The organism is Leptospirales bacterium (assembly GCA_019694655.1).
Taxonomy (GTDB): Bacteria; Spirochaetota; Leptospiria; order Leptospirales; family Leptonemataceae; genus SSF53.
The window spans coordinates 57,672-114,424 of sequence record JAIBBN010000008.1 but is presented as its reverse complement, the minus strand read 5'-3'; the positions used below and the strand labels follow the sequence as shown (position 1 = coordinate 114,424).

Below are 56,753 nucleotides of genomic sequence, written 5' to 3'. Positions count from 1 at the left end.
ACCTGGACCATAGCTCTGGCGCCGGAATAGACGGAGATTGCAGCAATGGTAGATGGTTCGCTTTCACAGGAAGAGATAGACCTGTTGCTGCAGGGCGCTGATGATTTTTCCGGCGCCGGATCCGATGCCGGCCCGGCAGTTGCAGCCTCAGCGCTTGGCCAGGATATGTCGCCGCTGGAGCGCGAGACCGTGGCTGATCTGATTCAGCATGCCATGAGCGCCGGCACCCAGGGTCTGGGGATGATTCTGGCGCGTAACGCACGCGTCGGAGCGCCCTACGCCGAGGTCAAAGACCAGTCGGCCATCGAACGCGACCTCAAGAATCAATACACTGTCTTTGCACAAAACCTGAGCGGCGGACTCAATGGACCGGTCGCTCTGTTCATTCCGCAAGCGGACGCCGCCCGTCTGGCGGCGGTCGTCATGGGCAACGAAGCGACTGTGGCCGCCAACCAACCGCTGGACAGCGCTCAGATCGCTGTGGTCAAAGAATCGGTCGGCCCGATGCTATTCACCATGGCCAGCCAGCTTTCGGCCAAGGTTGGCCAGGCCATTACGCCCATGCCGGTTGAGGTGCGCTCCGCCGCCGAAGAGCCCTTCGCGCTGCGCGGCTATCCGACATACTTGAAGATTCAACTGCCCTTCAGCGTGGAAAATGCCTTTGAATCGCGGGTGCAGATGGTTCTGCCTCTCGCCCTTGCCATCGATATTTACAATCGTTCGCGCAATCAAGGCGCTGGCGGAATGGGCGGGGGAATGGGCGGGGGCATCCAGGTTCCAAGCGGACCGATGCCAGGTCAATCGGGCATCAAGGACGTTGGCTTTCCGCCGCTTTCGCAGCAGGGGCCGGGGCCGCTGCAACCCAATATGAACCTCTTGATGGACGTCAAGATGACGCTGACCGTGGAACTCGGTCGGACGCCAATGTACATCAAGGATATCCTGGCCCTGGGCGAGGGCTCGATCATCGAACTGGAGAAACTGGCCGGCGAGCCGGTGGACTTGCTGGTCAACAGCAAGTTGATTGCCAAGGGCGAAGTAGTGGTCATCGATGAAAACTTTGGCGTGCGCGTAACGGACATTGTGACTCCTTTTGACCGCTTGAAGAAGGGCGCCCAGAATCCTTGATTTTTGCGCCGTGCATGCTACGGCGGCTGAGGCCTGCTGCAGCCGCTGACTTTCCATCCGAGCATCATTTAACATTGCAAGAAATCAACTCGCCCAGGCCGCAACGACCATGGATTTTCCGCTGCTTTCCGATGTAACAAATATCATTCACATTGCGGTGGCGCCGGTCTTTTTGCTCACTGCAATTGCCACAATGATCAACTCGATGAACACCCGGATGGCGCGGATCATCGATCGCCACCGATTGGTCAAGGGGCGTCTGGCTGCAGCTGCTGAGGCAGAGCGGGAAGAGCTGCAGTTTGAGGTGCGCCATCTGAAGCGCCGTACGCGTTTGATCTACTACGCCATTTTTTGTTTCGTACTCTCCGCATTGCTGGTCTGCGTGGTGGTCGGCGGCGCCTTTGTAGCCGCCCTGCTTGGCTTCGCTCTGGCGCGTATGGTGGCCATTACCTTCATTGCCGGAATGGCTTCCATGGTTGCGGGCCTTGGCCTCTTTTTGCGCGAGGTCTTCCTGGCCGTCTCCGTCGAGAATCACTTTCGAAGCTAGGTCTGGCGCCGCGCCTGGCCGCCTGGCTGGCCCGGGAAGGACTTGCGGAGATCGAGGCAAAGCGCTTGACCCGTCAGATTATGTGACATAATTCTGCCGGCATGGTCGCTGCATCGCGCCTGCTGGCGCCTGGCATTTCCGTCCTACTGCTCCTGCAGCCGCTTGTGTTGCATGCCGAGCGAGTCCGGAGCGAACAGCGTAGCCGTGAAAGCGCCTCGTCGCGTCGGCCGGCAGATCGATCTGCTCCAGCAGCGCCTGCGGCCGCCCCTGCGCCCGGCGCCGACTCTGCTGGCGGCGCAGCGCAGACCGCCCCGGCGCCGGCCGGCAGCCGCAACGATGCGCAAATCAATGAGGCCTGGATGCAAGCAATCCGCAATGAGGGCCAGGCGCCGGCCAATGGCGCGGCCCCCGACAGCGCCGCTTCAAGCGACGAGGGACGCTTTGCCAATCCGGGCGCCGGATCAGAGGGCGCTGGCGAGTCTGCAGAGAGTGGCGCTGCCCCGACCTCGCCCGCGCCAGCGACACAAAGCAGTACGTTGTTCCCGCACGAAGAAGGACCTTCCTTCCTTTCGGTGGCGCTGCGCTTCTTTGGCCTTCTGGCGGTGATGGGCTTTGTATTCTACCTGGTGATGCGCTACATTCGAAACAAGAGCGGGCTGCCGGCGGTCGGCGGCGGCGAGCTGGTGCATGTAGTGGCATCGATCCCGCTGGTGCAGGGAAAGTTTCTGCAAATCGTCGATGTTGCCGGGAAGCTGATGGCTCTCGGCGTTTCTGAGGCCGGAGTGCAAATGTTGACGGAAATCAACGATGGCATCGCCGCCGATCGCATACGTCTCTGGCAGTCAAGCAAGCGACCGGAGCAGGCCGCAAGCAGCGCGCTGGAACGGCTGGTAGGCGCCCTGAAGGGAAGCGACTTTCGCTTCTGGCAGACCGCGGACCGCAAGCGTGACTTCCCCGATTTTCAGCAATTGCTTCGCGCCCAGGGCGCCGCGCCGCTGGCCGCCGTTTCCTCGGCGCCCGATGCTCCATCTGGCGCCGACGCTGCGGACCAGAGCGACGATCTCAAAGAACTTCTGCGTCAGCAAAAGGCGCGCTTGACCGCTCTGCAGCGCCCTCGCAAAAATTGATCAATCCTAAGTCGGGCGCGGATGAAGCAGAGCGCAACACTCGATCGTGAACTGATCGACGAGGAAGTCAATCGCGTCCTCGCTCGCGGCTCGCTCTATGCAGTCTTTGTCGGCTTCTCTTGCGCTCCGGCGCTCTACGCCCTGGCAAAAGCGGGGGTAACGCCAGGTCTGGAGGCGCCGGCGCTCTGGTCGCTGACTGGCGGCCTTTATTCGCTGCTGGTTCACCTGCTGGCGCGCCGCAGCAAGATCCGTGGATGGTTGATGTGGCTGACGGTGAGCCTTTTCACTTTTTTTGTCAGCGCTCTCTTTCTGGCGAGCCATCTGCTATTGCCCGGCGGCGCTGCCACCTTTCTTACCGGACCGCCAACGCTGCTCTACTTTTTCATGATCGCTATCAGCGCCTTAACCTTTGAACCCAAACTTTCCCTATTCACTGGATTGCTGTGCGGAATACAGTTTTTCTTTTTTTTCTGGATCGGTCGCGCGGAGCTGGATAAGCTGCAAGGCGCCGACGCCCTTCTATTGCAGGATCTCAAGTCGCCGGCCATTCAATTCTTCAAGTCACTGATGATGGTTTTTTCCGGCGCCATCACCGGTTACATCAGTGTCACGGCGCGTCGGCTGATCACGCGAGCGATTGGCGAGGAGCGTGAAAAGTCGGCCATCAGCCGCCTCTTTGGCCAATTTGTTTCCGATGAAGTCAAGGATCGCATCGTTCAAGAGCAGCACGGTCTGATCGGCGAAAACAAAGAACTGGCCATTTTGTTTTGCGACCTGCGCGGCTTTTCGACGTTCAGCGAGGGTCGGGCGCCGGAGCAGATTGTGGCGGAGCTCAATGAATACTTTGACCGGATGACGGAGTGTATCGTTTCTGAGGGCGGTTCGATCGACAAGTTCATTGGCGATGCAATCATGGCCGTGTTTGGCGGCGTGCGCTCGCTTCCTGATCCAGCGGCGGCCGCCTTTGATGCGGCGCTGAAGATGCGCGGCATCCTTGCGCTCTTGAATCAGGAGCGTATGGCAAGAGGCGCTGCGCCGCTGGAGAACGGGATCGGAATTCATTTTGGGCAGGCCTTGCTGGGCGCAATCGGCGCCAGCGAACGCAAGGATTTCACTGTCATTGGCGATAGTGTCAATGTCGCCTCGCGCCTCGAAGGCTTGTGCAAGGAGTTTCAGCAACGCATCATTGTAAGCGAAGCAGTGGCCGATCGACTGCGACCCGATCAGCGCCAGCGACTGCACAGCCTGGGCGCCGCTCAGGTCAAGGGACGCAGCGCGGTCATTGAAATTTACGCCGCCGGCGAGGTCTGAGCGCTTTGTAACTATTGAAAAACTTGTCAAAAAAGCGGCGGGCCCGATTGTTTCTATTACATGACTCAAATCCGGCTTTTTGCCGCCTTGATCGTCTTGATTTTCGCCGCCACTGTTCTGGCCCAGGCGCCGCTGAATGATCAACCGGGAGGGGCCGCGCCGCCCCCGGCTCAGGAAACCTCGCCTTCACCGCAACCTGGCCCCGCGCCACAGCCAGCCGCAGAAGGCGCGCAGCCGCGCATCAGCGGCGAATTGGTAGAGGGGCAGATACGGATCGAAAGCTATCCGCCAGGCGCCAGTGTATATATCAATGAGCGGCTTGCCGGACAAACGCCCATGATCCTGCCTGCCGATAGCATCGAACGGGTGATTCGTGTCGCAAAGGAGGGCTACATCGACGTAACGACGCCGGTGCGGTCCACCGGAGGCGTCACCATGCTGATCGTTCTGCGTCCGCAGGAAGCGGCAACGCCGCCTGCCGTAGCGGGAGGCGCAGCACAGCCCCCGGCGGTGCGCGCCGGCGGGCTCGATTGGCGGGCCTTTGGCCTTTCCTTGATTTTTCCGGGCCTTGGCCAAGCTTCGCAAGACAGGAGCGGCGCTGCCTACGCTTTTGGAACGACTGGCGCCCTGGGTTTTGCCTCTTTTCTGGCCGGCGACTTTATGTTTCGCGAAGGGCAGCGCAGCTTCAAATCTGCCTACGCTGCCACCACCACCACTACCGCTGCGGCCTTTGCAACCAGCAGTTCGCTTAGCGGCACAATCTATCTCACATTGTACCAGGATTATCTTTTGAATGGCAGCGGAGTACACAATGGCCGTCCCAACTGTCGGCGCACGCTGCCCGGTTGCAGCTTTATAGAAGACGGCTACCAGTATCGGCGATGGGGTCTGGGTCTCTATGCCGCTTTGTGGATCTGGTCGGCCCTCGATGCCTTGTTCTACCAGGAAGCGGCCATTGGAGCTGGATCCGACCCTTCTGCAGCGCCTGGCGGCCGCTTTGATTTTGGCCTGGCGCCGGCGCGCGATGCTTCTGGACGTAGCAGCGCCGAGGCCTGGCTGAATTTTCGTACTACATTCTAAACAGTAAATGCCATGATAGTAAATCATCGTACCACGATTGCAGTATTTCTTCTGGCAACGGGCTCTGCCTTCGCACAGACGGCGCCGGACGCCAGCAGCCAGGTGGTCCCGGATTTTACCGCCGCCGAAAGCAATGTTCGCGTAGAATCAAGCCCCTCGGGCGCCCGCGTTTTTGTCAACGAGCGACCTGCAGGGCAAACGCCGTTGCTGCTTCCGGCAGACGGAATCGAGCGCGTGCTGCGCGTCGAGCTGCAGGGATACCAGCGCGTCATTCTGCCAATGCGTTCCAGCGGCGCCGGCAGTCTCTTGATTGTCCTTCAAAAAAACAGCGCTCCTGCACAACGGCCGCCGGAAGGCGCCTCGCGCCCGACCGCTGTCGCTTCCTCTGGCGTTGATGTCGGGGCCTTTGGACTCTCTCTGCTATTTCCTGGACTAGGTCAGGCTTCTCAAGATCGAAGCGGGGCGGCCGTAGGATTTGGAATTCCAGCAGCCCTGGCCATCGCCAGTTACCTGTGGGCGCAGTCTACACTGCACTCCGGTCTTGGCAACTATGAGCGTTCTTTGCGCGATCGATTTCTATTCGCCAATCTGGCAAACGGGTTGCCGGTCACGAGCATTGGCGCTATCTCGCGGACTACGCTTGTGAACTATATCGGATATCCGGTCGTCCTTCAGCCTCACCCCTATCCCGGCGGGAGCCCACATTGTGATCGAGAGATCCCGGGATGTCGGGAGGTGTTCATCGGTCATCGTGCCAAACACAATGCGCTCTGGGTTTATTCTATTGTTTGGCTGTGGAGCGCCTTTGATGCCCTGTTCCACGGCGGCGGAGCGGCGGCAGCGATAGGCGAACACAGCGACGCTGCTGTTGACGGCGGCTTCAGCTTTTATGCCGCGCCGGAGATACAGCGCAGCGTGGTGCGCGGGGTGGAGGCCAGCGCTGCCTGGCGCCTATCATTTTGAGCTTTTCGCTGACGCCGTCGAGCGGGCCAATGACTCATGTCTACTTTGCCAGCCGAAATGCGGGCTCTCGAGCTCAAGGAATACTCTGAACAGCCGCGGCTGGACCTGCTGCAAAAGAAACTGCCAGCGCTGAAGCCCGGTCAGCTGTTGATCAAGATCAGCGCTGCCTCGATCAATCCCTCCGACCTGCACTTTCTGGAAGGTAAGTACGGCATAAAGAAGAAGCTGCCGGTCGTTCCAGGCTTTGAAGCGGCTGGAACGGTGGTGGCGCACCGGGCCGGTTTTCGCGGCAGTCGCCTGGTTGGGAAGCGCGTGGCCTGCGCCGCAGGCGCCGAGGGCGACGGGGTCTGGGCGGAGTACGCCGCCATCGACCAGCGCTTTTGTTTTCCACTGCTGAATAATGTTAGCGATGAGGCCGGCGCTGCAGCGCTGGTCAATCCCCTGACGGCGTGGGCGATGCTGGACATGGCCAGCGAGCGCAAGGCCCGCGCTATTGTTCAGAATGCAGCGGCCGGCGCTCTCGGTCGAATGCTGTTTCGGCTGGGTCGCCGGCGCGGTCTACAGGTGATCAATATTGTTCGTCGCCCGGAGCAGGCCGCAATCCTGAAAGGCGATGGCGCGGAGCACATCCTGCTGAGCAGTGACAGTCGCTTTGAGCGCGAGCTACTGACGCTTTCGCGCAAACTGGGCGCTACGGTCGCTTACGATGCAATTGCTGGCGAAGCCACGGAACAACTTTCGCGATCCATGCCGCCCAGGTCGCGGATCATCGTTTATGGCGCTTTGTCCGGCGAGTACTGTCGCATTCACCCGGGGATGTTGATCTTTCGCAATTCGAGCCTTGAGGGCTTCTGGCTTTCCACCTGGATGTCCGAGGTTTCGCCCTCGAGGCTGCAGAAGATCGCCCGGGAATCACAATCGCTGATCGGTCAGGAACTTGGCACTGCCATCCAGGCGCGCATTCCTTTGAGCCGCGGACCGGAGGCAGTCGAGCAGTACCGCAACAATATGTCCGCCGGCAAGGTGCTGATTCTTCCCGGCGCCTGATGACTTTGCCATGACCTGCGCGCTGGCGCTTCGCCGCGGCCGCGCGGAGGGCCAGAAAAAAGCTTGTACAATAGCGGCAGGGCGCCAGGCCTCTGCATTATGTCCCCTTGTGCAAGGCTGCGCTTCCGGCGGTTCAAGGTTGTGGCCTGTGCCGGGCTGCTGCTGGCCCTGCTTTTTAGCGCCGGCTCGCTGCTGGCCCAGCCCGCAGCTGCTAACCTGCAGATTCCGGTGATTGACGGCCTGCGCGCCGCTCGCGATGGCCGCGAGGCTTCGCTCTCGCTGGTGTTGATTCTGGTGCTGACGCTGCTCAGCCTGGCCCCGGCCCTGATCATGATGATGACGGCCTTTACCAAGGTGATCATTGTATTCGACTTTGTGCGGCGGGCGCTGGGATTGCAGAACATGCCGCCCAATCAGGTTCTTTTTGGCCTGGCCATTTTTATCACCGCATTCATTATGGCGCCCACCCTTCGCGAGTTCAACGAAAAGGCGCTCGACCCTTATTCGCGCGGCGCGCTGAACACGCAGAACTTCTTTGGCGAAGGCATCAAGCCCTTCCGCCAGTTCATGGTGCGTCAAATTGGCAAGGATGGCGCTCGAGAAATTGCTTTGATGGTGAAGCTTTCCGGAAAACCGCCAGAACAAGTGCGCAGCGTTGAAGACATTGATTCGTACATATTGATTCCGGCCTTCATGCTTTCTGAAATAAAGAAGGCCTTTATCATTGGCATTGTAATCTTCATCCCATTTGTCGTCATCGACCTGGTCGTCGCCTCGACCTTGATGTCAATGGGCATGATCATGCTGCCGCCGGCAATGATCTCCCTGCCGTTTAAGATTATATTGTTTATCCTGGTCGATGGCTGGCATCTGATTACCTACAATCTGGTGCTATCCTATGGGGGCGGATGATGCTGGAGAGCGATGTCATTCAAATTGTGCAACAGAGTTTGCTGGTTACGCTGAAAGTCTCGTCGCCAGTGCTGATCTTGAGTATGGCGGTTGGCCTGGTGATTTCGATTTTACAGACCACCACCTCGATTCAGGAGCAAACTCTTACCTTCGTCCCCAAGCTACTGGCCGTGTTTTTGGCGATTGCATTCTTTTTCGCCTGGATGATCAATACCCTGACCGACTATACGCGGGGCATGTTTGAACTGATTGCTCGCTTCTAGCATTGATTCGGAGGCGAGGACAACAGGCATGGAGGGATTCAGCGACAATGCGCAGCAGCTGGGTCTGATCTTTGCGCGTACGTTTGGCTTGATGTCCATTGCCCCGGTGTTTGCCACTGAATCGGTTGGCATGCGCATGCGCGCTACCCTCGGCTTCTTGCTGGGGGTCATTCTCTATCCGGCCGCCGTCAATTTCTTGCCGCCCTTGCCGGACTCGGCGGGGGCCTTTGCCATTGCCGCCGGTTCACAATTGATCATGGGATTGATCATCGGCTTCATGGTGCTGGCAATTTTCTCTTCCTTTCAAATTCTGGGAGAAATCTTTTCGCTGCAGATGGGCATCTCCTTTTCCGAGGTGCTCGACCCTCAATCGCAGATTTCGGTGCCGCTGCTGGGCGTATTGAAAAACGCCATTGGCATGTTGCTCTTTCTCTATGCGCCCTTTGCGATGGATGGTCTCTACGCGCCGGCCGTGTTGCACATGCTTCGCGCGCTCGGCTATTCCTTCCAGGCGGCGCCGGACCTCAATCTGAACGCCAACACGCTTGGCGGCATACTGAATTTCATGGACCAGTCTTTTGGCGTGATGTTTCTCACGGCGGTCAAGATAGGCATTCCGCTGATTGGCATACTGTTTATTACGTCGCTGCTGCTGGGTTTGCTTGGCCGGGCAGCGCCGCAGATGAACCTGATTGCCATGGGCGTGCAGATCAATGTTGGCGTCGGTCTGGTGACGCTGGCGCTATTGATGCCTGCGCTGCTGCCAATGATGTCCGATTCGTTTCATTCAATGTATGATCACATGGCCGAGATGTTTCATGCCTGGCCGCGGCAGGCGGCGCAATGAGCGCTGCTGACAGCAACTTGAAGCTGCGCTGGCTGTATCGCCGCCAATGCAGCAGCGGGTCTCTGGCCTCGGCGCGCCTGAGCGCGGTCTTTGAGCTGAAGCCGCAGGCGCTGCCGCGCTTTGAGCTGCAGCGATTTGCTGCAGAAGACGAGGGCCGGACCGAGCTTCCCAGCGAACGGCGCAAGCGCGAAGAGCGTGAAAAGGGCAATGTCGCTCGCAGTCAGGATCTGGTATCTTCCTCCGTTCTGCTGGGAACGGTGGCGGCGCTATTTGTCTCCGGCGCCTGGATCACTGGGCAATCCTTGCACGTCTTTCGTTCTTTTCTGGATCAAGATTACGCGGCGCTCAGTACGCTCAACGTGGAGGAACTGCGCCGTCTCGGATTGCAGATCTTCTGGCGCACGGCGCTGATTGTAGCGCCGGTCATGGCTGCCGCTTTTGTGATGGGCATTGCGGCAAATATCGCTCAGTTTGGCTTCCTGTTTACAGCACAGCCGCTGGCCTTCAATCCTGAACGGATCATTCCGGACTTCAAGCGCGTCTTGCCGGTGCGCCGAACGCTTTACAACCTTCTAAAGATTCTGGTGCAGGTCGTCCTGATTGCAGTAGCCGGATATATCATCGTAATGGATGACTTTCTGCCCCTGTTGAAGTCCGGCGATATGGGCGTGACCAGAGCGCTGACCTTATTTGCCTGGACGGCATTCAAGCTCTTAATAGTAACTGCGCTGATCCTATTTGGCGTGGCGATACCGGACTACTTTTACCAGCGCTTCGAGTACATGGAAAACTTGCGCGTGACCGTGAGCGAAGCCAAGCGCGAGCGCAAGGAAGACGAGGGCGACCCAATGATTCGCCAGCGTCAACGGGAACGGGCCTATCAATTGCGACGCCAGCGGGATATGCTGAAGGAAGTGCCGGCTGCCGACGTTGTCATCACTAACCCGACGCACTTTGCAGTAGCGCTGCAATTTGATCCATCCAAGCACTCGGCGCCAACGGTCGTGGCCAAGGGGGCTGACAATCTGGCCTTCATCATTCGCACGATCGCTCGCGAAAACGGAGTGCCGATCGAGGAAAATCCGCGATTGGCCCGGGTGCTCTATGAAGACGTGGAGATCGGCCGGGAAATACCGGAAACGCTCTTCCGGGTGGTAAGCGCAATTTTTGCGCGACTGCAGCGCTTCCGGCGCGGAGCGGCAGTCTAAGCGACGGAGAAAGGAGTCATGCTGGAAACGCTTCGAAGATATCTACAGAGCAGCGATATCACGCTGGGAATGGGCGTCATTTTTATTCTGACGCTGATCATCGTGCCGCTTCCGGGCTCTATGCTCGATGGCCTGATTGCGATATCACTGTTGAGCGGAATTTTGATACTGCTGGTGGCCCTTTCTTCGACCAGCCCGGCACAATTTACGGTCTTCCCGACTTTGTTGCTCGTAACCACGGTCTACCGCCTGGCAGTGAACGTTTCGACTACCAGGATGATATTGTCGCAGGGCGCCGGCGCTGATTCCAAGCTGATCACTGTCTTTGGCACCTTTGTGGTCGGCGGCGGCGGCGATACCGGCGGCCTGGTAGTGGGAATCATCATCTTCCTGGTTCTCACCCTGGTTCAGGTCATGGTCATTACCAAGGGCGCCACGCGCGTTTCAGAAGTGGCCGCTCGCTTCGCTTTGGATTCTTTGCCTGGCAAGCAGCTGGCCATCGACTCTGATCTGGCTGCCGGATATATCAACGAGCAGGAGGCGCGACGCCGTCGTGAATTGTTGCAGAAAGAAAGCAATTTCTATGGGGCCATGGATGGCGCCAGCAAATTCGTGCAGGGCGATGTGCGCCTGGGATTGGTGATCATCGCCATCAATATCATTGGCGGATTGATTGTCGGTATGAGCATCCGCGGCGAAGATTTTGCCGGCGCGCTGATTACGTACACGCGCTTCACGATTGGCGACGGTCTGGCGGCGACGATTCCATCGCTGTTGATCTCAACGGCCAGCGGTATTATCGTTTCGCGTTCGGTGGATGAGGAGGCATTGCCGGCCAGTATCCGCAAACAATTGCTGTCCAACCCCCGCTTGCTCTATACCGTCGGCGGATTGATGATCGTTGCCAGTTTGATACCTGGCTTTCCTTTCTTTGCGCTTGCCGGCATCGGCGCTCTGATCATCTACATGGGCGTCCGCATTGAGCGAAGCCTGCGCACGGTGGCGCAGGAAGAAAAGGCGCGCGAGTCGGAAAAGGGCGAAGAACGCAAGCCAGAATCATACCTGCAGCACCTGCGCACCGAACCGCTGGAAGTTGAAATTGGCTATAATTTGATTCCGCTCGTCGATCCTAAGGCCGGCGGTACGCTGCTGGATCAGATTTCCCGATTGCGCAAGCGTTTTGCCATGGAAACCGGCTTGATCGTGCCGCCGGTGCGCATTCGCGATAACATGCATCTGGAGCCTGGAGAATACGCGATCAAGCTACAGGGTAGCGTTATAGCCTCATCCAAATTGGAGCCGGACCGTCTGCTGGCCATTGATACCGGGCGCGTCAGCCAGGCGCTTGATGGCGTGACAGTATTCCGCGAGCCTACCTACGGTCTGAATGCCGCCTGGGTGACGCCGGACCGCAAGGGCGAAGCGGAGAGCGGCGGCTACGATGTTGTTGATCCGGCGACAGTAATCGCTACCCATCTTTCTAATGTAATCCAGAGCAACAGTTCCGAAATCATGGGTCGCCAGGAAGTGCGCAGCATCATCGACAGCGTTCGCGAAGACAACGCCGTGGTGGTGGATGAAGCGCTCAATGAGAAGAAGATCCCGCTGGGCGTCATCCAGACCGTGCTGCAGAATCTGCTCAAGGAGAACGTCAGTATTCGTAACATGGTGCGCATCCTGGAAGCGGTTTCCAATCACGCGGAACGCACGCAGATGGATCCCTATCTGCTAACGGAGACCGTGCGTCAGACCTTGCGCCGGCAAATCGTGGCCGAATACCTGGATGCTGAGAAGAAGTTGCGTTGTATTACCATCGATCCGCAGATTGATCGCCGCCTGCGCGAGGGCATTCACCGCGATCCAGAAGAGGGATTTGTGATGGCGTTGCGTCCAGATTTCCAGGTGGCGTTACGCGAGGCGCTCATTGAGCAATTCCGTGCGGCGCAAAGCGAGGGGCGTCATCCGGTTTTCCTCAGCAGTCGCGCCATCCGCGCCGGAATCTTTTACATACTGGAGCGTCTTCTGCCATCGCGCAATTTTACGGTGCTGGCTCACGAAGAAGTGCCTGGCGACGTTCAGGTCGAGGTCGTCGGGCAGGTCGCTATTCGTGCACGTCAGGAAGAAGAGCAGCCGGCGCCCTGAAGCGCCTGGGGCTGATCAGAAATTACCGTGGCGAACGTCGGAGGCGTGCACAAAAAATAGTTCGGCCTCGGCCAGGTTTGTGGCCAGATCGCCAATGCGCTCCATGGCCTTGGCAATGAAGGCGTCGGCCAGCGGCGGCTGCGATTCGATGATGTGGTCCTCCAGCTCGTCGACCTCGAATTCCAGCTGCATCACCCGTTCGGCGGCGGCCGAATCGGCGCGATTGATGGCGTAGACAGCAAGTTCCAGCGCCTCGCGAGCCCGCTTCGACAGAGTGCGCAGTTCCTCGCTGGCGGCGCCTTTCAATTTGAGAGCCCAGCGGGCTACCGTGCGCGACTCGTCGCCCACCCGCTCCAATTCATTGGCCATGCGGATCGCGCTGAATACATAGCGAAACTGCTGGGCGAAGGGTTCGCGTACGCCAAGTATTTCGACGCATTTCTCATCAATGCGCATCTCCAGCGCATCGACCTGCTTGTCCAGTTGCAGGACGGCGCTCACGTCTTCCGGCCGTCGGCTTTCGAGCGCGTCCAGCGCCAGATCGTAGACCTCCAGGGCGCGCGCCGCCATGTCCGCCACCAGCTGTTTGAGTTCGTCGATATAGATCTGATGCATCGCAAGGCAGAGCCAGAAGGAGGCCGGCCCCTGAGGCAAGCGCTTCCGGAATGCAGATTGTGTCAATTTGGCTCTCCGGGAAACCTTGAGCCGCCTTTGTGCTTGCCAGCTAATTAGAATATTCTAATATGATAATATGGCTGTCGTTTCCAGAAACCGCGCCGAGCGATTGCAGCGCAACGCCGCTCAGGCGGCGGAGCTTTTGAAGTCGATGGCGCACGAGGGGCGCTTGCTGGCCCTCTGCCAGTTGATCGGCACGGAACGCAGCGTGGGTCAACTGGAGGAATCGACGGGGCTGTCACAGTCTGCGCTTTCGCAACATCTTGCCCGCTTGCGCGCCCAGGGCCTGGTGGCGGCTCGCCGCAAGGGACAGTCGGTTTTTTACGCTCTGGCCGACGAGCGCGCTACCCGCGTCATCCAGGCGCTGTACGCCATCTACTGCCAATGAGACGCTGCGGGAAAATGGAGGCCTTCATTGTCTGCTGAGCCAGTGCTATTCTTCAACGCCTGGTCGATGCTTGGCTTCGCTCTGTCTACCGGCGTCGGCATTGCTCTGGGCATGCTGGGCGGCGGCGGTTCGATCCTGGCCACGCCGCTGTTGGTTTACGTCTTCGCCTTGCCTGCCGAGGATGCAATGGGTTATTCGTTGGCTGTGGCCGGCGCCGGAGCGCTGGCCGGCGCCATTCGCTACTATCGGCAGGGGCTGGTAGATTTACGTCGAGGACTGGCCTTTGCTGCGCCCTCAATTCTTGCCGTCTATCTGGCGCGCGCCTATCTGACGCCGGCGATCCCGGAGTTGCTGAACATCGGCGGCTGGCAGATCAGCAAGCGATCGCTGCTTCTGGGCGCCTTTATTCTGGTCATGCTTCTGGCAGCGACGGCGATGCTCTCGCGGCGCCTGGCAATGCGCGAAGGGCGTCTCTGCACTGGTCTGTGCTATGGCGTGCTTGGCGCTGAAGGATTGCTGATTGGCGCTTTTACCGGAATGATTGGCGCCGGCGGCGGCTTTCTGATTGTCCCAGTACTTACGCGCCTGGCGCGCCTCGAAATTCGTCAGGCGGTTGGCACCTCGCTCTTGATCATTGCGCTCAGTTCCTTGCTGGGTTTTGGCGGAGAAATTCAGCGCAGCGCTGGGATCCAGTGGAGCTTCCTGGGCGTTCTGGTTTGCAGCACCGTAATTGGCATCTGGATCGGCGTTCGCCTGGGCTCGCGCGCGCCGGCCGATGCCTTGCGCCGCGGCTTTGGCGTCTTCACGCTATTGACCGCGCTCGCTATGGCCTTTGCCGAATTTATCGCGCCGCATCTCTTTTCGTGAGTCAGAAGGAGACGACTATGCACATACAAACGTTTTTTGAAGAGGATACGGCGACAGCTTGCTATGTCGTTTCCGACGACCAGGGACGCGCAGCAATCATAGACTCCGTCCTGGAATTTGAAGCCGCCAGCGCTGTCATCACTACGCGTTTCGCAGACATGCTGATTGAGTATGTTCGTCGTCGCAAATTGCGCGTAGAATGGATACTGGAAACGCATGTTCACGCCGATCATCTCAGCGCAGCGTGGTATATCAAAGAACAGATTGGAGGCAAGATTGGTATTGGCGAACACATTCGAGAGGTATTGCACTACTGGGTTCCGTTGTTTCGGGCGGAGGATGAAACGCCACTGGACGGCAGTCAGTTCGATCATCTCTTTGCGGACGGCGAACGCTTTCAGATTGGCAGTCTCGAAGTCGAAGCGCTGCACACTCCCGGTCATACGCCGGCCTGTGTAAGCTACCGCATTGAGGATGCAGTTTTCGTCGGCGACACAATCTTTATGCCCTACGTGGGCACGGCCCGAACCGATTTCCCAGGCGGCGATGCCGGATCGCTCTATGATTCCATTCGCACGCGGATCCTGGCGCTTCCCGACACGACGCGCATTTTCACCGGTCACGATTACCCGCCGGCAGGCCAGGCCCCAGCCTGGCAGAGCACAGTCGCCGAGCAGCGGCGGACCAATCTGCTGCTGGCCGACGGCGTTGAACGCAGCGAGTACATCGCCCGGCGCAATGAACGCGATCGCGGCAAGGCGGCGCCGCGTTTGCTCTTACCCTCTTTGCAGGTGAATTTGCGAGCCGGTCGTCTGCCGAGGGCTGCGGGCAACGGACAGCGCTATTTGCAAATACCATTGCGCGGCGCCTGGGCGGCGGCCCAGAATGCCGACGGATCATCCGCCGAAATGCAGAGCGCTCGTGCCAGGAGCCGGCGCTAGGCCCGGCTCTGCGCGACAGGAGGTCGCGCCATTCGCAAAGCGAATGTGAGGAACGGTTAATAAATTCATGCGAATTCTCCGAGGAATTCGCCATTGACGCAGGCAATGCAGTGAATTTTGAAAACCGTTCCGTTTGTTCCAAAACCCCGCGGACGGGGTTTTGGAACCTGCTCTAAGTGAGCAAATCGTTCGCTTCTGAAATGCCGGCAGCGCTCAAGGCGAGGCGGGCAGAGCGGTCGGTGTAGAACCGGCGCCGATTGCGTGCGTCGTGGCGCGCAAGTAGTCATTCAATCGCTGCTGGGCCTGCGCAAGTTCCGAACCGGCCAGGGCATAGAGGCCCAGCGGCGCCAGGCGCTCCTGTCCTGCTCCCAGGACATAGCGCAAGAACTGCTGCGTTGCAGCCGATGGGGCGCGAGCAGCGGACGGCGGAAGCACAATGTAAAAATAGCGCCGTAGCGGATAGCGTCCAGATTGGATGCTTGCCGTATCCGGCATGATGGCGCCGTTGTCGGTAGTGAGCGCGAGCATCCGCAACCCGTCGCCAAGCTCCGCCGGCCGCGCGTAGCCAAAACCATGCCTGGAGCGCGCAACGGCGTCAGCCAGCGTGAGCGGACCGGACTCTTCGCGGACACGATCCGATATGTTTTGCAATTGCAAAGCTTCCTTGAACCAGCGGTAGCGATCGGAGGCCGTATTCAAGCCGTGCAGGGAAAGATCGCGTTCGGCCCATTCGGCATTGGCGCTGAGTTCAGGAAAGACCTGGGAGAGAATGTGCGGCCCCTCGCCATAGAGTTGTTGCAATTGTTGGCGTGAGACGGCGTGCAACGGCGATTTTGCGGGAACAATGATGGCCAGAGCCTCAATGGCAACGGGCAGGGAAACTGGAGCGCTTCCCTCCCGGCGTACAAAGGAATCGATTTCACTGTCGCTCAGCGGGCGGCTCATCGCCGCCATCTCACAAACGCCATCCAGCAACGCGCCAGGGGCGACGCCATTGCCGCGCCCCTCATGCTGCGGGTTCTGCGGTCCGTCGATCGCGCCCTGTATTCGGCGAAAGTCATCACGCCAGGCATCCATCGCATCGTTGAGTTCCTCGCTGCCGACGCTGCAAAAACCGCCCGCGTAGGGCCTTGCGGCCTCTTTGCACTGCGGCAGGCCGGCCAGCAGAAGAAATATCAGGGGCGGGAGCAGCCAGCGGGCTTTCGGCCTGTATCCGCTACCGCCGCCTGCGGCGCTGCGTCTCTGTTCCTGCATGCAGGAAAGCAGCGTTGCAGGCCGGGCGTCGGTCAAATCATTTCAACGAATTAGATCGAGCGCTCAGCTGATGCGAATCGAATCGTTGTTCATGTAGTGGCGTCCGTAGCGATTATCGATTTCAGTCCGGTCGAAGATCACAAAGAAATCCGTGGTGCCAAAGACATGATCATAGGCTGGGTATCCATTGATAAAGGAACCAGCGCGGATGTATCCTTTAATCAGCGGCGGAATCTGCTTGGAGATTGCTTTGAGATCTTCAATGCGATGCTCTGGATCAAAGCCGGCGATCTGGTATGCCGGAAGCGGCTTTGCAAAGAAACCGACATCTCCGGAAAGGGCGCCTTTCTCGCGCAGGAAGGCGTAAATTCGATTGGCATCGGCTGGATCCTGGCTGTGCACCGAGCCGCATCCACAAAGATAGCGAACGTTAAATTCGCGCATATAGGCGGCCAGTCCCATCCAGAGGTGGGTGATGACCGAGCCATCGCGATACTCCGGGTGCACACAGCTGCGGCCGATCTCCGCAACCTCGCCATCCAGGTCGTAAATTCCGGAAATATCAAATTCGGTCTGGCTATAGAAGCCCTCGTGCGCCGCCGCAACCGAGCGCCTGAGCAGACGGTAGGTTCCAACAATTTGATTCTCGCGCGCCCGATCGACAACGATCAGGTGATCGCAATAGAGATCAAAGCGATCCCGGTCCTTTTGGGTTGCGTGCGATTCGGGCAGGCCCTCCTGCAACTCTACGTTAAAGATGTTGTAACGCAGCTGCAGAGTCTCTTCAATCTCCAGCTGGTTTTGGGCCAGGCGGACCGCCAGTTGTCGCGCCGTTTTCATTGTCATACCGGACATAGGGCTTCTCCTGTGGAACCTCGAGGAGCTGCCTGAGGCTCACCACGCCCCGACAATCTCTGAGAAACAAGACATTTCCGTGACGACGCGCTGACAGCAACACTTTCGCGGCCTTAAAAACTCACGTTTGTCAGCGAAAAAAAGTCAAAATGGCGCACGGATCGCTGTAACCGAGGGACCTTTGGCGTTACGCTGCTGAAGCGGCAGGGTCGCCCGGAACAAAGCGCCGCCGCCCGCTGCGGCAAGGGCGGCAACGTTGCCTGAATGCAGGCGGCTGATCTGTCTGACAATGCTCAATCCCAGGCCGGTGCCGCCCTGCACCCGGGAACGGTCGCGATCGACGCGAAAGAAGCGTTCAAAGATCTTCTCGCGCAATTCCGGGGGCACGCCGGGGCCGCTGTCCTCGACCTCAAAGATGGCGCAATCGCCATTGGCATTCAGCTTGTAGCGTACGATGATTTCACTGTTTTCCGGTCCGTAGCGCGAGGCATTGGAGATTAGATTGACCAGCAGGTGCTCCATCAACAAAGGATCGGCTTCCAGCTCCAGGCCGGCTTCGCCCTCAAGGCGCAGGCGCTGCTTTTTTTGTTCTAATGCGCCCTGAACCAGGGTGGCGATATGTTGTGTGTATTCCGCCGCCGCCAGGCGCTGCGGTTCAAAGGGGAAACTGCGCGATTCAAGCGAAGAGATTGTCACCATGTCTTCGATGATCGCTTCCATGCGCACGACGTTGCGCAGTATGCCCACCAGAAATCCGCGCTGCGTCTCGCGCTCCTCACGGGCTGCCAGCGTCTCGGCGTAGCCGCGGATGCTGGTAATTGGCGTTTTCAATTCATGACTGGCGTTTTGTAAGAAGTCCTCGCGCAGCCGTCGGGCATTGGACTCCTGAGTGCGATCCTGCACCAGTATCAAAAGCAGGTCGGCCTCTGGCTCCACGCGTACTGGATAGCCCTCGACGTGAAAGGAACGTTGGCGCAAGCTCAGCTCCAGTTGCATGGCCTGCGTCTGCCCTTGCTCGTTGCGCTGGCGGACCATTTCGTGCACCAGCTCCAGAAGCGCGCTATTTCGAATCGCTTCGATATAGCTTTTGCCAGTTGAATCTTCTGCCGCCAGATCGGGATGAAGCGCGCGGTTGCGAAAAATGATGACTCCCTCTCGATTCAGGCAGAGCGCGCCGTCGCGTAGCGTATCGAGCAACGAAGCCAGCAATTCCTTTTCGATTTTGTGTCCGGCCAGCTCCGCAGAAAGGCGGTAGAGCAAACTGTCCAGCTCCCGGGCCACTGTGTCCAGTTCGTGTACCGAGCTGCGCAGCAAAAGACTGGATGCCGGCGCAGGGAAACTCTTGATGCGTCGGTAAAGCGACTCCAGCGGGGACACCACATTGCGCGCAGCGGCCACGGACAGCACCAGCGCCAGCAGGATGGCGGCCGACAGAACCAGGGCAAAGGCGCCGCGCGATTGACTGATGGCGGCGGTCAGGTCCAGCCCCAGGGCCAATCCCAGCACAAAGATGCCAATCACCAGCAGATGAAAAAGGAAGATGCGAAGAAATAGATTGCGCATGCCGCCGGCGATCAGTTCGCGCTGCGGAAGCGATAGCCGACGCCGCGCACGGTCTCCAGGCGTTCCTTCTCATCGCCCAGTTTTTCGCGCAAGCGCTTGATGTTCACGTCGACGGTTCGGTCGGAGACGTAGACGTCGCGGCCCCAGACCCGATCGAGCAGCCGGTCCCGGGTGAAGGCAATCTCGGGGTTTTCCATGAAGAGCTTCAACAGCTTGTATTCGATCAGCGTCAAATCCGCCAGCTCCCCGCGCACCATGACGCGATGGGCGGCAGTATCCATCTGGATTGTCCCGATTTCCAGAGCGCCGCTCCGGGATTCGGCAACCGCTTGCCGCCGCCGCAGAACGGCGCGCAATCGAGCAATCAACTCGCGCGGGCTAAAGGGTTTGCGCACATAGTCGTCGGCGCCAATTTCCAGACCGAGTACAGCGTCGGTTTCGCCGCTGCGGGCGGTGAGCATGATAATCGGGACATCGTAGCGCGCCTTCACTTTCTTGCAAAAGTCCAGACCGTTGATGCCTGGCAGCATCAGGTCCAGGATGATGGCGTCGGGCAGGCTGCGCTCCAGGCGATTCCAGGCATCAATCCCGTTTTCAGAGACCGTAACCAGAAAGCCTTCTTCTTCCAGGTTGTAGCGAATGATATTGCAGATATCGATCTCGTCATCGACCACGAGAATACGATAGCCATTGAGGGTGCGAGCATCGGGACGAGCGGGGCTGCGCGGTTCGGCCGTTGACATGAATGCTTTCATCCTGCGTCGGAGGACGGACCGGTGTCCGCTTCCTGTCATAGAAGACGCCGGAATTATTACAAACCAATGTCGGACAGATTACTTCCCGAACCGGAGTGAAAGCTGAGCGGGTGAAGGGACTCGAACCCTCTCCAGAAGCTTGGAAGGCTGCTGTGCTACCGTTACACTACACCCGCAATAGACTGGCGTCTGATCGCCGCGAAGAGCCGGAATCGGACTGCCAGGGCTCGCTGTCAAGGGAAACGCCAAAGGGCGGCTGCCGCATCAGGAGGGCCGCCGCATCAGGACGGCCGCCGCGCCAAAGCCGCAGGTCATTCGCCGCCGCCGGCCGGCTCGTCGTAGTTCACTTCAAAGATGTCATAATTTGTATCGTAGATCGTGGCTACATAGGCGACTGAAACGCCGAAATTGTACTGCACCGAGGAAGCCATCGCTTTGGTGATAAACTCGGCCATCTCATCGCTGCGCAGCGAGAAGGGGTGCACCTTGCGCTTGGTTGCATCCAGGTAGAGGCCCTCCCAGGTATTGATGGTCACGCCTCTGCGCTCGAGACGTAGAATGCGCCCATAAACTGAGAAGTTGCGTTTCCCTCCAGACTTTTCAATGGCCAGTTTATGCGCCAGACCCTCGGGAATTGCCTCGGACCATGGTCGAGCTTCGAGTATTTCAAAATCAGTGTTCAGCGCAATCGGCGTAATCAGGTGCTTCTTGTAGTGGATCAGCATCTCGCGCCCGACGTTGGTACGCATGAAGTTGGATGCCTCTTTTGTTTCGTCGCTGATACTGAAGGCGATCGAATCCAGGCGCGGCGTATAACAGGCGTTGTCCGTTTCCTGACATTCTTCCGTTGGATCAAAGGAGGCCCACTGCAGTTCGCCTTCCCAGCTATCCCAGATGACGCCGCTCGATTCCATCTTAACCAGACGAACGACAGCATATCCTTCGGCATAGCTGCCCAGCGCCGGCGCAGGCCGCGCCGGCAGCAGAAGAAGCATCATCAACGCCAGCGGCCCAAGGCGCCGCAGCGTCTTGCGCGCGTCACAGATCATTCTTCAGGCGCCCCGGCGCTCTCATTGAAATTGATCTCAAAAATATCAAAGTTGGAGTGGCGCAGACCGCTGACATAGGCTTCGGAGACGCCCAGATAGTAGAGACCGCTGGTCTGGATCACGCGCTCGATATGCGCAGCCATGTTCTCATCGGTTACCGAAAAGGGGTGTACCTTATTGGTATGACTGTCGAGGTACAGGCCCTCATAGGTCTTCACTGCAGTGCCCTCGCTGCGGAAGCTGAGGATGCGGCCCTGCACGGAAAAATTTCGACGGCCGCCGGTCTGGCGTACAACCATGCGTTCGGGCAAATCCGCCGGACGGGCGTCGGCGAAGACGACCTCCAGCACTTCGTTACTGCTGCCGAGGGCGGCCGCTTCCACGCGGTGAATCCGGTAGCGAATCAATACGGTCTTGTCTACAGCGGAGCGCAGCGCATTGACCGCATCGCGCGTTTCGGGACGCACGCTGAAGCTCATGGTCTCCCGCGTGGGCGTGTAGCACTGATGGTCCTCGTCGTTGCAGCTTTCGTCCTTGTCGTAGGAGACAATTTCACCGGTCCCTTCGAAAGAATTGAACAGCACGCCGCTTGACTCAAACTTCTTGATGGTGATTTCAACCCAACCTTCGGCATAGCTGCCCAGAGCAAGAGCAGGCGAAGCCAGGGATCCGATGAGAGCGATAGCCGCCAGCGATACGAGGCGCAATGGCGTAGTCGAACGAAGTTTCATAGTGCTTTCTCCTGAAGTTGCGGGCCCAGCCGCGCCACGCGCATGGCTGGTTCATCTCAGTGGACGCCCCGACCTCCAGCAAGGTTCAGCGCCGGCGCTTGTAAAGCCGGATTCCAGCCGGCGCCCCGGGCGGCCAGCAATACAAATTCTGGCTGCATTCTGCAGCCGCCTGCGCTGCTCTGCCGCATCGCAAGCGCAGGCGGGATGAAAAGGTGAAGCATACGATTCTGGAAGAAATCAAACTCGACTTTCAATACGCGGATCCAAAGCGGGCCGCGGCGCTAGGCGCTGATGCTGCAGCCGCTCGGGGCGTGCTGGAATCGCGCAAAGGACCCGGGTCGGACTATCTGGGTTGGCTCGATTTACCGGGGAACATTCAAAGCGATCTGACTGCTATTCAGCAAGCCGCTGAAGAAGCCCGCAAGTCCGAGGCCCTGGTTTGCGTTGGCATTGGCGGCAGCTACCTGGGCGCCCGTGCGGTGATCGAGGCGTTGCGCGGTCCGCTGCGCGGCGGATTTCCGGTTTATTTTGCCGGGCATCAGCTGGACGCGCGCTACCATCAGGATCTGCTCAAGCTGCTGGAGGGGAAGCGTTACGCCGTAAATGTGATCTCCAAGAGCGGAACGACTACGGAACCGGGCGTCGCCTTTCGCTTGCTGTGGCGCGATCTGAGTGCGCGCTATGATGGCGCAACCTTGCGCAAGCTGGTCTTTGCCACCACCGATGCAAAAAAAGGCAGCCTGCGCAAGTTGGCCGACCAGGCCGGTTTGCAGACCTTCGTAATTCCCGATGACGTCGGCGGTCGCTTCAGCGTGCTCACACCCGTTGGCCTGCTGCCGATAGCCGCTGCAGGGCTGGACATCGCCGCACTGGTTGGCGGCGCCGCAGAAATGGCGCGCGCCCTGCGCGACGAATCCAATGCCGGCTACGATGCCAACCCAGCGCTACAGTATGCCTGCTACCGCAACAGCGAATACCGCCGCGGTCGAAAGATTGAGATCATGGCCAGCTACCAGAGCGGCCTTTCCATGTTCCATGAATGGTGGAAGCAGCTCTTCGGCGAATCGGAGGGCAAGCAGGGACGCGGCATTTTCCCGGCCTCTGTCTCGTTGAGTACAGACTTGCATAGCATGGGACAGTGGATGCAGGATGGAGAGCGAAGTATCTTTGAAACGGTTCTCGATATCATCGACGAACCCGGGCCAACGCTCTTTTCCCAGGACAATGACGATGACGGCTTGAACTATCTGGCCGGTCGTTCGCTGCATCAGGTCAATCGTACTGCTCTGGAAGCGACGCTACAAGCGCACCATTCAGGGGACGTCGCCTGCTTGACGCTGCGCATTGCGCGATTGGATGAGCGTATTCTCGGCGCGTTGCTTTATCTCTTCGAGTATTCCTGCGGTATTTCGGCCTACATGCTGGGCGTAAATCCCTTCGATCAGCCGGGAGTCGAAGCCTACAAAAAGAACATGTTTCGATTGCTGGGCAAGCCAGGCGCCTGAGGGCGTCGGCGCTACTGGTCGAGGCGCAGCACAGCCGCTATTGCTGATAAAAGACCTCCAGTGCGGGAAAGCGCTGGCGGATCAACTCGCTCTTCAGCGGTTCATACTCGAAGACTTCGCCCTGAGACGACGTGGCCCGAAGGATGTAGCGGTGTCCAAGTTTCTCGCTTAAGTGGTAGTGGCTGACCAGTTCCGCTGCGTCCTCCGCCCAGATGCGCGAAGCGTAAAGCGAAACGAAGGGCGACCCGGAGAGCTGACGATAGAGGTCCGCCGATTGCGCCAGCGGAATCCGCGGACCGTTGTGAAAGCCATAGAAAGTAATCTGCGCGCGCAGCGGAAAATCATATTCGGGCTTTGGACGACTGTAGTCCAGCCAGTAGTCGCGCGCCAGATTGGCCACTGGAGCGATGCGCTGCTGGAGCTCGCGCGAACCGGGCTCCGTGTAGGGCGTAACGCGCAAGGTATAGTCGACGGCATGCGTCAACTCATGCACTGCTAAATAAGTCCAGGCGCTCTCATCTCCGCCCACTTCAATATCAAAGCTGGCGCCGGAGCGGTCCTCGATAAAATTGGTGCGCTCGCGCTGCAGAATGATCTCGCGCGCCGACATCCGTAAGATCCGCGGATGAAAGGCCAGAAAACAGTAGAGCGAACCATCTTCATCGACTACCCAGTCGGCCAGACCGTTGGAAGCAAAATCTTCGATGAAGTAGAGTCCGACGACCCGCCGCTGCAGGACGGCGCGGTGCAGGGGCGGGAGTCTTTCCAGACCGGCGCGAATGGAGGCTCGCTCTGCAGCTGTGGGCAGATAGGCGCGGTAGGATCGCTCATCGATCTCTTCCAGATAGCGCAGGGTTGGCGCCGGAGGCAAGGTTATCCGCGAAAGCGGATCGGAAGCGGGATTGAAATGGTAGGCGCCAAGCGCACGAACCGAAGGAATTTCCGATGCACTTGATTCGAAAAAGCGCAGCTGACAGGCGCCGGGCAGCGCCAGCGCCAATGCCAGTGCAATCTTCCAGGCGGCGCGCATCAGGCAAGTATGCAGCCGCAGCGCCGCTGGCGGCAATCCTTTTCGAGGTCTGGCCTTACTTTCGCCGCATGATGGCGACGCCGTCCCAATCCTCGGGGACGCCGGTCTGCAGCAATTGCTGGCAACGCAGCGCAAAGACGCGCGCCGAAAGGTCCGACGGATCGCCGGTCAGGATGGCGGCGAAGGCTTTTTTGGCGGCGGCAAAATCACGAGCGAGGTAGAGCCCGCGCGCCTCTTCAAACTTCTCAATATTGGCGATTCTCTTTTCAAATGCCGGAATTCCCAGCGGAAGCGCCTCGTAGATCCGCGCCGGCGCCTTCTTGCCTTTGACCTGAACCAGGTCGAGTTCGCGGATCCTGGTCTCAGCATGCTCGACGCCGGCGACCATGCTCTCGCTCAGTATGATTGCAGCGCCGTAGATCTTGGTCAAGCCCTCCAATCGCGAAGCCAGGTTGACAGCGTCGCTGATCACCGTACCCTCCATGCGGTTGGCCTCGCCGATAACGCCCAGCATCAAATCTCCGCTGTTCAGCCCGATGCCAACCTGAATCGGCGCGTAGCTTTGCCGGGCGCGATGCATGTTGTACTCAGCCACTGTCTGCTGCATGCGTATCGCGGATTGCAATGCGCTGGCGGGCGCCGCAAATAGGGCCATGACGGCATCGCCAATGTACTTATCGATAAAGCCTCCGTGCTCTCGCACCACCGGCCCGATTCGATTCAGATAACTGTTGATAAACTCAAAATTTTCCTGAGGAGACATCGATTCTGATAGTGCGGTAAAGCCGCGAATGTCGCTGAACAGCACCGACATTTGTCTGGCAATGTTCTGGCCCAGTTCCACCTGCGTCAGCGAGCTGCGTCCCAGTATTTGAAGAAATTCAGACGGCACAAAACGAGTCGCTGCTTCGGTAAGCGCCGTCTGTTCCTGCCGCGCCTGTCGCTCATCAGAAAGCGCCTGCTGCAGATTGGAATAGAGCCGTGCATTTTCCAGCGACGCCGCCATCTGGGTAGCAAGCATCGAAAGCGCATCCTGGCGGCTGCTGCTGAAGGCGCCGGCTGCGCTGTTGTTTTCCAGGTAGAGTACGCCCAGCAGTTGGCCCTGCAGCAAGAGCGGGTAAGATAGCGCCGATCGCACCCGATTTTGTTGAATATAAGGGTCTTCGCGCAACTCAGCTTCGGTGAAGGCCTCGGCAATGACGGCGGGTTGCCGCGTGCGTTCAGCCAGCCGGAGCAGACTGGCCGGGGCGCGGCCGGAGTTTTCCAGTTTCAGATCGAGAGAAACGTCGGCGCTGTCGCGGTTGACCTGTCCTTCGGCGACAATGCGCAATTCGCCTTCTCTTGGCAGTGCCAGGATGGCGCGCTGCGCGCCGGCGTTTTCCATGACGATGCGCAGCATGCGCTGCAGAAGACTGCCCAATTCCAATTCGCCGCTGATGGCCTGCGAGGCCTTGAGTACGCTGAGCGCATCCAGAGCGCTGCCCGAGGGGGCGGGGCCTGGCGCCCCTTTCGTCGCATCCTGTCGATTCAGATTGTGCAGAAGCTCAGCATGCTCCAGTTCAATGTCGCTGCATCGAGCGCCATAGCCCGCTGCGCGATAGTCGCGAACGGCATCGCCCATGTAGAGTCCGGCAATGCGCGCCTTGCCGAGGTCCAGAAAGTAGCGCGCCGCCAGCTCCGCCGCCTGCGCCGCATGAGCCAGAAAGCCGCGTTCACGCGCCAGCTGTGCGGCGCCATCGTAGCATTCCATTGCTCGGCCGTGCTCGGCGGCCAGGCGCGCCTCTTCCGCAACCAGCAGCAGATGCAGATGCTCGAAGTTCAGCGGCGAGCGTTCACGCCAGTCCGCAAGCTGCACCTGCCGCTTTTCAAAATCGGCGGAGAGCTCGCGACGCCTGGAGGCAATTTTCTCGCTGCGCAGCAAGCCAGCACAGGCCACGCCGTGGTGGAAGGAAAGCAACGGCAGGGCCAGACTGCCGGAAACTGCCGCGCCAAATTCCTCTGCCAGCCGCCCCTGTTCCACCGCCAGATCGTAATGTGCGAAGTTGCCGGCCAGCAGCGCGCGGCAAAAATGAGAGTAGAATAGTCCGCTGCTATTTCCGGCCTCCTTCCAGCGTCGCTCCGATTCATCCTGTTTGAATCGTGTGCCGGTCAGTCTGGTTCGATTGCGTTCCGCACCAGCCAGGTTGAGCGTCGTTTGCCAGAACAGCCCGTTCAATTCCAGAGCAAAGTTCTGCCCGGTTTTGAACAGTGCATTGTAATGGCGTTCAATGCGAATCTGCAGTTGATCCAGAGGCGTGCAGCCGGTCCAGAGCTGGACAGCCAGCATCAGCCAGTAGGACTGAGCGGCAAAAACCAGGTCGCCAGTCTCCTGTGCGGAGCGCGCTGCTTGCAGAAGCGTCTCCTCCAATTGTTGCACCGGGTTGCGCCAGTACTGTAGAAAGGCGGCGTATTCAAACAGGATGCGCCCGTGCACCTCGCGCGCGCCCAGTTTTTCGGCCAGATCAATAGCCGTCCGACCGTAGAGCTCTGCGCACTCAATATCGCGCAACTCGCTGGCGACAAAGCTGGAGGCGCTGGCCATCGCCTGGGCCACCGCCGGCGCGACGCCCTGTTTGCCGATCTCCAGAATAGCGGCCAGAGATTCGCCGTACAGCGGACTGGCAATGACCCGGGCCGGCATGCCCAATTGTACCAGCGATTTCAAGCGTGCGCTGTCTTCGCTGCCGCTCAGCGTCTTGCTGCGCAGCCAGTCCTCCGGCCGCTTCAGGCGCAGCAGTTTACGCAGGCGTTCCGATTGGCGGCGCCGCTCCTTACGCCGCGAGCTATCCAGCGCCACGCCCAATTCTGCACAGGCGGCGGCCGCAGCCTGCACAGCCAGATCCGGTCGATCCTTTCCCAGTGCGACGGCCACTCGCGTTTCGAAGACGGGCAACTTTTCCTGGCCGCTGCGTGCATGCCGCAATACATTCTCGAAGCGCTTTTCTGAACGCGGCAGATCGCCGAGTACGTAGTAGGTCGCCCCCAGTTCCTGCTCAAATTGGATGTAAAGTTCGTAGGCCTCCGCAACAGCATTGCGCGGAAGAAAGTCGGCGCCAATGGCAAAGAAACGCAAGGCCTCTTCATGCGCGCTGGCGCGTTTGGCGCGTCGGCCAGCCTGCAAGTCAAGTTGCGCGACCTGCAAACGCTCGACGCTATCAGTCAGCAGGTCTCTGGCGGCGTTGAGGTGCTCGACGATTTCGATGATTCGTTCATCCCGTTCGGCAAAACTCAAATGTTGCAGTAGCGTGCGTCCAATTCGCAGTCGCTGTTCCAGTTCCTTCTGCTCGCTAAAGAGAGCGCGCGCTCCCTGCAGAAATCGATCGTGAAGAAAACTAAAGTAAACTGATTTGGCGCTTTCATCGCCATCCTGAACATATTTATAGCTGGAGTCGCGCGGCGATATCAGGCCGGCCTGGGCCAATTCCAGTAACTTCTGCAGGGTCTCTAGCGGCGATTGCCCCCAGGCGAGGGATACGAGGCGCAGATTGAACTTTGCGCCCATGCAGGCGCAAAGCAGCAGCAGCCCCTGAAGCTCGGGACCCAATTGGTCCATGCGCTGCTGTACAAGCGCCAGGGCATCCAGCGAAAGTCCGCCGGAGCGCACCGCTGCCAGATCCCATCGCCAGCGTCTGCTCTCGGCGTCGAAGTAGAGCTTGCCTTCGCGATGCAGACTGCGCAGCAGTTCTTGCATCAGAAACGGATTGCCCGCGCTTCGTTCCAGAAAGGCGCGCGCCAGTTCGTCCAGTTCGCCGGGCGGCGCCTGGATGGCATCTGCCAGAAATCGCATCGTATCATCGAGGCTGAGCGGCGATAGCGGCAGGGTCTCGGTTTGCACGCTGGCAGCGGCAATGTCCGCCAGTGCGGAACGCAGCGGATGATCGCTGCCGACCTCTTCTTCGCGGTAGGCGCCAAACAGAATGATGCCGCCGCTGTCTGGATCGGACATCAGCACGTGCAGCAGGTCCAGCGTCGGTCGATCGGCCCATTGCAAATTGTCGAGGAATAGTATCAACGGTCGCCCGGGGGTTTCCAGGGCGCGCACCAGATTGCGAAAGAGATGATGCAATCTATTCTGCGCTTCGGCTGGCGGAAGTTCCGCTACCGGCGCCTGGTCGCCAAGGACCAGAGCAAGTTCTGGAATAAATTCCAGCAGCGCTCCGCCGCTCAGTCCAAGCAATGAAAGCAAACGCTCGCGCCATTGTTGCAACGCTCCGCTGCTTTCGCTGAGCAAACGCCGCACCCAGATTTGCAATGCTTCGGCCAGAGCGCTGTAGGGCTGATCGCGGCGAAGCTGGTCGAACTTGCCGGACAGAAAGACGCCGCCGCGCCGAGCAATTGGCTTGTGCATTTCGTTGACCAGCGCTGTCTTTCCAAGCCCGGAGGCGCCGGTGACCAGAAATACCAGGCGTCGACCGCTCATCGCGGCCTCAAAAGCCTCGGCCAGTCTGATCAGTTGCTCATCGCGTCCGTAGAGGCGCTGTGGAATCTGCAATTGATCAGAAATATCCTCTTCGCCCAGGTCGAATTCGGTTACGAAGCCCTGATTGGCCAGCGAGGTCTGGGCGCGCCGCAGGTCTGCAGCCAGGCCGGCGGCGGACTGGTACCGCTCCTCGGGGGCCTTCTTCAGCAGCTTCAACAGCAGCGCTTGCAGCAGCGGAGGAACATCCTCGCCGGCCGCGCTGCGCAGCGGCGCATCGGGATTACGCGCCAGGTGACTGTGTACCAATTCCAGAGGGTCCGTGCTGATAAAGGGCGGTCTTCCACAAAGCGCATGATAGAGCGTGGCCCCGGCGGCGTATAAATCGGCGCGATGATCGACAGTTCGATTCATGCGACCGGTTTGTTCCGGCGAAAGATAGGCCAGCGGTCCTTCCAGCGACAGTTCAGCGACGTCCGTCGACGATTCGAGGCTCAAGCGTGCGGCAAAACGGAAATCGCCAACCTGCAGCGCTGCGCTTTCGCGATTCCAGAATATGCATGCCGGCGAAAGCGACCGATGGACGATTCCGGCCTTATGCAGGGCTTCCAAAGACGCGGCCAGCGCCAGGGCCAGCGAGAGAAACTCAGCGATAGAAAGCGACGACTGTGCAAGGCTGTTTGCCAGCAAAGGACCGCAGGGCGTGGCCAGGGCGAGAACAAAGCCGTTGGGCGCCGGTTCCAGGGAAAGTCCGCGGAGTGCATATTGCTCAGGTAGAGCGGATGAAAGTTCGTATTCGTGTCGCAGCAGGGCCACATCGCGCGCTTCCGGACGCTTCTGTCGCAGACTTTTCAGAAGAACGCGAGCGCCATCGCGCTGTCGGACCGAGCTGCGAAAGATGGCCCTTTCATCTTCAAATAGTATGTCGCCTGTATCGTAGCCTGCAACGCCATTCATGTGACAGAATCTCTAGCGCCTGCCGTAGCGAGCGGGCGCCGTCGTCATTCAAAGCCTGACAGGAGGCCGCGCCTTACCACTAGAATTTCGAGAAATTCAATCATCGCTTGTAGCCTGGCAAGAATTTGGTCGTCGTGGCCGGGGCAAAGCAATTCGTCGCCGGCGCTTGCAGCAAGATCACCGGGAACAGTCGGGAAAAAAGGGAGCGCTGATGCTTGCTCCGCGAGGCCAGCTTTCGCCGGAAATGATGGCGCGATCGGCCTGCAACAATTGCAACGTCTCGCGTTGATAGGCGGCGAGAAAGCAGCGTCGATTTCCGTGCGGACTTGCCGACGCCGCGTTTTGCCGGCAGGCGGCAAGGCCCAGTTCATCGATCGCCTTCAAATCAATGGCGGCGCCAGGCGCAGCAAAGGCCCCCCATGCCGCCCCCAGTACAAAGAGCGTAGCCCCGAAATGACGCGGAAGGCTGCACTCCGCTCGCTTTAGCAATGCTCCCACTGCCTCGCGACAGGCCTGGTAGTCTCCGCTGGCGCCCGACCGACAGCTGGAGCTGCTGCGCTGGTCTGGCAGCCGCGCATAAATTTCATTGATACCGCAAGGGGTGCTGCGCGGCATCTGCACTCCATCCGCATATTGTACCGTCGCGCCGCCTGTTTCCAGAATCGCATGGTCGTCCGCGCCTCGCTCCAGTTGCACCGTCAGCCAGGCAAATTGCGCTTCCTGTTCGCCGCTGATCACGGCGGCGCTGCTTACAGTACCCGGCAAGAGATCGCGCAAGGCCTCGCCTGCCAACTGCATCTTCTGCTGCGCCTGTGCTGCGGGCAAACGTCGAAAGCCGCCGGTAGCCAGCAGCGCTGCCCGGGAGATTCTGTTCGGCCCTGCCGATCGCCACGGCGTCAGCGACTGCTCCAGTTGCTGGCGAATTGCTCGCGCGTCGGGCGCCTCTGCCAGACCTCCCTCCGTTCGGAAGCAAGCGCGCGCCGGCCGCACTTGGCAGCGGCATGATGTCAGACTGCAGCTCTTGCCTACGAGGAAGGCGCAGGCGCGCAGCCCGGAGGAGCCGGCATCAAGGACCAGTCGCAGTTCTTCGGCATCATCATGCCTGGCCGGCAAGCATGCCAGCAGGCCTAACACGAATAAAAGGCCTGCAACTCGCTTCATCGGTTGCTGCTGTGCAACGCCAGGCCCGCCAGGGCAAGATATTTCAAAGCTTCGCCTGCCGTCAAAAAGGCTTGCTGCCAGCGCAGCGGCCCAACTCGCTTCTGCATCGTGCGCGCTCGCCCTGTCCGTGTTGTCCTGTGCCTGGCCCTGGCTGGCGCTGCAGGCTGCTTACCGGCCGTCGCTGGCTCTACCGATGCGGTGCGCGCAATGCGCTACCACGTCGCCCAGCAATCTGCCGAACTTTCGCTGCCGGCCGATTGTCAGGGCGAAGGCTGGCATGACTTTCATCCGGTTTTGCGACCGGCCGCTGCGCCCGGACTGTACTGGCTTTGCATCGATCTGCCCGATACCAGCGCGCTGGTGCGGCCTGCGCTCGGATTTGAGGGCCTGCGCGGCGGAATTCAAGTATTCGTTGAGGGCGAGCAGGTGCTCAATCGGCCGCTGCCGGACAGCGAAGCCGCGCGCTACGAGTTGTTTCAGGTGCAAAATGTTGTCGCACCGCTGCCGATTGGCGCCGCCGCCGGGCGCGCCCTTGCTCTGGTGCGCAGCTCCGGCGACGCGCGCTATGTCATCGCCGATGTGCGCGTCGGCGAAGAAAGCGTACTGGCGGCGCGCAGTTTCTGGATGCATGCCGATACGGTCTTCGCCGGCGGACTGGCGGCATTGCTGGGCGCATTTGCCCTGGCCTTTGCATTGATTCGCCCCCGTCGGCGCAGCGTCTTTGGCGCCTTTTCGGCCTTCATGTTTGGCATTTTTCTGCTTTGCTTCGCCGTTTCCGGCGTGGCCGGTCAGCAGCCGCAACTGCGCAATTTGCTGGCGCATGCGGCCTACATTGCGCTCTTGCTCTCGCCGGCTGCTCTCTGCCGCTTCCAGGCCTTGCTGGGCGGCGACGCGGCGCCGCGCACCTACTGGGTGCTCTGGCGATTGCATGCTGCGCTGGGCGGAGTTGGCGCCATCGCGCTGCTATTATTTGGATTTGGCGTGCAACGCTATTTTTCTCCGTTTTTCTTCGTGCTGCTGGGCGTATCGATTGTGGCGATGATTCGCTTCTCGTTGCCCGATGCGCTGGCGGGCCACGGCGGCGCGCGTATCTATGCGATCGCGTTGATTCTGTTTTCGCTGGGCGTGGCTTATGACGCTCTTGGCGGCTACCTGGGCTGGCTGCCCTGGCGTCGCTATACCTTCCACTACGGCGTTTTTGCGCTTACTCTGGCGCTGGGCTATATGCTGGAGCGTCGCATGAATACCGCCGGCGACGCACTGCGCGAATATGCCAGCGGACTGGAGTCGGCCAACCGCGATCTGGCGGCGTTGAACCGCGCCTTCAGTCGTTTTGTACCTGCTGAATTTCTGCATTTCCTTAAGAAATCGAGCATCGTGGATGTGCGCCTGGGAGACAATGTTGAACTCGAACTAACAATTATTGTGACCGACATCCATTCCTTCACGGCGATTTCGGAGAAGATGACGCCGGAACAGAACTTCGATTTTATTAATTCTTACTTTGGAAAGCTGGCCCCGGTCATCCGTCAAAATGGTGGTTACATCGCCAAATACACCGGCGATGGCTTGATGGGATTGTTTCCGCGTTCGCCGCGCGATGCCATCGACGCGGCGCTTGCCGTGCAGCGCCATCTGGTGGCCTACAATGATGATCGTCTACGTCGCGGGCGCGAGCCGATCCATACCGGCATTGGAATCCATACGGGAGTTGTGCGCCTGGGAACCGTGGGCGATGGCGAGCGCATGCAGGGCGATGTCATGGGCGACGCGGCAAATCTGGCAGCGCGCATTGAAGGTTTGACTCGCATCTACGGCGCGCCCATTGTAATGAGCGAACGAGCCTACCATGCTATTGAGTCGTTGGAGCAATATGACCACCGCATGCTGGACATTGTCCGAGTCAAAGGAAAGCGCGAACCGGTTGTGGCCATAGAATTGCTGTCGCGCGACGCAGATCCAACAGCGGATAAGAAGATCGCCACGCGCTCGCTCTTTCGGGAGGGCCTGTCGCTCTATATGCAGCGGCAATTCCCGGCGGCCTGTGATCGATTCCAGGAAGTGCTCAATCAGAATGAACAGGACGCCGCGGCGCGTATCTACTATGATCGCTCGCTGTCTTTTGCCATGTACGGGCCGCCAGCGGACTGGGAGCCGGTAGAGGCGCTGGACCAGAAGTGATTGAAGATTCCGAGGGCCCTGCGCCCTGCTGCCTGGCGCCTGCCGGGCAGCAGCTGCTCAAGTCTTACGTCGATGGCGTCTGGCAGCGCTGCAACGCCTGTGGTCGGCGCGCCCTGAGCGGCAGCCTGGAGTTTGAAGCCAGCTGCGCCAGCGATTTGCAATTCTCCTTCTGGCTGCGCTGGGAAACGGATCCGCCGGCCGGAGCGGAGCTGGCGGATTTTGTGCAGAGCAGACGGCCCTACTACGGTCGCAGTCGGCGCGGCCAGGCCTTTCGCCGCATCGATTGACTGCTTCGTCGCCTTTCCGCTGACTTGACAGTGCAAGCCTGGCCGGGGTTCTGTTCCGGAGAATGACGCAAGCACGTCGCATACTGGTTACTGCCGCACTGCCTTACGCCAATGGTCCGATCCATCTCGGTCATCTTGTGGAATACATCCAGACCGATATCTGGGTGCGCTACCAGCGGCTGCGAGGCGCCGAAGTTTACTTTTTCTGCGCCGACGATACGCACGGCACGCCAGTCATGATTGCGGCGCAGCGTCTGGGAATTACGCCGCAGCAATTGGTGGAGCGCGTTCATGGCGAACACCTGCGCGATTTGCAGGGCTTCCTGGTCAACTTCGCCCATTTTTACAGCACCAACTCTCCGGAAAACAAGGCGCTGGCCGAGCAAATCTATCGAAGCGCACGCGACCAGGGCGCCATCGCCCGGCGTAACGTGCAGCAGCTGTATTGCCAGACCGATTCGATGTTCTTGCCGGACCGTTTCGTACGCGGGCAATGTCCCAATTGCGCTTCGCTGGATCAGTATGGCGATTCTTGCGAGGTATGCGGAGCGACTTATGCACCGCGCGATCTGAAAGAGCCACATTGTGCTATCTGCGGCACAACTCCGGTGGAGCGCGAGAGCGAACATCTGTTCTTCCGGTTGCCGCTCTATCAGGAGTATCTAAAAAAATGGCTGCACCGCGAGGGCCGGGTTGATTCTGGCGTGCGAAAAAAGCTGGATGAGTGGCTGCAGGGGGAATTGCGCGAGTGGGATATCAGTCGCGACGGTCCTTACTTTGGTTTTGAGATTCCCGACGAACCTAACAAGTATTTCTATGTCTGGCTGGATGCGCCCATCGGCTATATGGCCGCAGCGCGCAACTACTTTGATCGACAGGGCCGTCCCGACCTCTTTGAAATCTTCTGGAAATCGGAGGAGAGCGAGGTCTATCATTTCATAGGAAAGGATATTGTATACTTCCATACTTTATTCTGGCCGGCCTTGCTTCGAGCCGGCGGCTTTCGAACGCCCAGCGCAGTCTACGTGCACGGCTTCTTAACCCTCAACGGTGAAAAGATGTCCAAGAGCCGCGGAACCCTGATTCGCGCCGAAACCTTTCTCAAACATCTGAATCCGGAGGCGCTGCGCTACTTTTACGCGGCGCGCCTGAGCGATGGTCTGGATGATCTGGACCTCAGCCAGACCGATTTTTTGCAACGATACAATGCGGAAGTAGTTGGCGCCATTGTGAACATTTTCTCTCGGCTGGCCGGGCTGAGTAAGAAATTGGAACGGCGACTTGCCGCCGGTCCATCGCCCGCAGGTCGAAAGCTGGCCCAGACGGTGCGGGAGGCGGCGCCGACGATCCAGACCGCTTTTGAAGGGCGCGACTATGCGCGCGCGATACGCGAAATCAACGCCGCCGCGGCGTCGATCAATCGCTTTGTAAATGAATCGGCGCCCTGGAACATCGTCGCCGCGGCGCCAGAGGAAGCGCGTCAGACAATTACCGACGCCCTGAACGCCTCCTTGCCCCTGCTGATTTATTTGAAACCGGTGCTGCCTGCGCTTGTGGAAAACGCGGAGCGCATGCTGGGCATTGCCGCTCTGGACTATCAGACTTTGCATCAAGACCTGCCGCCCAATCAGGTCATTGGCGAATACGTTCATCTGGCTCAGCGCATCGAGGAGGCGCAGTTCAAGGCCATGCTCGCCGAAGAGGCGGCGCTTTCGGGCGAGATTGGCGCACAGCGTCCGGCGCCAGTCATCAAAAACAAGTCGGAGTCGGCGCAGGAGAAAAAGGTGAATCAAAAGGAAGAGAGCGACGCGACGCAGAGCGGCATCATCCAAATTGAGGATCTCAGCAAAGTCGATCTCTGTGTTGGGAGAATTCTGTCCGCGCAGCTGATTGAAGGCGCCGATCGATTGCTGGCTATCCAGCTGGATGTTGGCGAACAACGGCCGCGCAGCGTCATCGCCGGAATACGTGCAGCCTATCAACCTGCCGATCTGACGGATTTGCTGGTGGTCTGCGTAGCCAACCTTGCGCCGCGAAAGATGAAGTTCGGCGTATCCGAGGCCATGCTGCTGGCGACCGGCGAGGGGGCGCAACTGACCCTGTTCGCGCCGCACCGCAGCGCAAATCCCGGGGACAGATTGCGCTAGCGATTCCGGGGAAAAACAGTCTGTTAGTACTGCTGCAATTGATTGACTGGCCTGGCGGCAGGCAGTCTCCAAGGATGGATGTTGATCAGGCGCGCCCTTGACCATTGCCTGCCAGTTCTGGCCCTGGGCTTCTGCTTGATCCTGCCGGCGCCGCTGCTGGCGCAGCTGAGCCCTGATCGATTCCAGAGCTGGCGTACGTTGCGCACGCCCCACTTTCAGATTCACTATCCGGAAGGTCGGATTGACTTTGCCGTCAAGACCGGACAGATCGCTGAGCGCTTGCACACAGAGCTGGAGGGTCGCTACCAATCCGGCGCCGAAAATACGCACATCACTCTGATTTTTCAGAGCGATCTGGTGAACGCTTTTGCGACGCCCTACGGCCTGGACCAGATCGTATTGTTCCTGGAAAATCCGCGCGGTGCAAAATTTGCTCGCTATGACCTCTGGCTGGAGCTGCTGATCCGCCACGAATACACGCACATCCTTACGCTGCGCCAGTGGGATTTTCAGCGGCCGCTGTTGGGCTTCTTTCGAATTCTTCTGGGTTTCCCGCCCAATCTGCTTTCCCCTCTGGCCTTTGTCGAAGGCTCGGCTGTCTATGAAGAAAGTCGACCGGGCGGCGGACGCGTAAACGACCCCTACACAAGAATGGTGGTTCGCAGCGCCATTCTGGCCGATCGCTTCCCTGGTCTAACGGAGCTAATGATCGGGGGGCGACGTTGGCCGCTTGGCTACATCTACTACCTTTACGGCGGCCGCATGCTGCACTATTTGAGCGGTCGATACGGAGAGGATTTGGTTCCCCGATACTGGTCGATGGATCGCGTACCTCTGGACGTGGACGAAGGCCTACGCGGCCGCGTCAACATTGCACGAGGCTACGCCGAATACCGCGAGTCGGAACTTGCCGAATTCCAGCAAGAAATTGGGCGAATTGAAGCGGCCGGGGCCAGTTCCTTTGAGCGACTTACCAATGACGGATATGTGAAGGACTTCCTTTATCTGGGCGCCGACGGTCGTCCGCATTACTATGCGGCGCCCTCTGATCGAATCGCCGGACTCTACAGCCTGGAGGCGGACGGGGAAAGCCGCCGGATCCGAAGAACTCGATCGGCCATGGGATTCAGCGAAGCGGCTGACGGCAGCAGCGTATACAGTCTGGCGCGCTACTTTGCCGGTCCGCTTGGCTACCGATTCCAGCTTAGCGATAATTCCGGCTGGTTTGGTCGCCGTCGCCTTTTCTCCGAGCGCAGCGCCGCATTTCCGCAGCTATCCGCCGACGGCGCCACGCTTGCCTATGTCGACCACGATGATCTCCGTCGCCGCCTGATGATTGCGCGTCGCGATGCGGACAAGCAGTGGACCGAGGAGCGTACTCTGCTGGAGACGCCCTTTACCGGATTCATTCAGGACATCGCTCTTTCGCCGGATGCCACGCTGGTCGCGGCGGCGGTACGCTTTGGCGAACGGGGCCAGGGCGCAATCTACATCTGCCCTTTGAGCGGCGAGGGATGTCGCAAACTGCTGGGCGGGCCTGGCGTCAAAGCGCAGTTGCGCTTCAATCAGGATGCGACGGCCGTACTCTTTACCTCCGATGTTGACGGAGTCTTCAATCTGTACCAGGTTGCGATCAGCGATGGCAAAGCGACGCAGCTGACGCGCATGAGAACGGGCGCGTTCTTTCCTACGCCGTCGCCGGATGGTCTTTACGCTCTGGCTTATTTCGAAGACGGCTTCGATCTGATTCGCTTTCGAGGCGATCAACTGCTGGCCGAATCGACCGATCTCTTTCAGGCGCCAGCGCCGGAGGATGAGCCGCCCGCGCCGCTGGAGGCGCCGCCGGCTGCCGGCGAGGGGCAGAGTTACTTTCCAGAGGGAGGAGCGTCGGCCGAGGGTCTGGCCGAGGGTTGGCGTGACGAAGACTATTCGGCGATCCTGAGTTTCCGGCCCTATTTGCTGGGTCTGCTTGGTCCGCTGAGCGCCTTCAATCTGGCGGCAGAGGGTCGCGATCCACTTTTTCGCCATTCGCTGACTGCGGCCATTGCTCCGTCGCATCCTGATCCGCTGATCGCTGCCATCTATGATTACTCGCGCTGGGCCATTGGCCTTTCCTTGAGTTATGCCGGCAATTACTCCAAGAGCGACCGTGCGCCCGGCTGTTTGCGCGAGGACGATCCGCTTCGTTTTCTTTGCGACGACGCCTATCCGCGTTTTGAAGAAGCGCGCGGCTATTTCCGCTTCCTAACGCTTGGCGACTATCTAAGCCTGCAGGCAATGCTGGGCTATGCCAGCCAGAAACTGCGCAATGCGCGCCGCCTGCGCGCCGTTCAATACGACGCGCGCGATTTAAATTTGAGCGGACCTTCGTTTGTTTTGCTGGCCGGCGATCTGCACTACTATCCACAATCAATCAGCGCCGAGCATGGCTGGCTGCTCTTTGCAAGCAGCGACTACTACTTGCGGTCCGAGAGCAAGGACCGCCTGGAGCGCGATTACCTTCATCACCTTGAGTACGGAGTCGGCGAAGCCGGCCTTGCCCTCTATTTGCCTTCGCTCTGGTCGCACCATGTAAACTATTTGAATGCTTACGGTTACGGCAGCTATGGACCGGACCGAGAACTGCAGCGCGTTCCGCTCAGTCGATTTGTTCGCGGGCAGAATTACCAGAAGTCGCTGCGCGACCATTCGGCAGCCGTCTTTACCTATGAATATCGTCTGCCGCTGCTCACGCTCTTCGATGCGACCTTTGAAGGTACGCCGTCCTTTCGCCTGAACCAGATCGGTCTACATGCCTTCTACGACGTAGGCCAGGTATTTGACCGACAGCTGATGCGCGAGCGCTGGACTCCGGCTTATGGCGCGGCCATTGTTGTAGGCCTTGATGTAATCTGGCTTTCGCTGCCGGAAATCAAGATTAGCTATGCGCACGGCGATGGTCCGGCCGGCGAAGGCCAGTGGTCTGTCGCCTTCAATGCCGAGTTCGGCGGCGACGTAGTCGGCGCAGAGCGGCAACGCTCGCCCCTGGAACGCGCCTACCGCCATGGCTTCCCCAATCGTCGCGAGCAAACTGGCTACTTCCGCGATCCATTTGCGGGCGGCGTATTGCAGTGAGCAGTCATCCAGCTGCCGCAGCCCTGCTGGAAGCGCATGTCGCCTTTGAATTGCAGCGTTTGCAAGCGCCGGGCGCGCTACAGAAGGAAATGCTTCAAGAATTGGAGGCGCTGCTTGACTGGCTGGAGCAAACGCCGCTGCAACGCGTCCTCCCTGCCGAGAGCGCCTTGCGCATCCTCAATCGAATCAGTTCAACGGAAGACGTTTCTCCTCTGGCCGAGCTTCTGCTTCGCGAGCTGGCAGCAGCTATGCTGCAGGAGCTCCAGAAGCGTCCGGAAATGCTCAATGATTTACTTTCCCATGAGGCGTTTTTTTTCGTCGCCGACGACATCATGGAGGATGCGGCCATCCGACGCGTGCTGATTCGTTCTGGCGTCAACAGTCCAATCTTTGCTCTTTTGATTGCCGAGCTGCTGTTCAATGGAATCAGTGAGTTTCTGGCGGAAGGCGGAAAATTTGCGGCGCATATACCGGGTTTCAATATGCTGCTGAAGGCCGGACAGAATCTGGTCGGCGATGGGCCCGAAAAGGGACTCAAGGAATTCATCAAGCGCTACATCAATAGCGCGATTCGCCGTTCGGAGGAATTCTTAAACAAAAACCTCAAGCCGGAAACCATTCGCGAAGCTGCGGAACAGCTCTGGAGCGAACTGTCGACACACGGGGTTCGCGAGGCGATCGACTTTATGCCGCCCGAAAAATTGGCGGGTTACAGCCGCGCACTGCAGGCCGCCGCGCACAGTTTCCACGGCTCGGAGCTCGCTGCGCACTTGCGCGCCTTCTTGGTGCAGTTTGTCTATGAGCGCCAGGGACGGCGGCCGGCGATGGAATGCCTGGCAATGCTTGGCCTTGGCCGCGATCGCCTCTGCCAGCGATGGAGTGGCGAGCTGCAGCCCGCGCTGGAGGCGATGCTCGCCGACGGTCAACTGGAAGCTGCAGTGCGTCGCCGGCTTGCGCCTTACTATCAGTCGCCGGAATTTTCCGAAACCTTGAGCAAGCTACAAGCGGGGATGTCGTGATCTGCGATAGAGGGAGCAGCCGGCGCCTGGCTGCGCCTTGACTGCGCTTGGATCAGCTGCTGCGGCGGCCAACCAGGAAAAGCAGCGCGCCGACAACAATCAGGCCGCCGCGAATCAACCAGGCCGTGGTTTCGCCCCAAGTATCAATCCACATCAAGAGGCGCACTTCGTAGTTAAAGAACTGCACAACGCTGGAAACAATGCCAGCCATTGCGGCAAAAGCGCCGATTGACGATAGGTATCTGCGAATCGTATCCATGGATCCATCCCACAATGCAGCGCCAATTGACGCCGCGAATTCCGGTAAGTGCGCCGGCGGCCGCAGCTACGGTCAGCCCAAAATTTGGCGAATTGAGAAAACTACATCGCCGGCATCGCTGGCGCTCATCGCACTGTAGAGCGGCAGAGAGACAATGCGTGCGTAAATCGACTCTGAATTTGGGAAATCTTCGGCATGAAGACCATAGTTTTCCCGGTAGCGACTCAGGCGATAGAGCGGGATGAAGTGCAGGCTGACTGCAATATTTCTGGCGTACATTTCCTCTACAAAGCGGTCGCGAGCGATGGGCGCCTCGGGGCCAATTTCAATCGTGTAAAGATGTTCCGCACTTCCAGGGTTCCGCGGCATCAGGCCCAGGCCTCGCAGGCCGCGCAGCTCTCGATCGTAGATGTCGGCGATGGCCCGGCGTCGTTGGAGCATCTCTTCGCTTCGCTGCAGCTGGACGCGGCCCAGCGCTGCGGCAATGTCGTTCATGTTGTACTTGTAACCAGGCTCGGTAACGTCGTATTGCCAGCGCTTACGACCGTAGGTTTGCCCCTGGATGCCGTGCAGACGCATGCGCCGGATGCGCTCGGCCAGCTCTGGATCGCGGAGGGTGAGCATCCCGCCTTCGCCTGTTGTCAGATTTTTTGTGGCATAGAAGCTGAAGGCCGTGGCGTCGGCCAGGGTTCCAACCATTCCTTCCGGGCTTCGCGCCGGGAAGGCGTGAGCCGCGTCATCAATCAATTTAATGTTAAATTGATGGCAAAGGCGGCGCAGGCCCTGCATATCGCAAACGCGACCGCCAAAGTGTACAGTGGCAACGGCGCGAATGCGGCGTCCGCTGGCCCTGTGCAGCAGTAGCTCGCCAACCTGTTCGCAGCTGTTCTGCAAATAGCGGCGCAGCGCTTCGGGCTCCAGCAGGTAGCTGTCGCGATCAACGTCGACTATCAAGGGCAGGGCCCCGCTGTACTCAAATACTTCGGCAGTGGCAGTAAAGGTCAGCGCCGGCACGATCACCGCGTCTTGTGAGCCAATCTCCCAGGCGGCCGCCGCCAGGTGCAGGGCAGCGGTGCAGGAGTTAACAGCAATGGCCTGTGCGGCGCCTACCGCCTGCGCAAATTCTTCTTCAAAAGCGATACTTTCCGGTCCGGAGGTCAGCCAACCCGAACGCAACACGCGTGTGACCGCCTGAATCTCTTCGCGCCCGATATCGGGCCGGGCAAAGTGTAGCTTGCGTCGCCGCAGCCTGCCCAGCGGCGAGGGCGATGCGCCGGCCGGCGCGGGCGGCGTAATCTCTGGCAGTGAATCAGCGGACACATTGATACGCAGGCTTTCGCTTTCCATCGCAGCTCCAGGCGTCAGTCGGCCTGATTCGAGTTTCGGCCGCTGGCAGCAAAAGCTGAGCCAAATCCGCCGCCGGCAGCGTCCGCTGGAGAACTGCAGAGCGCCGAAGGGCGGCCAGCTAGAGCGGAATCCAGCCGCTACGCAGGGCCAGGTAGGATAAACCGAGAACCGCCAGAAAGCCGGCGGTGTCCGTGAAGGTGGTTACGATGATATTCGAAGCTACTGCCGGATCGATCTTCAGGCGGCGCAGGGCCATTGGCGCCGCAGCGCCGGCCGCGGCCGCCACCAGCATGTTGCAGAGGATGGCCGTGAACATGATGGCGGCGAGAATCCAGACGCCGCTGTAGAGCAGAACAACCATCGCTACAACCAGACCCACGGAAAGCCCGTTGAGCAGGCCGATGACGGCCTCGCGTCGCAGGGTTCGCAGCGCGTTCTGCTGCGTGATTTCGCCCAGAGCAATATTGCGGATGATTAAGGCCATGGTCTGACCGGCTGCATTGCCGCCCATCCCGGCTACGATTGGCAGAAAAGCGGCCAGCGTAATCACCTTCTGCAGCGTTTGCTCGAAGAGCGCCACCACCGATGCAGCCAGCACCGCCGTCGCCAGATTGACCACCAGCCAGCCGACGCGGCGTAGCGAGCTGCGCCAGAGCGGCGTGCTCAGCGTTTCCTCGCCGGACAGACCGCCCATGCGCAAGATGTCCTCGCTGGCCTCCTCTTCGACAACTTCCAGAACGTCGTCGGCGGTGATACGTCCCAGCATCACGCCACGATTGTCGATGACCGGGGCCGATATGAAGTCGTAGCGCGTGAAGAAGCGAGCCACCTCTTCCTGGTCGGTCAGAGCCGGAATGGCGGACAGCTCGGTTTGCATGATACGCTTCACGCGTTGCTGCGGCCGGGCAAGAATCAGCTGCTTGAGACTGAGGTGGCCGCAATAGCGACCCTGGTCGTCGACCACAAAGACAGTATAGATTTCGTCGCCATCGCGCGCTACCTTGCGCAGGCGAGCGATGGCCTTCTTGATGGTGTCATTTTCCTCCACCGCCAGGAATTCCTTTTCCATGATGGCGCCGGCGGTGTTCTCCGGATAACTGAGCAATTCCGTAATTTGCAGTCGCTCCTGATGAGGCATTCTCGATAGAATTTCCGAAACGCGCTCCTGCTTGAAGCTTTGCAAAAGTTCAGCAGCAATATCGGATGGCAGCGTAAGCAGCACGCCGCTCAGGGCATCGTTGTCCATTGACTCGCGCAGCAGCCGGTCGCGAAGGTCAGGGTCGATTTCGGAGAGTACGCGCCCCTGGCTTTCCGCATCCAGCAAGGATAGCAGGCCGGCGCCCTCTTCGTAGGCGAGGCCTTCGATCAGATGCGCGATGTCCGCCGGATAGAGCTCATCAAAATAACGACGCAATTCCTCGCGAGCGCCGTCGTGAAATAGCTGCAGGACATGATCCTTCCAGTCCTGCTCATCACGATGCAGAAAGACCAGCTCCGGATCGGTTTCCGGCTGCGCCTGTTGAACCTCGCCTTCCACTGCAGGAGACAGGCGCTGTTCGGCAGCCTGACGGTCAATAGTTCTGCTGGATCAATGGCGAGGCTGCTGGAAAAAGAGGCTGACATCCGTCCCTTCCGGCCCTCGCCTGTCTGACCATGGAGCGCTTGCTGATCCTGCTGCCAGTCGCTCTCTATGCTCTTGCCATTTTCTGGATTACGTATCGTACGGGCAAACGTCAGAGCGGGCAGGATCACGATTATTTCCTGGCCAATCGCAGCCTCGGCGTATTCTTTTCGTTGGTGTCGGTTGTAGCGACGGAGACCTCCGTCGCTACCGTGCTCATCTTTCCGCAAATGGGCTACAAGAGCGGCCTCAGTTTGCTATGGATGTGCGCCGGATTCATCGCCGGGCGCTGGCTGGTGGCGCACTACTTTCTGCCGGAAATCTATCGACGACATCGCCTGTCGATGTATGCCACCATTACCGGCCAGAGCAGCGCCGCTCGCAAGGCGCTGAGCTTCAGCTATCTTGCCGCCAAGGTAATCAGCAGCAGCGTGCGCTTCCTGATGGCGGCCTTCGCCCTTCATCTGCTGTTTGGCGCGCCGGTCTGGCTGTGGATCCTGCTTATGGCCCTCCTGGCCGGACTCTACAGCGTGCTTGGCGGACTGAGCGCGGTGGTAATAACCGATCAGATTCAAGGCTGGATCATCGTCATCGGGGCTGTGCTGGTGATAATTGCGCTGCTGCCTGGATTGCAGGACGCCTCGCTGCCGGCGCTGGCCGATTGGCAGGCGCGTCTCGATAACTCGCGCTACTCGCCTTTGCTGTTCTTTGGCGCCATGACGCTCAGTCTGGGCACCCACGGCGCCGACCAGGACATGTTGCAGCGTGTACTGGCCACGCGCAGTTTGCAGGATGCGCAGCGCGCCTTGCGCTGGTCCGGCATTGCCGCCACCATTGTGATTTCTCTATATTTGCTGGCCGGCTGGATGCTGGCCCGCGCCGCGCTGCCGGGCGTCGGAGAAACGGCCCCAGTGCTCGACTACGTGCGATTGTACGCGCATCCCCTGGCGCTGGGCGGTTTTGGCGTGGTGCTGATAGCGGCGGCGATGAGCACCCTTGACTCCACGCTGCACTCGACGGCGGCGGTCTGGAAGGCGGCGCTCAGCGAGCGCGTGCATGCCCGGACCTACAGCTTTTTCTCTCTGCTATTGCTGGTAGTAGCGGCGATGTTATTGATTCCGGTTCAGGAACGATCGCGCAGTTTCTACGATCTGGCAATGAACGCCTTCAATTACGTCAATGGCGGATTGATCGCTGTATTCTTGCTCTTTCTGGTACGTCGTCGCCACGTAGGAATGTGGACGATACTTGCGGCAGTATCTGGCGGCCTGGCAACAACAGTGGCGGCGAACTATGGCCTGCAGCCCGCTCTGGCCTGGCCGCTGGTAACGCTGCTTTCAACCGCTGTCGCTACGATGCTGGCCTTCTGCACATCGTACTTCTTATCTGATTCTACCGGAACAAGCGAGGATTGAGCGTACGCGGATGCGTCGAGAGCGGAACATTCTGCGCTCAATCATCGGCAAGCAGGACCTGCAACACAGCTTCATGATCGGCAAAGGACTCGAACAATCGCCAGGGTTGATGCGCGGCAAGTTCTTGCGATGAACTTCCGCCCGTGGCCACGGCAATACAGCGTGCGCCAATCGGTCGGCCGCAGTCGATATCATTAGGCGTATCGCCAAGAATGAAGATACGCGAAGCAGCAAAGCTCTGGCCGGTGTGGGTCTCCGCGCGGGACCGCGCCAGCGGCGGCAGTTCGCGCCGTACATCGCCGTCATCGCCATAGGCGCCGACGGAAAACAAATCCAGAATACCAAAGCGGCCAAGTTTGATTTCTGCGCCGCGACGAATGTTGCCGGTCAATAATCCGATGGTCCAATTGGGAGTGCGTCGCAGTCCCTCTAGCAGCGGCAGCACACCGGGCAGCAAATGCGGCGCTGACGAGGAATACAAAGCCTCTTGCAGCAATTCTACGTAGCGGGAAAAAATGGCTGGCAGCAACGCTTTCAGTCGTTCTTCTTCCAGATATGGGCTCAGGCATTCGCGAACGAATTGTCGATCTGTTTTGCCGGCAATGGGATGAGTTTCATCAAAGTCTGCGGAGCAGCATTCGTGCATGGCGCGAAGCAGGGCTGCTTTTCCCAGACCCTGGCAGCGCAATAGCGTGCCATCGATATCAAACAGCGCCAGTCCTGGCGCGACCGGTTTCACGCTTGACCACTCGCCGCCGGCGACCGAGCGGTCAATAGCAATGCAATTACCACGCAACTGGCGCCCTTGGGCGGTGCGCGGCGGTCTGGCGCTGCTGCTGGCTGCCATTCCCTTGATTATTTCACGCGCCGATCTCTGTGGCATCCCGCCATCGCAGGCAGCGCTTCCGGTCGCGACGGAATTGGCCGCACAGGGGGCCGTCTCGACGGTCGATTGGCGCAAACTGCAGGAGCTGAATCTGCGCACCGGGCGCCCCTCGAGTTCTCTTGGCGCTTTGAATAATCGGCCGGTGAGAATTGCCGGCTTCATGGTGCCGCTGGAGGACGAAGAGGCGCAGGTCAGCGAGTTCCTGCTGGTGCCTTATCCGCAGGCCTGCATTCATGTGCCGGCGCCGCCTTCCAATCAGATCGTGCACGTCAAGATGCAGGGCAATCGCAAAGCGCGCGTCTACTGGTTTGAGCCCGTCTGGGTCTATGGCAATCTGAAGATTCAACGTACCAACAGCATCTATGCTGAAGCAGCCTTTTTTCTGGCTGGCAATCGTACTGAGCTCTACGATGAGCCAATGAATGCACAGTAGCGTCCGGGGATGATCTATATGTACAAAGTTCTGAAAATATCCGCGCTGCTATGGATGGCAACACTGGTATTTACCTTATGCAAGGGAGGACGTCCGGCGGAGGGCGCTCACGTTCATGGCCACGGACGCCTCAACCTTGCCCTGGAATCGAACAACCGTTTGAGTCTGGAATTCGAGGCGCCGGGGGCCAGCGTGTTTGGTTTTGAGCGCCAGCCTGGGTCGCCGGAGGAGCACAGCGTCTATACCCAGCGTCAGGCGGCGCTGAAAGAAAACCTGACCGCTCTCTTTCCATTTGTTACGCGCTATGGTTGTCAGGCGAAACTGTCCGGCTTTGAGGCGGAGGCCGGCGAGAGCGCCGAAGAGCATGCGGCCCATGGCGACGCAGACGAGCACGAGCATGAAGGCGGCGCCGAGCATCAGCACAGCGAGGTGCGCGCCCAGTACAATTTCGAGTGCACACATTCGCTGGCTGGCGCGGAGATTGAGCTCGGCTTTTTTGAATTGTTGCCGCAGCTGGAACAGCTGGAAGCAATTACGCTCAGCAATTCCGGGCAGGACAGCGTAGTCCTCGAACGCGGTCAGCGAACTTTGAAACTGGCTCAATGAGCTTTAGTATCGAGAAACTCAGTTTCGCCTACGGAAAACGGCCGCCGACCCTGCAAATCGACGCTTTCTCCGCCGCTGCTGGCGAGCGAATCTTTCTTTATGGCCCAAGCGGCAGCGGCAAGACCACGTTGCTGGGCATTCTGGGCGGCGTGCTGCAGCCCCAGGCAGGGGCCGTGCTGGTCCTTGCCGAGCGACTGGACCGGCTCAGTGCGGCCCGGCGCGATCGCTTTCGCGGCCAGCATATCGGTTTTCTTTTTCAGCTGTTCAATTTGATTCCATACCTGAGCGCCCTGGAAAATATTACTTTGCCCTGTTCGTTGAGCGCCGGTCGTCGCGCGCGCCTGCAGGGACGCGATCCGCGCGACGCGGCTCGCGAGCTGGCCGCCCATCTGGGCATTGAGACTGCTCTGGACAAGGCGGTGCTGGAACTGAGCGTCGGTCAGCAACAGCGCGTGGCGGCGGCCCGCGCCCTGATCGGCGCGCCAGAGCTGATCATCGCCGATGAGCCAACATCGGCGCTGGATGCCGATCATCGCGAATCCTTCATTCGCTTACTATTTCAAGAATGCAAGAATTCTGGTTCCACGCTGCTATTTGTAAGCCACGATCAGAGTCTCGCGCCGCTTTTCGATCGCAGCGTTTCGCTGCCGCAGATCAATCGATCGGCGGCGACGGCAGCGCTTTGAGGTAAGCCCTATGGTGTATTTGCAGCTGGCCTGGAAGTCGATTGCCAACCGTCGATTGGCGACGGCTCTGACCATGCTTTCCATTGCTCTTTCGGCGATGTTGCTGGTGGGCGTGGAGAATCTGCGTCGCGGCGCGCGTTCCAGTTTTCAAGGAGTGATTCGCGGCGTGGATCTGGTGGTCGGTGCGCCTGGCAGTCCCCTGAATTTGACGCTCTATTCCGTGTTTCACATGGGTAACGCCACAGCCAGCATTCCCTATTCGGCGCTGCAATCAATGCGCCGGCATCCGGCGGTGGCAGCTGTCATTCCAATTTCGCTGGGCGATTCCCACCGTGGCTTTCGCGTAATTGCGACGGACCAGCAGCTTTACCAGCATTACCGCCACCATGATGACCAAAGTCTGCGCTTTGCGGGGGGACGCGCGCCGGAGGGAATATTTGAATGTGCGCTTGGCTCGATGGTTGCCGAGCGCCTGGGTTACAAGCTCGGGCAGAAGGTCGTGATTGCCCACGGCGTCTCCGCAATTTCCTTACAGAAGCATGATGATAAGCCATTTCATGTAGTGGGAATCCTGGAACCCACCGGCACGCCGCTTGACCGTTCCCTGTTCATTAGCCTGGAGGGAATGGAGGCGATCCACATCGACTGGCAAAGCGGGGCGCCGCCGCTGCCCGGCGAGGAGCGTCGCGCGGAAAGCCTGCGCAGCGAGGAATTGCAGCCGCGAGAAATCACCGCCATGTTTGTCAAAGCGCGCGCGCGAATGGATGCGCTGCGCTTGCAGCGCGAAATCAACGGCAATCGCCAGCAGCCGATGCTGGCGGCCTTGCCCGGCGCCGCGCTTGCTGAGCTATGGGATATGATTGGCTACGCGGAGACGGCCTTGAGCGCCGTCTCCGCAGTGGTCGCGGCGGTTGGTCTCTCAGGCATGTTGATGTCGATTTACACAACACTGAATGAGCGCCGGCGCGAGATTGCAATACTGCGCGCACTTGGCGCCGGTCCGCGACGCATCGCCTTGCTCTTTGTGCTGGAATCCGGGGCCTTGAGCCTCGCGGGAAGCATTGCAGGACTTGCACTTTACTACGCACTGCTGCTTGCACTGCGTCCGCTGGCCGAATCAAAGCTTGGCTTATTTTTGCCGCTTGCGCCGCCGGGCGCGCTGGAGTGGATGTATCTTGGCGCTATCAGTCTGGGCGGCGCTCTGCTTGGGCTGCTGCCAGCTTACCGCGCCTATCGCAATGCGCTGGCCGACGGCCTCAGCGTTCGCTTGTAGTGCGGCGGTCAGAATTATCAGCGGCTTTCTTGCGCGGACTGATCGGCAATCGACTGGATCTCTTCAGATTCATGGATGAAGAAGCCTGGCTGTGGCGCCCGATGGGCCAGGGTCAGCATTGCCCGCGCCACGGCCGCGCCTTCGATTGGGCGGTAGCGTCGCAGCGGACCGGCCAGTGCAAAGGATAGCAATCCCGCGGCAAGATTGGCAAACTCCTCGCCAGGGCGCGATTCTAGACGCTTGCCGCGCAAGAGGGAGGGACGAAATATATGCACCTCGGGCGCTCCGAGGGCGCGCAGGTCCTCCTCCAGCTGTCCCTTGACTCGATTGTAGAAAACAGTTGAACGCGCTGCGGCGCCAAGCGCCGTCATGATGAAAAAGCGGCTGGCGCCCTTCTGCAGGGCAAGCTGTGCTGCCTGCAGCGGGAAATCATGGTCTACCTTGCGAAAGGCGAGTTCGGACCCGGCCTTCTTGATCGTTGTGCCCAGGCAACAGAAGAGATCGCGCACTTCAAATAGCTCGGGATGGTCTGAAAGCCGCTCAAAATCAACGACGCTCTGCTGAATCCGTCGCCCCTCGATGGGCAGCGGTGCGCGGACCAGCAGGCGAACCTCGCTGTAGGCGCTGTCGAAGAGCATCAGCTCGGCCAGCTGCCGGCCGGTCATACCGCTAGCGCCCAGCACCAGGGCCTTTGCCTGCGCTTCAGACATGTCCGGTCGAAAGGGCCAGCGAGGCTGGCGGAAGCAACCGATAAATTTCGAAATTCCGCGGAACGAACGGCCCCTCGGCAAACACTTGCAGTTAGTTCTTCCTGCGAGGTTCCAGATGAATCCAGAAATTCTGGCCGGCGATGCGTGGCCGGCGGGCAAACATCGAAACTTAAGGCGCTTCCGCTGCGCCGCTGGCGTGCTTCAGTATCTGCGACGCGAAGCTCTGGATCTGTCGCAGCTCGATCGCGTTGCGGCAACATTGCACAGCAATCGCCACGGCGCCCAGGGGGCTCGGCAAGGCGCTATAGCTTTGACCTTCTATCTTAGACGCTACGTTCCGCTGGCCAGCCTGCGCGCTCTGGAGCTTCGCCTGCGACGATGCCTGACCGATAATGCGCCGCGAAGATCGCAGATTTGCTTTCGTTGGAGCCCCCGACGTCCGGGCCTCGATCCAATCTATGATCAAGCGCTGCTTCTACTGCAGAATGCGCCAGCGCGTCCGGCGCGCGCTGCCTGAAGGTCAATTGCGTCCGGGATAGCCGATTACATCCATGAAGGCGCTGACGCTGAAAACTGCCTTACCGGGACCCGGCTCGCCGTAGCCTGGAGGGGTTGGCAGTTTGTACTTTTCAAATGTTGATTTCCAGACGGTCAGCAGTTCCAGAAAGTACAGCAGCGGCGGATGATCCTGCTCGGCAATGCTGGTCAAGGTAGTGTACGGCTCCGGGCACCAGGTGGTGAAGCGCGGCGCTATGCCGTGGCTCATGAAAAAATCCAGACCCTCTGCAGTCGAGGCAATGGCCTCCGATACGCTGGCAAAGCCCCAGGGACGCGACAGCTCGACTCCGGCGACGAAGTTGGGAATTACGTGCGAGGCGCCAAAGACCGAGGCTGAATCCAGGATGCGACGAATCCAGACGTCGCGGCCAATGAAGCGCGTCTTGCCAGGGCAGAGCTTTTCGAACAAATGCGGCGCCCAGACCTCATAGTTTGGATGGTAGATGCGAATGCCGACATTGCGAAATCGCTGCAGCTCTTCTTTTTCCCAGGCCTGGGTTACCACCTTGCCCATCCAGCGACCCGGAAAGCGATTCTCGATTGCTTCGGCGTACTGGAAATAGAATTCAGTTTCGTTTTTCCCTCGTAGCTGAGTCAGCACCGATCCGCCAGTTATAGTATAAACTTTTGCCGTATGATCCTCGGCGTCAATCCAGGCCAGCGTCTCCAGAATCTCTTCAATACTCTTAACGCCCGTGTAAGGGCGACCCTCGAGCTTTTGCTGACGGTAGTTGTGGTTGATATCGCAGAAGGCGCATTCCTCTTCTGCGCCAAAGTACTGGCAGTTGCGAAAGGCGGTCAGATAGATCAGATAGCCCCACTCGATGACCGGCGCAATCTCGCCGGGGGCCTTGCCGCTTGCAGTGCGATGTGCATACCACGGCGGCGCTGGCGGAAATTCGGCGGCGGCCAAGCGCTGCTCGCCAAGAAATAGCGCAGGGCCGCCCTCGCTATCGGCAGCGATGCGATAGGGCGAGTGCGGATTGACGCGCACGGAAACTACAGTGGGGGCGAGCGCAAAGGCGCCGCCGCTGATGCGAATCTCCTCTGGAATCCGAAAACGGATCTGCTGGTCCTGTTCTTTGAGCGGAACATGATCAAACGTGAAAATGAAGTAGTCTTTCGCTTTGAATTCGCCCTGCTGCAATGCAGCGGCGTCAAAATTCAAGCCCAGTCGCAGCAGGTCCTGCTTGAGGATTGCTTCAAAGGGGATGGTGCGGTAGCTGCGCTCGGCAAGTTCCAGTTCTTGAAGCGTTGTTGGCTGTACGCGCAATGGGCTGCTCATGGTTGGCGGGCCAACGAGCGGGCGTCGGCCCGCCCAGCATCGTGCGACAGGCTGCAGAATCTAGCTATTTTTGCGGCTTTTCAGGCGTCCGGCGCGCCGCTGCTGGCTGCCGTTGCTTGACACCATGTTGGCGGAAAGGAAGGCTGGCGGCCATTCCATGTCCCAGGCCGCCGAACTTCTCAAACGTGCATTCTCATTTCCAAAGTCCTTCTTTCAGGTCTTTCAGCCGCTGTGGCTGCTTGGTCTGTGCGCATTGTTGTCTGCAGACTTGATTTCCAAGAAGCTGGTTACGGACAGCCTGGACTTCAATCTCCATGGGGGACAGATTGCACATGTCACTTCATTGGAGCATCTGCGTACACGCGACGCAGGCCGGCCCCAGGTGAATGTGCTTGGCGATGAGGGTCGGCTGATCAAGCTGCGTCTGGTTTTTAACGATCGCTTCATCTTTGGAATTGGGCCGACTCTTCCGGTATTTGGATTTCTTCTGACCCTGGCGGCGACGATCTTTCTGGTCTTCTATCGCTTTCGCGTTCCGGATATGGGCAACTCCTTCGCCTGGCTTCTGGTCTTTTCCGGCGCCATAGGTAATCTGATCGACAAGGCCTTCCTCAAGTCGCTGGTCGATCGCAGCTGGAAATTTGGTCTGGTTCCGGAAGACGGCTACGTGCAAGGGGTGGTCGACTTTGTCGAATGCATCTGGTTTGGCTGGGACAGCGTTCAGAACATTCCTTTGCTGAATTTTCTTTCCATGCGCACCTGGCCGACCTTCAACGTCGCTGATAGCTGCATTGTCGTAGGCGTAATTCTTCTCATCTTTACCATCGGCGACGGCAAGAAGCCCACTGTCGCCCAGGGGAAGGCCTGAGGGAGCATGGAGGTTACGGAGCAGCGTCAGCGCGAACGCGAGCTGATTGCGCGGGTGCAGGCCGGCGACGGCGACGCCTATCTGAGCCTGGTGGGCGCGTATCGGCTGCGCCTCTTCCGCAAGGCCTGCTCCATCGTCCATGATGCGGAGGACGCCGAGGATTGCCTGCAGGAGGCCCTGCTCACGGCTTACCGGGCGCTGCCCCGCTTTCGCGGTGAAAGCGGCATATACACCTGGCTTTACCGGATTGTTGTGAACAAGTGCCGGGACCATTTACGGTCCCGGCGCAGCCGCGTACAGGAGTCCCTGGAGCCGCTGCAGCCCCTGCTTTCCGATGATCGCGTAGCCATAGAAAAAAATGTCGAACTGTCTGACGATGCCGCTTATCTAATCAACAAGATCAACGGTCTGGAGCGCAAGTACAGGCAGATACTTCTCTACCGCTATTACGAGAATCTGTCCTACGAAGAGATCGCCGAGCTCATGCAGGTTAACATTGGCACGGTAAAAAGTCGGCTCTTCAAGGCTCGCGAGCTGTTGAAACGATCGATTGTAAGGAATGGTCGGGGCGAAGAGTATTTTAGCGCCCTTTAAAGAAATCTAATGAGCCAGCGCCCGAACAAGCCCGACGCCGATGAGTTGCTTCAGAATCCGGAGCTGCCGCTGGATGAGGATGGCCGTCGCCAGCTTGGGCCGGCCCGCACCCGTCAGGCGGGGGAGCAGCGCCTGCTCGACGAAAAGCTGCGCTCCGCCTTTTCCGAGCTTGGCCAGAAGTCCAATCCCGGCGATCTAAGCGCGGATTTCGATCGCAAGCTGCGCTCGGCAATGGCCGGCAAGGGGGCCTCTGATGCCGGCGCCTACGTCCTGCGTCTGGAGCGCCGTCAGCGGATTGGCGCGCTGATGGACAATGTTCTGCATGGCGATCGACGTTATCTGGCTTACGCCGCTGCCGGCCTGCTGTTTCTGGGTGCGCTCGGTCCATTTGCCTGGCGCAGTTTTCAGACGCCGACCTCCGAAGCAAACGGCGCTGAGTTTGCGCCGAAAGCCGCCGTCGCCGAGCATCCTGCCGCCGCCGCTGACGCCCAGACGGTGGCAGCGCCGCCTGACCCTTCCGCTCCCATGGCGCCGGGCGAGGAGGCCGAGGCCAATCGACGCAGCTTTGATGCCGTCAATTTTCAAATTGAACTTCTCCGGGAAAGGCTGCGCAACGTACAAGCAGCGTCGGAACGCTTGCCGCTGCTGGAAAAACTGGAGCAGGCCTATCGCAATGCCGGGCGCACTGCCGAAGCTGAGGCCGCACACCGAGAAATCGAATCGCTGCGCCAGGCTTTTGAAAGCGGCGCAGGCCCGTGATTTGCTTGCCGCCGGTCAGGCTGGCGCCTATTTCAAGTAGATGGCCGAAAAAAAGATCCAGCGCAGCCCGGAAGAATGGGCAGCGCAGCTAAGCCCGATGCAGTTCCATGTGGCGCGCGAGAAAGGCACGGAACGTGCTTTCACCGGCGAATACTACCAGAATAAAGCCGAGGGCGTCTACCACTGCGTTTGCTGTGGAGCGGAACTCTTCCAATCGAAAGAGAAATATGAATCGGGCAGCGGCTGGCCGAGCTTCTGGCAGCCTTCCGATCCGGCTAACGTTCGGACGGAGGAGGATCGCAGCCATGGCATGACGCGCACCGAGGTGCTTTGCGATGTATGCGACGCGCACCTTGGTCATGTCTTTCCCGATGGTCCGCGTCCCACCGGCTTGCGCTACTGCATCAACTCCGCCTCGCTGAAATTTGAGGAAAAGAAGTGAGCGCCGTCGCGGCAGCAAACCTTTCGTCAGGGCCGGCAAAATGAATGATCTCAGCTTTGGACTCTACGGCGCACTGCACCTCGCCGCCCTGGTCTTTGTTGTATACAATGTCCTGTTCCGTGATCGCTCGCTGCCGACGCTTCACAGGATTATCTGGGTCGTAGCCAGCATACCGCTGGCCATTCCAGCGGCGATCCTCTACGTCTTAATCGTCAAGAAGGGACAATGGAGCAGTTGAGGCGCTGCGCTTACGCTGACGTGGCCTTGAATCGAGGCCGCACGGTAAGCGCAGCAAAATCTTAGATTCTTCCGTAAGGATTGTTGGGATCGAGGGGCGGCAGGCCCAGATCGTGGGTTGCTGCTGGCTCGCGCCCAAGCTTCAAGTAGTCGTTCAGCTTCACCAGGTAGATGATATGCAGTACGATAAAGGCGATGGAGGTGCAAATATTGAGATAGGGGACCCACCCCATGCTCATGGTTACGGCTGCGCCAATACCTATGCCGCGTCCCAGATCGTCGGCCGGCGGCAGAGATTCCGGGTTGGTCTCCGCAATCCAGGCGCGAAGTGCGTCCGGAGTCTGAAAGGGAATTAGAATCCAGTAGAATATGATTCCAGCGCAAGGAATCATCAGGAGTAGCGCGGACCATGCTGGCATTCGCAAGTACTGTGCGGGGATCCGTCTGTACATGAAGTAATAGGGCAGAAGCAATGCAGCGGAAATGAGCAGTGAAACAACCAGAATCCCGACTATCAGCGCCCCGCCCACCCAGGAGGGCATTCCATTTGAGGGAGTGTCCATTTTTTGATTCCTCTATTGAGTTGCGCGGCAATGAGAAATGGCGCCGGCAGATCGAGCAACCCGGAAATTGCATCAGCCTGCCTGCTGAAAGAGCCGGCCAGCTGTCGCTGCGGCAATCGGCTATAATTCTCTCGGCAGGCGCAATGGCATGATGGAGAGCATGAAGGCGGGGCGGCCGGGCGAGATCAAGACGCTCAGCTTTCGACGGCGGACGCCGCCGGAGATCGAGGTCTTGAATATGGAGAGAATGCTTCGCGACCACCATCGCACGGCGACCCGACCGCACCGCACGGATTTCTATCACATCCTTTTTTTCGGTCGCTGTGCGCCCGTCCATCGCGTCGACTTCCAGGAAGTTGCGGTCACGCCGCGATCATTGCTATTTCTGGCCCGCGAACAGATCCATCAGTTTGATGCTGTGCGCAAGTATTCAGGCCAGGCCCTGATCTTTACTGCATCCTTCTTCTGTCAAAGCGCGGCGGATTCCGATTTCTTGCGGGGCAATGTGCTGTTCAATCAGATCCTGAGCGGACCCTTGCTGCAGACGGATCGCGAGACTCATGCACGATTGCGGACTATCCTGAACTGGATTACGGAGGAACTGCAGTTCGGCGCCGCCGCCAATCCGGCCATCCTGAAGCAGCTGGTCCATCTATTGCTGCTGCTGGCGGAGCGCAAGATACGCGAGGGGCTGCCTCAGGCGCGGCGTTCCTCGCGCGAAATCCAGCGAACGCTCGCCTTCCGGGAGCTGATCGAGAAGCAGTACATTGCTGAAAAGCGCGTAAGCTACTACGCAAAGCGGTTGATGCTGCCTGCCAGGGATCTGGCAAAGGCCACGCTGCGCGTGACAGGTAAAACGCCAAAGCAGATGATTGATGATCGCCTGTTCCTTGAAGCAAAGCGATTGCTGGCGCATGGCGATGAATCGGTAGGCGAGATTGCCCGTCGACTGGGCTTTGATGAAGCCACCAACTTTGCTAAGTACTTTCGAAAGCACGCCTTGCTGGCGCCGCTGGAATTTCGCCGATCGGCGCAGGCCCTGCCGGCGCGCGCCGATCGATCAAGAAATAGGTAACGGTTTCTGAGCGCACACTCAGAATTTGCCGTTGGAGTTCCTCCACTGTTCGCGAGGCACGGCAAATTCGATGGTATCCCAGTGTTCCACAATCTTACCATCGGCAATGCGGAATAGGTCATAGAAGATAACCGGCTTGTTGGTCAGCATCCCTTCCGACTGCACCAGTACAAAATTTCCTTCGCCCAGCAGTAGATGTGTGCGCGTTACGCTGAATACGCCATGGGTTCGGGCGTCGATCAACGGCTGCGTTCCGTCGGGAATCATCGGGTTGTGCTGGATGTAGGATGCGTCCAGATATTCGCCTACTCTGGAAAGATCGCCGCCAATCAACACCACGTCATAAAACTTCCGGACCAGTTCCTTGTTGCTCTCAGTCCGGGACTGATCGCTTACCTCAGTTGGGCCATCAATCATGGAGTGTCCGCTTCTGCCAACGGCCGTCGTTTCCTGAAGATTGTCCCAGTGCTCCACGATTCGACCGTCTTCAAAGCGGAAGATATCGAAGCCAATCTTGGGGCCAAAGAAGTCGTATTCAGAGTGCAACACCACGTAGTCGCCGTCCTGGAAGGAGCGAACGACGCGCGCCTTGAAGCCCTGTGGCGGCTTATGCTGCATCAGTTCGCCAAAGCCGGCCATCCCGTCGCCAACGTTGATATTGTGCTGGATATACTTATCGGGATTGATGTAGGCGATTGGCGCGTGGTCGCCTGATTGAAGACTGGAAATCAGTTCGACCGCTTTTTCCCGATTTGATTTGCCGCCTGCGGAGCAGGCAACGAGCAGTCCGCTGAGAATCCAAATAGAGCTCTTTTTCATCTACTACCTCCTTGAGATCGTATCCGAGATTTTCTTTTGGCTTCGATCGTAGCAAATTTCACAGGAGGGGACAAGGTAAGACTGCGCCAGAAATGGATACTTTTGCGACCGGCAATCGCCCAGGGGCTATCTGCCGGCGTCGCGGCGGCATACATGAGCGGAGTCTACCGGGGCAGGGGACGAACACGATCGCCGTCATTGACGGCATCGCCAGGATAGAGCGCGGCCTCGGCGCCCTCTGCGACGCCGGAAATTGCAGCCTGGGTCTGGCTGCGACCCAACAGCTCGACTCTTTGCTTGCGGGCTCGGCCCCTTTCAATCAGAAAGACCGCCCAGCTGCTCTCATCACGAAAGAGGGCGCCAATTGGTGCAATCAACACTTGATCAAATTGGCGCAGGACAATACTGCATCGAACGGTGAAATCATCGCCCAGCGCGGGACGTTCTTCCGGGGCGGCCAGCAGATCAAGCAGCACGCGTACGCGTTGCTCTTCGACGCCAAGCGGCGATATCTTCTTGAAGGCCGATGGCTCGATCAGTCTCACCCGTGCAGCAAGCACTGTATCGCCGCCCCAGCGATCAATGTGTGCTGGCATGCCGGGCTGCAGTCGCGCGGCATCGGCGGTCAGCACCTCAGCAACAACCTCCATGCGCCTGAGGTCGCCCAGTTCCAGTATGGGCTGGCCCATTTCGATCGGACCGGCATCTTCGCGGTGGACGCGTAAGATCTGGCCGGCCCCTGGCGCAGTAACGGCCCGCGGATAGTCCCACTGGATTTGCGCCACCGTTTGTCCGCGTGCGACGCGG

52 protein-coding genes and 1 tRNA gene (1 of these 53 only partly in view) are annotated in these 56,753 nt (G+C 59.2%); 33 read left to right on the top strand and 20 right to left on the bottom strand.

Annotated features, from left to right (window positions below; genetic code table 11):
- Nucleotides 1-45 precede the first annotated feature (45 nt).
- From fliN to K1X75_12365, 12 genes are all read left to right on the top strand, one after another.
- A complete protein-coding gene (fliN, locus tag K1X75_12420) occupies nucleotides 46-1,128 on the top strand; it encodes a flagellar motor switch protein FliN (GenBank protein ID MBX7058862.1) in 1,083 nt (360 codons plus the stop codon).
- A gap of 109 nt (nucleotides 1,129-1,237) precedes the next feature.
- Entirely contained in the window at nucleotides 1,238-1,675 is a 438-nt protein-coding gene (locus K1X75_12415) for a DUF2721 domain-containing protein (protein MBX7058861.1), read from the top strand.
- A 101-nt stretch (nucleotides 1,676-1,776) separates the two neighbouring features.
- Nucleotides 1,777-2,802, top strand: coding sequence for a flagellar biosynthetic protein FliO (locus tag K1X75_12410; GenBank protein ID MBX7058860.1), 1,026 nt, complete (start codon nucleotides 1,777-1,779; stop codon nucleotides 2,800-2,802).
- 21 nt (nucleotides 2,803-2,823) lie between these two features.
- Nucleotides 2,824-4,113 (top strand): adenylate/guanylate cyclase domain-containing protein, encoded by a 1,290-nt coding sequence (locus tag K1X75_12405; protein ID MBX7058859.1) that lies wholly within the window; start codon nucleotides 2,824-2,826, stop codon nucleotides 4,111-4,113.
- A 60-nt stretch (nucleotides 4,114-4,173) separates the two neighbouring features.
- Nucleotides 4,174-5,193, top strand: coding sequence for a PEGA domain-containing protein (locus K1X75_12400; GenBank protein ID MBX7058858.1), 1,020 nt, complete (start codon nucleotides 4,174-4,176; stop codon nucleotides 5,191-5,193).
- Between the two features lie 12 nt (nucleotides 5,194-5,205).
- Nucleotides 5,206-6,156 (top strand): PEGA domain-containing protein, encoded by a 951-nt coding sequence (locus K1X75_12395; GenBank protein MBX7058857.1) that lies wholly within the window; start codon nucleotides 5,206-5,208, stop codon nucleotides 6,154-6,156.
- Between the two features lie 57 nt (nucleotides 6,157-6,213).
- The gene (locus K1X75_12390; protein MBX7058856.1) at nucleotides 6,214-7,203 is read left to right on the top strand and encodes a zinc-binding dehydrogenase; all 990 of its coding nucleotides are present in this window, start codon (nucleotides 6,214-6,216) and stop codon (nucleotides 7,201-7,203) included.
- Between the two features lie 99 nt (nucleotides 7,204-7,302).
- A complete protein-coding gene (fliP, locus tag K1X75_12385) occupies nucleotides 7,303-8,115 on the top strand; it encodes a flagellar type III secretion system pore protein FliP (protein MBX7058855.1) in 813 nt (270 codons plus the stop codon).
- Nucleotides 8,115-8,378 (top strand): flagellar biosynthesis protein FliQ, encoded by a 264-nt coding sequence (gene fliQ / locus K1X75_12380; protein ID MBX7058854.1) that lies wholly within the window; start codon nucleotides 8,115-8,117, stop codon nucleotides 8,376-8,378. The genes fliP and fliQ overlap by 1 nt, the downstream gene beginning before the upstream one ends.
- 28 nt (nucleotides 8,379-8,406) lie before the next feature.
- The gene (locus tag K1X75_12375; GenBank protein MBX7058853.1) at nucleotides 8,407-9,225 is read left to right on the top strand and encodes a flagellar biosynthetic protein FliR; all 819 of its coding nucleotides are present in this window, start codon (nucleotides 8,407-8,409) and stop codon (nucleotides 9,223-9,225) included.
- Entirely contained in the window at nucleotides 9,222-10,433 is a 1,212-nt protein-coding gene (locus K1X75_12370; GenBank protein ID MBX7058852.1) for an EscU/YscU/HrcU family type III secretion system export apparatus switch protein, read from the top strand. Before K1X75_12375 ends, K1X75_12370 begins: the two co-directional genes overlap by 4 nt.
- A gap of 18 nt (nucleotides 10,434-10,451) precedes the next feature.
- On the top strand, nucleotides 10,452-12,575 hold the full coding sequence (locus K1X75_12365) for a flagellar biosynthesis protein FlhA (protein ID MBX7058851.1): 2,124 nt from the start codon (nucleotides 10,452-10,454) through the stop codon (nucleotides 12,573-12,575).
- A gap of 15 nt (nucleotides 12,576-12,590) precedes the next feature.
- On the opposite strand, the gene K1X75_12360 is transcribed toward K1X75_12365, so the two are convergent.
- Complete coding sequence (locus K1X75_12360; protein MBX7058850.1) at nucleotides 12,591-13,190, bottom strand: hypothetical protein; 600 nt, start codon at nucleotides 13,188-13,190, stop codon at nucleotides 12,591-12,593.
- Nucleotides 13,191-13,326: 136 nt separating this feature from the next.
- Between K1X75_12360 and K1X75_12355 the strand changes: the two genes are divergently transcribed.
- The 3 genes from K1X75_12355 to K1X75_12345 are packed head-to-tail and all read left to right on the top strand — an operon-like array spanning nucleotide 13,327 to nucleotide 15,446.
- Nucleotides 13,327-13,638, top strand: a complete 312-nt coding sequence (locus tag K1X75_12355) for a metalloregulator ArsR/SmtB family transcription factor (GenBank protein ID MBX7058849.1) — start codon at nucleotides 13,327-13,329, stop codon at nucleotides 13,636-13,638.
- Between the two features lie 27 nt (nucleotides 13,639-13,665).
- On the top strand, nucleotides 13,666-14,505 hold the full coding sequence (locus K1X75_12350) for a sulfite exporter TauE/SafE family protein (GenBank protein MBX7058848.1): 840 nt from the start codon (nucleotides 13,666-13,668) through the stop codon (nucleotides 14,503-14,505).
- Nucleotides 14,506-14,522: 17 nt separating this feature from the next.
- On the top strand, nucleotides 14,523-15,446 hold the full coding sequence (locus K1X75_12345) for an MBL fold metallo-hydrolase (GenBank protein ID MBX7058847.1): 924 nt from the start codon (nucleotides 14,523-14,525) through the stop codon (nucleotides 15,444-15,446).
- 213 nt (nucleotides 15,447-15,659) lie between these two features.
- On the opposite strand, the gene K1X75_12340 is transcribed toward K1X75_12345, so the two are convergent.
- The 7 genes from K1X75_12340 to K1X75_12310 all read right to left on the bottom strand — a co-directional run bounded on the left by K1X75_12340 (nucleotide 15,660) and on the right by K1X75_12310 (nucleotide 21,653).
- A complete protein-coding gene (locus K1X75_12340; protein MBX7058846.1) occupies nucleotides 15,660-16,700 on the bottom strand; it encodes a substrate-binding domain-containing protein in 1,041 nt (346 codons plus the stop codon).
- A 63-nt stretch (nucleotides 16,701-16,763) separates the two neighbouring features.
- Nucleotides 16,764-17,555 carry a GNAT family N-acetyltransferase gene (locus K1X75_12335; protein ID MBX7058845.1) on the bottom strand — a complete coding sequence of 264 codons (792 nt, stop codon included), beginning with the start codon at nucleotides 17,553-17,555 and terminating at the stop codon, nucleotides 16,764-16,766.
- 144 nt (nucleotides 17,556-17,699) lie between these two features.
- Complete coding sequence (locus K1X75_12330) at nucleotides 17,700-19,118, bottom strand: sensor histidine kinase (GenBank protein MBX7058844.1); 1,419 nt, start codon at nucleotides 19,116-19,118, stop codon at nucleotides 17,700-17,702.
- 11 nt (nucleotides 19,119-19,129) lie between these two features.
- Nucleotides 19,130-19,861: a response regulator gene (locus K1X75_12325; GenBank protein ID MBX7058843.1), complete on the bottom strand. Its 732-nt coding sequence runs from the start codon at nucleotides 19,859-19,861 to the stop codon at nucleotides 19,130-19,132.
- Nucleotides 19,862-19,978: 117 nt separating this feature from the next.
- Nucleotides 19,979-20,049 (bottom strand) — tRNA-Gly (locus tag K1X75_12320).
- A 135-nt stretch (nucleotides 20,050-20,184) separates the two neighbouring features.
- Complete coding sequence (locus K1X75_12315; GenBank protein ID MBX7058842.1) at nucleotides 20,185-20,922, bottom strand: hypothetical protein; 738 nt, start codon at nucleotides 20,920-20,922, stop codon at nucleotides 20,185-20,187.
- Nucleotides 20,919-21,653, bottom strand: a complete 735-nt coding sequence (locus tag K1X75_12310; protein ID MBX7058841.1) for a hypothetical protein — start codon at nucleotides 21,651-21,653, stop codon at nucleotides 20,919-20,921. The genes K1X75_12315 and K1X75_12310 overlap by 4 nt, the downstream gene beginning before the upstream one ends.
- 212 nt (nucleotides 21,654-21,865) lie before the next feature.
- Between K1X75_12310 and K1X75_12305 the strand changes: the two genes are divergently transcribed.
- Nucleotides 21,866-23,158 (top strand): glucose-6-phosphate isomerase, encoded by a 1,293-nt coding sequence (locus K1X75_12305; protein ID MBX7058840.1) that lies wholly within the window; start codon nucleotides 21,866-21,868, stop codon nucleotides 23,156-23,158.
- A 37-nt stretch (nucleotides 23,159-23,195) separates the two neighbouring features.
- On the opposite strand, the gene K1X75_12300 is transcribed toward K1X75_12305, so the two are convergent.
- From K1X75_12300 to K1X75_12290, 3 genes are all read right to left on the bottom strand, one after another.
- Nucleotides 23,196-24,188 (bottom strand): hypothetical protein, encoded by a 993-nt coding sequence (locus tag K1X75_12300; protein MBX7058839.1) that lies wholly within the window; start codon nucleotides 24,186-24,188, stop codon nucleotides 23,196-23,198.
- A gap of 55 nt (nucleotides 24,189-24,243) precedes the next feature.
- Nucleotides 24,244-29,601, bottom strand: a complete 5,358-nt coding sequence (locus K1X75_12295) for an AAA family ATPase (protein MBX7058838.1) — start codon at nucleotides 29,599-29,601, stop codon at nucleotides 24,244-24,246.
- 177 nt (nucleotides 29,602-29,778) lie between these two features.
- Entirely contained in the window at nucleotides 29,779-30,762 is a 984-nt protein-coding gene (locus K1X75_12290; protein MBX7058837.1) for a hypothetical protein, read from the bottom strand.
- A gap of 108 nt (nucleotides 30,763-30,870) precedes the next feature.
- Here K1X75_12290 and K1X75_12285 point away from each other — a divergent pair, with 108 nt between their 5' ends.
- The 5 genes from K1X75_12285 to K1X75_12265 all read left to right on the top strand — a co-directional run bounded on the left by K1X75_12285 (nucleotide 30,871) and on the right by K1X75_12265 (nucleotide 39,510).
- On the top strand, nucleotides 30,871-32,943 hold the full coding sequence (locus K1X75_12285) for an adenylate/guanylate cyclase domain-containing protein (protein ID MBX7058836.1): 2,073 nt from the start codon (nucleotides 30,871-30,873) through the stop codon (nucleotides 32,941-32,943).
- Entirely contained in the window at nucleotides 32,940-33,230 is a 291-nt protein-coding gene (locus K1X75_12280; protein ID MBX7058835.1) for a hypothetical protein, read from the top strand. The genes K1X75_12285 and K1X75_12280 overlap by 4 nt, the downstream gene beginning before the upstream one ends.
- A 62-nt stretch (nucleotides 33,231-33,292) precedes the next feature.
- On the top strand, nucleotides 33,293-35,377 hold the full coding sequence (gene metG / locus K1X75_12275; GenBank protein MBX7058834.1) for a methionine--tRNA ligase: 2,085 nt from the start codon (nucleotides 33,293-33,295) through the stop codon (nucleotides 35,375-35,377).
- Nucleotides 35,378-35,455: 78 nt separating this feature from the next.
- The gene (locus tag K1X75_12270) at nucleotides 35,456-38,491 is read left to right on the top strand and encodes a hypothetical protein (GenBank protein MBX7058833.1); all 3,036 of its coding nucleotides are present in this window, start codon (nucleotides 35,456-35,458) and stop codon (nucleotides 38,489-38,491) included.
- Nucleotides 38,488-39,510 carry a hypothetical protein gene (locus K1X75_12265; GenBank protein ID MBX7058832.1) on the top strand — a complete coding sequence of 341 codons (1,023 nt, stop codon included), beginning with the start codon at nucleotides 38,488-38,490 and terminating at the stop codon, nucleotides 39,508-39,510. Before K1X75_12270 ends, K1X75_12265 begins: the two co-directional genes overlap by 4 nt.
- Before the next feature lie 52 nt (nucleotides 39,511-39,562).
- Here K1X75_12265 and K1X75_12260 read toward each other — a convergent pair whose 3' ends face one another.
- The 3 genes from K1X75_12260 to mgtE all read right to left on the bottom strand — a co-directional run bounded on the left by K1X75_12260 (nucleotide 39,563) and on the right by mgtE (nucleotide 42,653).
- Nucleotides 39,563-39,769, bottom strand: coding sequence for a hypothetical protein (locus tag K1X75_12260; GenBank protein ID MBX7058831.1), 207 nt, complete (start codon nucleotides 39,767-39,769; stop codon nucleotides 39,563-39,565).
- A gap of 72 nt (nucleotides 39,770-39,841) precedes the next feature.
- Entirely contained in the window at nucleotides 39,842-41,116 is a 1,275-nt protein-coding gene (locus K1X75_12255; GenBank protein ID MBX7058830.1) for a DegT/DnrJ/EryC1/StrS aminotransferase family protein, read from the bottom strand.
- A gap of 118 nt (nucleotides 41,117-41,234) precedes the next feature.
- Nucleotides 41,235-42,653, bottom strand: a complete 1,419-nt coding sequence (gene mgtE, locus K1X75_12250) for a magnesium transporter (protein ID MBX7058829.1) — start codon at nucleotides 42,651-42,653, stop codon at nucleotides 41,235-41,237.
- A 116-nt stretch (nucleotides 42,654-42,769) separates the two neighbouring features.
- On the opposite strand from mgtE, the gene K1X75_12245 reads away from it, so the two are divergent.
- Nucleotides 42,770-44,152: a hypothetical protein gene (locus K1X75_12245; GenBank protein ID MBX7058828.1), complete on the top strand. Its 1,383-nt coding sequence runs from the start codon at nucleotides 42,770-42,772 to the stop codon at nucleotides 44,150-44,152.
- A 37-nt stretch (nucleotides 44,153-44,189) separates the two neighbouring features.
- Here the strand turns inward: K1X75_12245 and K1X75_12240 are convergent, their stop codons facing one another.
- Nucleotides 44,190-44,891, bottom strand: a complete 702-nt coding sequence (locus K1X75_12240; GenBank protein ID MBX7058827.1) for an HAD hydrolase-like protein — start codon at nucleotides 44,889-44,891, stop codon at nucleotides 44,190-44,192.
- A 40-nt stretch (nucleotides 44,892-44,931) separates the two neighbouring features.
- Between K1X75_12240 and K1X75_12235 the strand changes: the two genes are divergently transcribed.
- From K1X75_12235 to K1X75_12220, 4 genes are read left to right on the top strand one after another with little or no spacing between them, the layout of a single operon-like run.
- Complete coding sequence (locus tag K1X75_12235; protein ID MBX7058826.1) at nucleotides 44,932-45,471, top strand: DUF3299 domain-containing protein; 540 nt, start codon at nucleotides 44,932-44,934, stop codon at nucleotides 45,469-45,471.
- Nucleotides 45,472-45,489: 18 nt separating this feature from the next.
- On the top strand, nucleotides 45,490-46,077 hold the full coding sequence (locus tag K1X75_12230) for a DUF2796 domain-containing protein (protein ID MBX7058825.1): 588 nt from the start codon (nucleotides 45,490-45,492) through the stop codon (nucleotides 46,075-46,077).
- Nucleotides 46,074-46,763 (top strand): ABC transporter ATP-binding protein, encoded by a 690-nt coding sequence (locus K1X75_12225; GenBank protein ID MBX7058824.1) that lies wholly within the window; start codon nucleotides 46,074-46,076, stop codon nucleotides 46,761-46,763. The genes K1X75_12230 and K1X75_12225 overlap by 4 nt, the downstream gene beginning before the upstream one ends.
- Nucleotides 46,764-46,773: 10 nt before the next feature.
- Nucleotides 46,774-48,036, top strand: a complete 1,263-nt coding sequence (locus K1X75_12220; GenBank protein ID MBX7058823.1) for an ABC transporter permease — start codon at nucleotides 46,774-46,776, stop codon at nucleotides 48,034-48,036.
- 17 nt (nucleotides 48,037-48,053) lie between these two features.
- Here K1X75_12220 and K1X75_12215 read toward each other — a convergent pair whose 3' ends face one another.
- On the bottom strand, nucleotides 48,054-48,746 hold the full coding sequence (locus tag K1X75_12215) for an oxidoreductase (protein MBX7058822.1): 693 nt from the start codon (nucleotides 48,744-48,746) through the stop codon (nucleotides 48,054-48,056).
- A gap of 115 nt (nucleotides 48,747-48,861) precedes the next feature.
- On the opposite strand from K1X75_12215, the gene K1X75_12210 reads away from it, so the two are divergent.
- Nucleotides 48,862-49,263 (top strand): hypothetical protein, encoded by a 402-nt coding sequence (locus tag K1X75_12210; protein MBX7058821.1) that lies wholly within the window; start codon nucleotides 48,862-48,864, stop codon nucleotides 49,261-49,263.
- 3 nt (nucleotides 49,264-49,266) lie between these two features.
- Here K1X75_12210 and K1X75_12205 read toward each other — a convergent pair whose 3' ends face one another.
- Complete coding sequence (locus K1X75_12205) at nucleotides 49,267-50,589, bottom strand: radical SAM protein (GenBank protein MBX7058820.1); 1,323 nt, start codon at nucleotides 50,587-50,589, stop codon at nucleotides 49,267-49,269.
- Between the two features lie 157 nt (nucleotides 50,590-50,746).
- Here K1X75_12205 and K1X75_12200 point away from each other — a divergent pair, with 157 nt between their 5' ends.
- Genes K1X75_12200 through K1X75_12180 form a run of 5 tightly spaced genes read left to right on the top strand, consistent with a single transcriptional unit; the run spans nucleotide 50,747 to nucleotide 53,490 of the window.
- Entirely contained in the window at nucleotides 50,747-51,457 is a 711-nt protein-coding gene (locus K1X75_12200; GenBank protein MBX7058819.1) for a signal peptidase II, read from the top strand.
- 6 nt (nucleotides 51,458-51,463) lie between these two features.
- Nucleotides 51,464-52,051 (top strand): sigma-70 family RNA polymerase sigma factor, encoded by a 588-nt coding sequence (locus K1X75_12195; protein MBX7058818.1) that lies wholly within the window; start codon nucleotides 51,464-51,466, stop codon nucleotides 52,049-52,051.
- A 9-nt stretch (nucleotides 52,052-52,060) separates the two neighbouring features.
- A complete protein-coding gene (locus K1X75_12190) occupies nucleotides 52,061-52,810 on the top strand; it encodes a hypothetical protein (protein ID MBX7058817.1) in 750 nt (249 codons plus the stop codon).
- Nucleotides 52,811-52,850: 40 nt separating this feature from the next.
- The gene (gene msrB, locus K1X75_12185) at nucleotides 52,851-53,252 is read left to right on the top strand and encodes a peptide-methionine (R)-S-oxide reductase MsrB (protein ID MBX7058816.1); all 402 of its coding nucleotides are present in this window, start codon (nucleotides 52,851-52,853) and stop codon (nucleotides 53,250-53,252) included.
- A 40-nt stretch (nucleotides 53,253-53,292) separates the two neighbouring features.
- On the top strand, nucleotides 53,293-53,490 hold the full coding sequence (locus tag K1X75_12180; protein MBX7058815.1) for a hypothetical protein: 198 nt from the start codon (nucleotides 53,293-53,295) through the stop codon (nucleotides 53,488-53,490).
- A 61-nt stretch (nucleotides 53,491-53,551) separates the two neighbouring features.
- On the opposite strand, the gene K1X75_12175 is transcribed toward K1X75_12180, so the two are convergent.
- Nucleotides 53,552-54,052 carry a hypothetical protein gene (locus tag K1X75_12175; GenBank protein MBX7058814.1) on the bottom strand — a complete coding sequence of 167 codons (501 nt, stop codon included), beginning with the start codon at nucleotides 54,050-54,052 and terminating at the stop codon, nucleotides 53,552-53,554.
- 148 nt (nucleotides 54,053-54,200) lie between these two features.
- Here K1X75_12175 and K1X75_12170 point away from each other — a divergent pair, with 148 nt between their 5' ends.
- Nucleotides 54,201-55,127, top strand: a complete 927-nt coding sequence (locus tag K1X75_12170) for a helix-turn-helix domain-containing protein (protein ID MBX7058813.1) — start codon at nucleotides 54,201-54,203, stop codon at nucleotides 55,125-55,127.
- Between the two features lie 18 nt (nucleotides 55,128-55,145).
- Here the strand turns inward: K1X75_12170 and K1X75_12165 are convergent, their stop codons facing one another.
- Both K1X75_12165 and K1X75_12160 read right to left on the bottom strand, forming a co-directional pair.
- Nucleotides 55,146-55,946 (bottom strand): hypothetical protein, encoded by an 801-nt coding sequence (locus K1X75_12165; GenBank protein ID MBX7058812.1) that lies wholly within the window; start codon nucleotides 55,944-55,946, stop codon nucleotides 55,146-55,148.
- A 164-nt stretch (nucleotides 55,947-56,110) separates the two neighbouring features.
- Nucleotides 56,111-56,753: the 3' portion of an HlyD family efflux transporter periplasmic adaptor subunit gene (locus tag K1X75_12160; protein ID MBX7058811.1), read on the bottom strand. The gene runs 242 nt beyond the window's last position; only the last 643 of its 885 coding nucleotides appear in the window; its start codon lies off the right edge, out of view; the stop codon is at nucleotides 56,111-56,113.

Bases quoted from the DNA above. Each gene is read 5' to 3' on its own strand.
- K1X75_12360 (MBX7058850.1), bottom strand. From the start codon at position 13,190: ATGCATCAGATCTATATCGACGAACTCAAACAGCTGGTGGCGGACATG.
- K1X75_12235 (MBX7058826.1), top strand. From the start codon at position 44,932: ATGCAATTACCACGCAACTGGCGCCCTTGGGCGGTGCGCGGCGGTCTG.
- K1X75_12225 (MBX7058824.1), top strand. From the start codon at position 46,074: ATGAGCTTTAGTATCGAGAAACTCAGTTTCGCCTACGGAAAACGGCCG.
- K1X75_12375 (MBX7058853.1), top strand. From the start codon at position 8,407: ATGGAGGGATTCAGCGACAATGCGCAGCAGCTGGGTCTGATCTTTGCG.
- K1X75_12210 (MBX7058821.1), top strand. From the start codon at position 48,862: ATGAATCCAGAAATTCTGGCCGGCGATGCGTGGCCGGCGGGCAAACAT.
- K1X75_12370 (MBX7058852.1), top strand. From the start codon at position 9,222: ATGAGCGCTGCTGACAGCAACTTGAAGCTGCGCTGGCTGTATCGCCGC.
- K1X75_12325 (MBX7058843.1), bottom strand. From the start codon at position 19,861: ATGTCAACGGCCGAACCGCGCAGCCCCGCTCGTCCCGATGCTCGCACC.
- fliQ (MBX7058854.1), top strand. From the start codon at position 8,115: ATGCTGGAGAGCGATGTCATTCAAATTGTGCAACAGAGTTTGCTGGTT.
- K1X75_12345 (MBX7058847.1), top strand. From the start codon at position 14,523: ATGCACATACAAACGTTTTTTGAAGAGGATACGGCGACAGCTTGCTAT.
- K1X75_12215 (MBX7058822.1), bottom strand. From the start codon at position 48,746: ATGTCTGAAGCGCAGGCAAAGGCCCTGGTGCTGGGCGCTAGCGGTATG.
- K1X75_12190 (MBX7058817.1), top strand. From the start codon at position 52,061: ATGAGCCAGCGCCCGAACAAGCCCGACGCCGATGAGTTGCTTCAGAAT.
- K1X75_12330 (MBX7058844.1), bottom strand. From the start codon at position 19,118: ATGCGCAATCTATTTCTTCGCATCTTCCTTTTTCATCTGCTGGTGATT.
- K1X75_12340 (MBX7058846.1), bottom strand. From the start codon at position 16,700: ATGCAGGAACAGAGACGCAGCGCCGCAGGCGGCGGTAGCGGATACAGG.
- K1X75_12175 (MBX7058814.1), bottom strand. From the start codon at position 54,052: ATGGACACTCCCTCAAATGGAATGCCCTCCTGGGTGGGCGGGGCGCTG.
- K1X75_12180 (MBX7058815.1), top strand. From the start codon at position 53,293: ATGAATGATCTCAGCTTTGGACTCTACGGCGCACTGCACCTCGCCGCC.
- K1X75_12335 (MBX7058845.1), bottom strand. From the start codon at position 17,555: ATGTCCGGTATGACAATGAAAACGGCGCGACAACTGGCGGTCCGCCTG.
- fliN (MBX7058862.1), top strand. From the start codon at position 46: ATGGTAGATGGTTCGCTTTCACAGGAAGAGATAGACCTGTTGCTGCAG.
- K1X75_12220 (MBX7058823.1), top strand. From the start codon at position 46,774: ATGGTGTATTTGCAGCTGGCCTGGAAGTCGATTGCCAACCGTCGATTG.
- K1X75_12295 (MBX7058838.1), bottom strand. From the start codon at position 29,601: ATGAATGGCGTTGCAGGCTACGATACAGGCGACATACTATTTGAAGAT.
- K1X75_12170 (MBX7058813.1), top strand. From the start codon at position 54,201: ATGATGGAGAGCATGAAGGCGGGGCGGCCGGGCGAGATCAAGACGCTC.
- K1X75_12405 (MBX7058859.1), top strand. From the start codon at position 2,824: ATGAAGCAGAGCGCAACACTCGATCGTGAACTGATCGACGAGGAAGTC.
- K1X75_12255 (MBX7058830.1), bottom strand. From the start codon at position 41,116: ATGGAAAGCGAAAGCCTGCGTATCAATGTGTCCGCTGATTCACTGCCA.
- K1X75_12395 (MBX7058857.1), top strand. From the start codon at position 5,206: ATGATAGTAAATCATCGTACCACGATTGCAGTATTTCTTCTGGCAACG.
- K1X75_12365 (MBX7058851.1), top strand. From the start codon at position 10,452: ATGCTGGAAACGCTTCGAAGATATCTACAGAGCAGCGATATCACGCTG.
- K1X75_12315 (MBX7058842.1), bottom strand. From the start codon at position 20,922: ATGATCTGTGACGCGCGCAAGACGCTGCGGCGCCTTGGGCCGCTGGCG.
- K1X75_12355 (MBX7058849.1), top strand. From the start codon at position 13,327: ATGGCTGTCGTTTCCAGAAACCGCGCCGAGCGATTGCAGCGCAACGCC.
- K1X75_12270 (MBX7058833.1), top strand. From the start codon at position 35,456: ATGTTGATCAGGCGCGCCCTTGACCATTGCCTGCCAGTTCTGGCCCTG.
- K1X75_12230 (MBX7058825.1), top strand. From the start codon at position 45,490: ATGTACAAAGTTCTGAAAATATCCGCGCTGCTATGGATGGCAACACTG.
- K1X75_12245 (MBX7058828.1), top strand. From the start codon at position 42,770: ATGGAGCGCTTGCTGATCCTGCTGCCAGTCGCTCTCTATGCTCTTGCC.
- fliP (MBX7058855.1), top strand. From the start codon at position 7,303: ATGTCCCCTTGTGCAAGGCTGCGCTTCCGGCGGTTCAAGGTTGTGGCC.
- K1X75_12410 (MBX7058860.1), top strand. From the start codon at position 1,777: ATGGTCGCTGCATCGCGCCTGCTGGCGCCTGGCATTTCCGTCCTACTG.
- K1X75_12390 (MBX7058856.1), top strand. From the start codon at position 6,214: ATGCGGGCTCTCGAGCTCAAGGAATACTCTGAACAGCCGCGGCTGGAC.
- K1X75_12260 (MBX7058831.1), bottom strand. From the start codon at position 39,769: ATGGATACGATTCGCAGATACCTATCGTCAATCGGCGCTTTTGCCGCA.
- K1X75_12300 (MBX7058839.1), bottom strand. From the start codon at position 24,188: ATGCGCGCCGCCTGGAAGATTGCACTGGCATTGGCGCTGGCGCTGCCC.
- msrB (MBX7058816.1), top strand. From the start codon at position 52,851: ATGGCCGAAAAAAAGATCCAGCGCAGCCCGGAAGAATGGGCAGCGCAG.
- K1X75_12205 (MBX7058820.1), bottom strand. From the start codon at position 50,589: ATGAGCAGCCCATTGCGCGTACAGCCAACAACGCTTCAAGAACTGGAA.
- metG (MBX7058834.1), top strand. From the start codon at position 33,293: ATGACGCAAGCACGTCGCATACTGGTTACTGCCGCACTGCCTTACGCC.
- K1X75_12415 (MBX7058861.1), top strand. From the start codon at position 1,238: ATGGATTTTCCGCTGCTTTCCGATGTAACAAATATCATTCACATTGCG.
- K1X75_12290 (MBX7058837.1), bottom strand. From the start codon at position 30,762: ATGAAGCGAGTTGCAGGCCTTTTATTCGTGTTAGGCCTGCTGGCATGC.
- K1X75_12310 (MBX7058841.1), bottom strand. From the start codon at position 21,653: ATGAAACTTCGTTCGACTACGCCATTGCGCCTCGTATCGCTGGCGGCT.
- K1X75_12195 (MBX7058818.1), top strand. From the start codon at position 51,464: ATGGAGGTTACGGAGCAGCGTCAGCGCGAACGCGAGCTGATTGCGCGG.
- K1X75_12200 (MBX7058819.1), top strand. From the start codon at position 50,747: ATGTCCCAGGCCGCCGAACTTCTCAAACGTGCATTCTCATTTCCAAAG.
- K1X75_12400 (MBX7058858.1), top strand. From the start codon at position 4,174: ATGACTCAAATCCGGCTTTTTGCCGCCTTGATCGTCTTGATTTTCGCC.
- K1X75_12165 (MBX7058812.1), bottom strand. From the start codon at position 55,946: ATGAAAAAGAGCTCTATTTGGATTCTCAGCGGACTGCTCGTTGCCTGC.